The following is a 52,487-nucleotide window of genomic DNA, read 5'->3' on the forward strand; positions in this document are numbered from 1 at the left end:
AATTCCGTCGTACGCCCCGGCCATACGAATACAAAGCGAAGGCCAGGTCTTCGGCATCGGCTGCAAAATCTTCACCATCGCCGGCCCGGTGATTCTATACGGAATCTTCAGCTCCTGGGTACTGGGAGTGATTTACTGGGTGCTTCAGATGATGGGGATTGTGGGGGCGTAGAAAAGAAACCAATAGAAACAGATAGGCAGAATAAGAAGATGGCCGCGCAGGCCATGTTGTTATTCTGCTTTTTTCTTTTATGATGAAAAGTACCTTTGCAAAATGTGTGTCGATCAGGTGAAAGTCCTTTGCAAAATGTGATTGTTTATCTGAAATGTAGTTAGATCATTTCTTCTTGTAAATCGTTGCCCTTCCTTTTGATACACGGAAAATTCCATATTCCTGAGAATGTGTTCTTACATAATGAGATAGTTGTTTGGCTAGAGTCATTTTATCGCTGCGTGATAAACCGGGCCATTCATCCGGCACAAGGGAAGACACAATAAATGTGTCGCCATTCTTGCGTTGACTTAAGTTGTTTAACATAACACGTGTTAATGTGTTTATTGGCGATACATTTCCTCGGTTATCTGCATAAAGCATCACACAGTAGTGTTGAAATGCTGATGTAGAGAATCCTAATTCTTTAGCGAGTGTGGTTACAATATCGAAATCAGATTGCGAATAATTTGAATAAATTCTTGGCATAAAAATACTCCTCTCTATTCCTAAAGTAAGGTGCTAATATAATGATATAGTAGCACCTTACTTTAACTCTGTCAATGATTTTTTGTAAAATGCATATAAAAGTGAAAACTGGACAAATTATTATTGAAAAGAACTGGGATATGATAATCTGTCGGTCGGCGGGTTTGGCGATACTAGAACAGGAGGACATGCAGATGCAGGTTGGTAAGGCGAGTGTCAGATTTGAGAAGCCGCCTGTGATTGAGGCGGCGGCTTCGATTGCGGGGAAGAAGGAGGGGGAAGGACCGCTGGGGAAGATGATTGACCTGGTGGTGGAGGATGCCATGTTTGGGACAGACAACTGGGAGCAGGCGGAGAGTACCCTTCAGAAGAAAACGGCCCTGATGGCGATGGAGAAGGGGGGCCTTCAGAAGAAGGATATCCGCTATCTGTTCGCCGGGGATTTGCTGGGGCAGCTGATTGCCACTTCTTTTGGTCTGATGGATTTAGAGGTGCCCCTGTTTGGACTTTACGGGGCCTGCTCGACCATGGGAGAGTCCCTAAGCCTTGGGGCCATGACGGTGCAGGCCGGTTATGCCGAGCGGGTGATGGCGGTGGCATCCAGCCATTTCGCCACGGCGGAGAAGCAGTTCCGCTTCCCGTTGGCTTACGGAAACCAGCGGCCGTTTTCCGCCACCTGGACCGTAACCGGCTGTGGGGCGGTGGTTCTGTCGGCGGAGGGAAAGAAGGGGATGGCCAGGGTGGCGGGAATCACCACCGGACGTATCGTGGACATGGGGGCGACAGACTCCATGAACATGGGAGCTGCAATGGCGCCGTCGGCCTATCACACCATCCGGCAGAACTTTGAGGATATGGATGTGAATGAGACCTATTATGACAAAATCATAACCGGAGATTTGGGAGAAATCGGGCGGAAGATTCTGCTGGATTTCATGAAGAAGGACGGCTATGATTTGGAGGATGTCCATATGGACTGCGGCATGGAAATCTTTGACAAGGAGTCCCAGGACACCCACGCCGGCGGCAGCGGCTGTGGCTGCGCGGCGGTGACCCTGTGCTCCATGATTCTGCCAAAGATTCAGGACGGAACCTGGAAGCGGGTGCTGTTTGTGCCGACGGGGGCCCTGCTCTCCACCGTCAGCTTCAACGAGGGCCAGAGCATCCCCGGTATCGCCCACGGCGTGATGCTGGAGCATATTGACTAAGCGGAATTGACGAAAAGTAGAGGTGGACATTCATGGACTATGTAAAAGCATTTTTAATCGGCGGCATCATCTGCGCCCTGGCCCAGATTCTCATGGACAAGACGAAAATGATGCCGGGCCGTGTGATGGTGACCCTGGTGGTGACAGGAACCATCCTAGGCGCCATCGGCATCTACGAGCCCTTCGCCAAATGGGCCGGCGCCGGCGCCACCGTGCCGCTGCTGGGCTTTGGCAATACCCTGTGGAAGGGCGTCAAAGAGGGATTGCAGCAGGACGGCTTCCTGGGCGTCTTCAAAGGCGGATTTACCTCCAGCGCGGTGGGAATATCGGGAGCGCTGATATTCGGATATCTGGGTTCGCTGATATTTAAGCCGAAGATGAAGGATTAAATAAGAGAACAACCCGCCGCGGATATTAAGAAACCTTGGCGGCAAACTGGCTCTGGTACAGTTCGGCATAAAATCCGTTCTGCCGTATCAGCTCCTCGTGGGTGCCCTGTTCCACAATGGTGCCATCCCGCATCACCAGAATCAAATCGGCATCGCGGATGGTGGACAGCCTGTGTGCAATCACAAAGCTGGTACGGCCCTTCATCAGGTGATTCATCGCCTTCTGGATTTCAATTTCCGTCCTGGTATCCACACTGGAGGTAGCTTCATCGAGAATCAGGATGGAGGGATCGGCCAGGATGACCCTTGCGATGGTCAGCAGCTGTTTTTGTCCCACGGAGATTCCCGTCAGCTCATCATCCAGAACGGTCTCATAGCCCTGGGGCAGAGTGCGGATAAAATGGTCGATTCTGGCCGCCTTTGCCGCCCTTTTAATATCCTCCATGGAGGCGTCACTCCGCCCATAGGCAATATTTTCCGCAATGGTGCCGTTAAACAGCCAGGTATCCTGCAGCACCATGCCAAGAATGGAGCGCAGCTCGCTGCGGCTCATGTCGATGATATTGACGCCGTCGATGGTGATTTTGCCGCTCTGAAGTTCATAGAACCGCATCAACAGATTGACAAGCGTCGTTTTCCCCGCTCCGGTAGGCCCCACAACCGCAATCTTGCTGCCGGCCTTGACAAAGATATTGATATTTTTCATCAGAATATGGTCGTCCCGGTATCCAAACCGGACCTGCTCGAAGGTGACGGCGCCTTTGGGCTGGGAAATCATTTTCGTCTGGACCGCGTCCGGAATTTCTTCCAGCTCATCCTGAATCTGGTACACACGCTCCGAGGAAGCGATGGCTCCCCGCAGACTGTTCATTGTGAAGGACAGCTGAGTGATGGGCTCGGATATCTGGTTGACATACTGAAATATCGCCTGGATTTCCCCGATGGTAATGCTGCCGCTTATGACAGCCATAGCGCCCCGGATGGCAATCATTACATAGCCAATCTGCCCCATCAGCCGAACCAGAGGATTGATGGCGTAGGTGACAAACTGGGCCTTCGTTGATGTTCTTCGCAGCTTCTCATTCAGCTTATCATTGGTATTTATCATATCCTGCTGCAAATGATAGGCCTTGATAATGCTGTTGCCTGTAAATGCCTCCTCAATATTGGCATTCAGCTCCCCCAGCGCGGCCTGGTTGGCGGCGTAATAGCGGTGTGTCCTTGTGGAAATGATGGCCGCAATCATAATGCTTGCAATAATTGTGCCCAGTGCAATCAAAGTCAGAGAAGGGCTGATGGACACCATCATCGCAAAGGCGCCAATCACGGTGATAACCGCGGAAATCAACTGGGTCAGACTCTCCTGGAGCGTATCGGAGACCTTCTCCAAGTCGCTGGTCACCCGGCTCAAAATATCCCCTTTTTTGTGGGTGTCATAATAGCGCAGCGGAAGCCGGTTTAACTTGTCGCTGATGGATTCCCGCAGGGAAAGCGTCAGGTTTTGCGACACACTGGCCATGAGGTACTGCGGGATATAGTTGAAAAGGGCGCTTAACAGATACAGCCCTAATATTGTGAGCATAATGCCGCCCACCGCGGCTCCGACTGCCTCAGCGGCTCCGCCAAGGCTCTGGGAACGCTGGATAGCGTCAAAAATCTCATTGATGGCCTGGCCGATGAGAGCCGGGGTTAAAATGCTGCATAGGGCGGAAATCGCCAGGCAGACAGCCACAATCGCAATTTTCAGTTTCTGTTTTAAGAAATCCTTGAGAAAGCGCTTGATAGTTCCTTTCGCATTCTGCGGGCGCTCGGACGACATATCATCCCCCCAGAAATCAACATTTCCCTGGGTCTCTAACATCTCTTTTTCGTCATTCATGCTAATTCCTCCCTGCTTAACTGAGACTGTGCAATCTGCTGGTAGATGAGACAGCTGTGCAGAAGTTCCTGGTGGGTTCCCTTGCCCACAATCCGGCCCTCGTCCAGCACAATAATCTGGTCCGCGTCAACAATGGTGCTGATTCGCTGTGCGACGATAATCACCGCACTGTCCGTCACTTCCTGTTTCAGCGCCTGGCGGAGTCTGGCATCGGTCTTGAAATCCAGGGCGGAAAAGCTGTCGTCAAACATATAAATATCCGGTTTTTTGATAATGGCTCTCGCAATGGAAAGACGCTGTTTCTGTCCTCCTGAAAAATTGCTGCCGCCCTGGGAAACCGGGGTGAGCAGTCCTTTCTCCGTCTGCACGATAAAATCGTCAATCTGGGCGATGCCTGCCGCCCGGTGCATTTCCTCATCCGTGGCATCCTTTTTGCCGTGGCGCAGGTTATCCATGATGGTTCCGCTAAACAGAAACGCCTTTTGGGGAACGTAGCCGATTTTATCCCGCAGTTCCTCCTGGGGATATTCCCGCACGTCTTTTCCGTCAATGAGAATGTGACCCTGCTGCACATCGTAAAACCGCAGCAGAAGACTGGCAATGGTGGATTTCCCGGACCCCGTGCTGCCGATGATGGCCGTCGTCTGGCCCTTCCTGGCTGTGAAGGAAATGTCATGCAGTACCGGCTCCTCCGCGCCGGCATAGCGGAAGGTCACATTCTGAAATTCCACTTTGGCCCCGGTCGATGGAACGTGAAACGGAACCACCTGACCGGCAAACTCCGAATTCGTGTTCAGAACCTGGTTAATCCGGCGGACACAGGTCTGCGCCCGGGGAATGTAGAGAAACACGTACACGCCCATCAGCAGATACATCAGGGTGAGCATGGCATATTCAATCATAGCCATAATATCTCCAATCTGCATCTGGCCGGCAGCCGCCTGCTGGCCGCCAATCCAGACAATGATGAGGGTACAGAAATTCATCAAAATCATGACAAGGGGTATCATAGCGGCATACAGTTTGTTGGCTTTTATCGCGGTGTCCGCATATTCGCGGAACGTTTCGTCCGTCTTCATTTTCTCATACCGGCTGCGGTTAAAGGCCCGAATCACTCGGACCCCGATGATGCTCTGCCTGACGGTGCGGTTGATGTTGTCAAGCATGGACTGGAGTTTTTCATAGATCGGAATCAGCTTTTTGCCAAGAGCTAACGTGAGCAGGATGACAAGGAGCATAAATCCCATGATAATGAGCGCCAGAAGCCGGTTTTTGGAAAATGCCAGCACCAGTCCGGCGACAGTCATAAAAGGGGCGGGCAGGAGCATTTCCACTACGGCAGAAAATGCCTGCTGTACCTGGGCCACATCGTTGGTGCTGCGTGTGATTAAGGACGCGGCGCCAAACTGTTGAAAATCATTGACTGAGAAATCCTGGACCTTGCGAAACAGCGCCCCACGGATATCCCGGCCCATGCCGGTGGAAATATAGGTGGATGTGTAGGTGCCGAGAATGGAAACCAGGGCGGTAATCATAGCGGTCAACAGCATGAAGCCTCCTGTTTTCCAGACAAAATTCAAATCGCCTGCCACAATTCCGTTGTTTACAATGTCGGCAGTGAGCGTTGGGATATACAGGGTTCCTATCACCTGGACAAAGAGCAGGAACAACATCAGGATTATCCGCTTTTTGTAAGGTTTTAAAAATTGTAACATGTTTTTCATATCAAAATCTCCTTTAAATAAAGAGTCTGCCTCGGCAGACTCTCGCGCCGGAGTGACCTCACTGCGTGCGAGGCCGCACTCCGTTGGGTCAGACCCCGCGGTTGCTTCAGCAGCCATACTACCTTTAACGCGGAGTGCGCATCCCCCGGAGGGCTTTTGTATAACAGGACGCACTTTCCTGTTATATAAAAATAGAGCCGACAACACACGATAGTTTCACTCGTGGTTATCGGCTCTGCGTCTTTGCGTCTGGCTCATTGATAATAGCCGTATGAAATTGTTTTACCTGAATCAATGTCTCCCGCTTGCATTTGGGGCAGAAGAGGGGGAAATTTTCCAGCACGGTATGTTCAAGGACTTTTACTCTTGTTTTGCCCTGGCAGTGCGGGCACAAAATCCACTGGGAATTCACGGGGTGTCACTTCCTTTCATCTCAAAAAGATGGTTCAGCTCTTCCGCGAAGATGAGATGCTGCTTTTCGGTAAGACTGAGAAACAGGCAGCGCTCCTCCTCCGTCATCTGGGAAAATGCTTTCAACTCCGCATTCAGGACAGGGACAATGTATTTCTGGCAGAATTCCGTCCCCTTTTCCGTCAGACAGATGGCCTTGCTGTTGCGGGCAGCAGCCATCTGCTCCAGATAGACGTAACCCTCCTTTACCAGGTTGTTGATGGCGGAATTCACGGTCTGCTTCGGAAGACACCACAGTTCAGCCAGAGCATTCTGCGTGTATACTTCCTCAAAATCACACAGAAAATACATCACCCAAAATGCCGTATCAGAAATCCCCAAATGAACCGCACAGCGGTGATACAATTCATCCTGCTGCTTATCCAGCCTGACCAGTTCCGCCCTCTGTTCCTGTACACTGTTTTTCATAAGAACCTCCTTGTGTTTTAAAATCCGATTTCGGATTATTGGAAGTATAAATCCGAATTCGGATTTTGTCAAGGGAGTTCATAGAAATTTTATAAATTGGCAGCGCTTAGGGAGATACATTTTCTAAAGGACATAGTGTGATGTTGACAACATGTGTGCGGTTGTATATAATGGTGAAAATCAATTTTATTACAGCAAAAGCCCCCCAGTGGGAGGGCTTTTGGCGTATCAGGGGAAGGGAGGTACATACAATGTTGAAATTGGTAAAGTTAGAGGAAACGTATATGCCGCAGATGGCGGACATGATGGATGAGTGGAGTGCTTCCGGAGAGAGAATTGTTCCGTATGTGTTGACGAAGGCGGACTATCATAGGTATCAGGATTATGTGGAGAGTCTGGAGGTAACCAGTGAAGGGAACGGCCTGGTGCCGGATTCCACTTATTTCTGTCTGGATGATGACAGGGACATGTTCCTGGGAGCTGTGAATATCCGTCATAAGCTGAATGAGAAACTCCTGCTAAACGGCGGCCATATCGGGGATGGCATCCGCCCTTCGGAGAGGGGAAAGGGGTATGGGACGAAGATGATAGCCATGGCGTTGGAGAAATGCAGGGAGCTGGGGATTGACAGAGTCCTGATGGTCTGCGACAGAAACAATGCCGCGTCAGCAAGAACGATTGTAAAAAATGGCGGAGTCATGGAAAATGAGATAGAAGTCGACGGGGTGATGGAGCAGAGATACTGGATTGATATCAGATAAAACTGGCGGCCATCTGGACCGTACATGGTTGGGGGATATAGGAGATAATTCTTCGGCAGATGTTGACAATAGGAACCTATTTGTCTATAATAAAGTTAAGAAATCTTAGTGATTTCATACCTTTCGCAATGTAGGACAAAAAACATTGTATGATACAAAGATGCTTCACAATGTGCAATAAAAAACATTGTACAATACAAATACCCTTCACAATGTGGGACAAAAAACATTGTAACAAAAGCCCTTTTAAGAGGGCTTTTGTTGTACCAAGGAGAGAAATGGTATTAAATGGGATGCATTTTGGTAAGAATGAGTTTTATGAAATTATTCGGAAATTAGGCAGACAATGGAATGATTTTAGAGAGCGTCCGCTCTTCTGTTTGATGAAATCGAGTAAAAATTATTTGATTGATGAGATACATGACAGAGCATTTAAGGAAGCTGCATTAACACAGGAGCAGGAGTATGAAAGCACAGCGGAAACAACGCCGTAGCTGTGGGGGTGAGTGTAAAAAAGGATGGCGGCGGATATAGAATTTGATATATCATTTACCACCGTCATCTACACCTCTCCACAGCACCCTACACCGACTTCCGGTTGATAACTTTCGTCCCGATTTCTATCTTCACCGGGCAGTGGTCGGGGGATTCGATGATTTGGATGAGGCGGCTGACGGCCATCTGGCCCATGTATTGTTTGGGGACGTGGACAGTGCTGAGGGCCGGCTCAATGTAGGTGCACAGGGGCATGTTGTCGAAGCCGATGATGCTGACATCCCGGGGGATGACGTAGCCCATCTCCTTGATGGCTTTCATGGCGCCGGCTGCGATTAAATCGTTGTCGGCGAAGTAGCAGCGGGAGAGCTCTTCCCCGGATTTTAACAGTTCCAGCATATCCTCGCAGGCCCCTTCCATGGAGGGGGAGAGGGAGAGTACCTGGGACTTGGAGGGGGAAAGGCCGTTTTCGCGGATGGCTTTGTAAAAGCCGTCGGTTCGCTCCTGAAAGTTGCCGATGGGGTAGGAGGAGCGCAGGTAGCCTGGCTGGCTCTTGGTCTTGTGGATGAGGAAGTCCGTGGCCTGGTAGGCGCCCTGAAAGTTGTTAATCAGGACGCAGTCGAATTCCAAATCCCGGAAATAGGTGTCCAGCACCACCAAAGGGATGCCCAGCTTCTCGAAGGGCTTGAAATCCTCCATCGTCATCTCCGTGGCGAGGAGAATCATCCCGTTGCAGTAGGAGAGACTGGATAACTGCCTGGGCAGGCTGTCGTCCGCATACAGATAATTGATATTCAGGCTGTAACGGGCCTGACGGCAGGCCAGGTCGATGCCCTCGGTCAGCTGGTTAAAAAAGGGAGTGTCCGTTACAACGGCGCCGTGTTTTTTGAAAATGACAAAAGACACGGTGCCTTTTTCTATCTGTGGCTCCTTTGGCTCCTGAATCCGGGAGAAATCATAGCCCTGCTCCCTGGCGGTCTTTAAGACCCGCTGCCTGGTGGCGGTGCTGACTCCCGCCTTGTTATTCAGCGCCATGGAAACGGCCGCTTCCGATAACTGCAGCATTTTCGCTAATTCTTTGGCTGTAATCGACATAAAACTTCTCCCTTCTCCGATTCGTGAATCTCTCTATTTATAACATGGATTCTGACATGATTAACGTGACTGCCCAATCATCATATCCCATATAAACATATCTTCCATCGTTCTCTACCATAAAGAATATACGATTAAGTAAATTAAGTCAATTAAATTCGATTTATTACTTAATATTAAGTTGAAATTAAGTTGGCATTTAGATATCATTTGCTCAAAGGAACCGTGATAATCACGAACATTCTAAATAATAACCTTTGGGAGGTATTCAAAATGACGAAAATAGTAATCGGTTTGGCACCAACAAGGAGAAGCATCTTCTCCGCCCCTGACGCGGTAAAGTTCGCGGACTTAACCAGAAAACGCTTAAGGGAATTAAGCGTGGAATTTGTGGACATCGACGACATTGCTGAGGACGGCCTGCTCCACAGTGAGGAGGACCGCATCAAGATTGCGGAGAAATTCAAAGCGGCGAAGGTGGACGGTCTCTTCTTCCCCCACGGGAACTTCGGGACGGAGTATGAGGTGGCCAGACTGGCGAAGGAACTGAACGTGCCGGTTCTCCTCTGGGGACCGAGAGACGAGCGGCCGGATGAGAATGGCATCCGCCTGCGAGACAGCCAGTGCGGCCTGTTTGCCACCGGAAAAGTACTTAGGAGATTCCAGGTGCCATTTACATATATGACCAACTGCCGCTTAGAGGATGCGGAGTTTGAGCGGGGAGTCCGGGATTTCCTGGCGGTCTGCAACGTGGTGAAAGCATTTCGAAGCACCAGAATCCTTCAGATTGGGCCGAGACCCTTTGATTTCTGGTCCACCATGTGCAACGAGGGCGAACTGCTGGAGAAATTCAATATCCAGTTATCCCCCATCCCAATGCCGGAGCTGACCTGTGAGGTGAAAAAGGCGCTGGAGGAGAAGACGGAGGTGGCTGAAGTGGTCGCCTACTGCCGGGAACATTTTAACATCGCCATCAAGGACAACGAGCTGGAACATGTAGCCGCCTTAAAAGTCGCCATGAAACGCCTCACCGTAAAATACGGCTGCAACGCCATCGCCATCCAGTGCTGGAACGCCCTCCAGGGCGAGCTTGGCATCATGCCCTGCGCGGCCAACTCCCTGTTAAATGAGGAGGGGATTCCGGTGGTGTGCGAGACCGACATCCACGGCGCCATCACAGCGATTATGGCGGAGGCCGCCGGAATGGACGAGGCGAGAACCTTCTTTGCCGATTGGACCGTGAGACATCCCGACAATGAGAACGGAGAACTGCTCCAGCACTGCGGCCCGTGGCCCTTGTCAGTGGCAAAAGAGAAACCTTCGATCGGCTACCCGCTGGCCTTCGACCATCCGGGCGCGGTGGAAGCCCTTGCAAAGGACGGGGAAATGACCCTGTGCCGCTTTGACGGCGACAACGGGGAATACTCCCTTCTTCTGGGAAATGCCCGCGGCGTGGAGGGTCCTTACACCAAGGGAACCTACGTGTGGGTGGAGGTGGAAAATTTAAAACGCCTGGAAGCCAAAATCGTGGAAGGACCGTACATCCACCACTGCGTGGGAATCCACAAGGACGTAGTGCCGGTGTTATATGAGGCATGTAAATATCTTGGCATCAAGCCGGACCTGTACGACCCGGTAGAGGAGCAGGTGAAGGCATATCTGCGTGGCGAGTGAGAAAGGGGATAACCATGGAAAATTATAAAGCATTTTCATATGACATCAGAAAAAATATTGTAGATATCATTGTGGCCGGGGGCGGCGGACATATCGGCGGCGATATGAGCGTGACCGACATTTTGCTGACACTGTACTTCCGTGTGATGAACATTTCCCCGGAAAATAGGGACGACGAGAACCGGGATATGTTTGTGATGAGCAAAGGCCACTGTGTGGAGGCGCTGTACGCGGTGCTGGCGGCGAAGGGATTTTTCCCGCTGGAGGAAGTGAAGGAGCAGTTCTCCAGATTCGGCTCCAAATTCATTGGCCACCCCAACAACAAACTGCCAGGCATCGAGATGAACAGCGGTTCCCTGGGACACGGTCTGCCGGTCAGCATCGGCATGGCCCTGGCGTCCAGAATGGATAACCGCCAAAACCGCATTTACGTGGTAATGGGAGACGGGGAGCTGGCGGAAGGCTCCGTGTGGGAGGGCGCCATGGCGGCCGGTATGTACCATCTTGACAACCTCTGCGCCGTAGTGGACCGGAACCGTCTTCAGATTTCCGGCGGCACCGAGGAGGTCATGGCCCACGACAGCCAGACAGAGCGGTGGTCCAGTTTTGGCTGGAATGTCATCGACGTGGCGGACGGCAACGACAGTGAGCAGCTGCTTGCGGCCTTTGAGGAGGCGAAAACCGTCAAGGGAAAACCGACGGTGGTGATTGCCAACACCGTGAAGGGCTGTGGTTCCGCCGTGATGGAACACAAGGCGGCCTGGCATCATCATGTGCCAACCGCGGAAGAATATGCACAGATTATCAAAGATTTTGAAGCGAGAAAGGAAGTGGCCCTGAATGAATAAGATACCAAACCGCGCCGCCATCTGCCAGGTGCTGATGGATACGGCAAAAGAAGACAAGGACATTGTGGTACTCTGCAGTGATTCCAGGGGAAGCGCTTCCCTCACCCCGTTTGTGGATGCGTTTCCGGAGCAGTTTGTGGAGGTGGGGATTGCGGAGCAGAATCTGGTGAGTATCTCCGCCGGCCTTGCCAAATGCGGGAAACGCCCCTTTGCGGCATCCCCGGCCTGTTTTTTGTCCACCAGAAGCTATGAGCAGATTAAGGTGGATGTGGCCTATTCAAATACCAACGTGAAGTTAATCGGAATCAGCGGCGGCGTCAGTTACGGCGCTCTGGGCATGAGTCATCACTCCTGCCAGGATATCGCCGGAATTTCCGCTATTCCCAATATGAGAATCTACATTCCCAGCGACCGCCATCAGACGGCGTGCCTGATAAAAGAGCTGACAAAGGACGATAAACCGGCCTATATCCGGGTGGGACGAAACCCGGTGGAAGATATTTATGAGGAGGGAAATGTTCCGTTTCAGATGGATCAGGCCACGGTTTTGTCGGAAGGGACGGATATCGCCATCATTGCCTGCGGCGAGATGACGGCTCCGGCAAAAAAAGCGGCGGAGCTGTTGAAAAATGAGGGAAAAACCGTTACACTTTTAGATATGTACTGTGTGAAACCCATTGACGCCGAGGTGGTCATCCGGGCGGCGAAGCAGTGCCGCGGGGTGATTACGGTGGAGGAGCATTCCCCATACGGCGGACTGGGGGCGATGGTGAGCCAGATTGTGTCGGCAAACTGCCCGAAAAAGGTTATTAACATGTCACTGCCGGATGCGCCGGTGATTACGGGGACCTCCGGTGAGGTGTTTGATTACTACGGGCTGAATCCGGAGGGGATTGCCCGTCAGGCCCTCGAACTGCTGAAAGACTGAGAGGTGGCGCTGTGAAGTATATCATTGGAATTGACCAGAGTACCCAGGGGACCAAGGCGCTGCTGTTTGACGAGCAGGCCAGACTTCTGGGGCGGACGGATAAGAATCACCGACAGATTATCAGCCGTGAGGGGTACATTTCCCATCATCCGGAGGAACTGTATGAGAACACCCTGGAGGTGGTGCGGCGGCTGGTGGAGGAGCAGAGAATTCCGGTGGAGGATATCTGCGGCATCGGAATCAGCAACCAGCGGGAGACCACGGTGATGTGGGAGAAGGAGACGGGACGGCCGGTGTGCGACGCCATTGTGTGGCAGTGCGCCAGGGCGGAGTGCGTCTGCCAGGGATTTACCGGGGAGCAGAAGGAGTATATTGCGGCCAACACGGGGATTCCGCTGTCGCCCTATTTTCCTGCGGCGAAAATGTCGTGGATTCTGAAGCACTGCGAGGAGGCAGGGAAGCTGGCGAAAGAGGGACGGCTGCTGGCCGGAACGGTTGACAGCTGGCTGCTCTACAAGCTGACCGGGGGGAAGGAGCATAAGACGGATTACTCCAATGCTTCCAGAACCCAGCTGTTTAACTTACATACGCTGTCGTGGGATGAGCAGATCTGTGCTATGTTTGGGATTCCTGTCAGCTGTCTGCCGGAGGTGAAGGATTCCAACTCCCTGTTTGGGATGACGGATTTGGAGGGACTGGCTGACAGGAAGATACCGATTCACGCCATGATGGGGGACTCCCACGGGGCGCTGTACGGACAGGGATGCCATCAGCCGGGAATGGTGAAGGCCACCTATGGCACCGGCTCCTCCCTGATGATGAATGTGGGCCGGGAGTTTATCGGCAGCAGTCATGGGATTGTGACTTCCTTAGCCTGGGGCATTGACGGCCAGGTGGACTATGTGCTGGAAGGAAATTTGAACTATACGGGGGCGGTTATCAGCTGGCTGAAGGATGATTTGCAGCTGATTGAGTCTGCGGGTGAGACGGAAAATCTGGCGAGGAATGCCAGCCAGGAGGATACCACCTATCTGGTTCCGGCTTTCAGCGGACTGGGGGCGCCTTACTGGAAGAGTGATGGAAAGGCCATGATTTACGGCATGAACCGGGGGACCGGGAAGAAGGAGATTGTGAGGGCGGCGCTGGACTGCATCGCCTATCAGATTACGGATATTTTGAAGGCCATGGAGCTGGACAGCGGGATGACGATCGAGAAGCTGTGCGTGGACGGCGGTCCCACCAGAAATGGGTACCTGATGCAGTTCCAGAGCGACATGGGCGGGATGACCGTGGCTGTGCCGGACGCGGAGGAGTTGTCTGGTATGGGAGCGGCTTATCTGGCGGGGATTACCATGGGAGTGTTTACGAAGGAGCAGTCATTTTCCCGGTTACAGTACCGGGAGTATCGGGCGTCCATGGATGAAGAGAGGAAACATGCGCTCTATGAAGGCTGGCTGGATGCCGTGAGACGGGTGCTTGGCCCGTGATGGAAATGACAGGAGGAGAGATATGCTGAAGGTATCGGAGATAACCGTCCAGTATTTAGACCATCCGGTGGGACTGGGGGAACGGCCCTGGTTTGGCTGGAAACTGGAGAGTGACAGGAGAAATGTGATTCAGGAGGCCTACTGTCTGGAGATTGGGGCGGATGCGGCCTGCTCCCAGCCGGTCTGGCAGAGCGGCTGGGTGGAGAGCCAGGAATCCGTCCATGTGGAGGCGGAAGGGTTTGCGCCGGAATCCTGTACGAAATATTATGTGAGAGTCAAGGTGCGGGACGGGCAGGAGGAGAGCGGGTTTTGTGAGGCGGCTCCTTTTGTGATGGCCATATTGAACCAGGAGGAGTGGCAGGCCCGCTTTATCACGGCGGAGCGGCCGGAGGATAAAGACTCTTCGGGGAGTACCTGTCTCAGAAAAGAGATTCGTCTTTCCGGTGAGGTGGAAAGCGCTTTTGTATGTGCCACGGCGCTGGGATTATATCATTTTTATATTAACGGGGAGAAGATAGGGACGGACGAAATGACGCCCGGCTGGACTTCCTACAAGAATCACCTGTGTTACCAGACCTACGAGGTCACGGAGTATCTGAAACAGGGTGACAATGCGTTGGGCGCCATGGTTGGCGCCGGCTGGTACAAGGGCAAGATGGGATTTCTGCACCTGCGCAACAACTACGGGGAGCGGGCGGCCTTTCTGATGCAGCTGCTTATCCGTTACCGGGATGGCAGGGAAGAGATTGTCGTGACGGATGACAGCTGGACGGGACATGACGGGCCGGTCACGTTTTCAGAAATATATGACGGCGAGACTTATGATGCAAGACTTGAGATAGACGGGTGGAATCTGGCAGAAATGGGGCAGGCGGTGGAGTCACTGGCCGGGCAGCAGGAGCAGGTGGTGGAGTCATCGGCTGGGCAGCAGGTACAGGCAGTGGAGTCGCTGGCTGGCCAGCAGGAGCGGGCAGTGAATGCCTCAGACTGGCGTCCGGCAGAAATGTTGGATTTCCCTATGAGTGCCCTCTGCGCCCAGGCGGGAAGCAAGGTTTCCGTGGTGGAAACGCCGCCTGTTAAGGAGATTCTCACCACGCCGCAGGGCGACAGAGTTCTGGACTTCGGCCAGAATCTGACCGGCCGGGTTCAGTTCAAGGTCCGTGGAAATGCCGGAGACCAGGTGAGACTTCATTTCTTTGAAACTCTGGACGCGGCCGGAAATGTCTACACCGCCAATTTGAGAACCGCCAAAGAGGAAGTGACCTACATCTGCAAGGGACAGGGCGAGGAACTGTACCATCCCTATTTCAGCTTCCAGGGCTTCCGTTACGCCCATGTAATTTCCTGGCCTGGAGAGCTGTGCCCGGAGGACATCGAAGCGCAGGTGCTCCACTCCGCCATGAAGGAGACCGGTGATTTCCAATGTTCCCATCCCCTGGTGAACCAGCTTCACCACAACATCCGCTGGAGCATGAAGGGCAATTTCCTGGATGTGCCGACGGACTGTCCCCAGAGAGACGAGCGGATGGGCTGGACGGGGGACGCCCAGATATTCTGCCGGACAGCCTGCTATCTGATGAACACCTACACGTTCTTTGCTAAATGGTTGAGGGACGTGGCGGCGGACCAGACACCGGAGGGGGGCGTGCCCCACGTGGTGCCGGATATTATCAGCGGGAAAGAGGAGGACGACTGGCTGCTGTCCCAGGGAACCCACTCCGCGGCGGCCTGGGCCGACGTGGCGGTCATCAATCCCTGGAACCTGTATCTGATGTATGGGGATAAGACCATCCTGGAAGAACAGTATGATAGCATGAAACGCTGGATTGGTTTTATGAGAGACCACGCCGTGGACTACATCTGGAACTACAAACTTCAGTTCGGCGACTGGGTGGCTCTGGATGCGGAGGAAGGCAGTTATTTCGGGGCGACGCCCAATGACTTGACCTGCACCGCCTATTTTGCCCACTCCACGGATTTGTTTGCCCGGATAGCCGGGATACTGGGGCGGGGTGAGGACGCGAGAGAGTACGGGGAACTGTATGAGAAGATAAAAGAGAAATTCCGGAGAACCTTTTTCCAGGAAGACGGGAAAATGACGGCCATGACGCAGACAGCCCATATTGTGGCGCTGTATTTCGAACTGGTTCCGGAGGAGTACCGCATGCAGACAGCGGCCCAGCTGGTGAAACTGCTGGAGAAGGAGCAGGGACATCTGGTGACCGGGTTTGTGGGGACACCTTATTTCTGCCATGCATTGAGCCGGAACGGCTATGTGAAAGAGGCCTATGAGCTGCTGTTGAAAGAGGATTTCCCATCCTGGCTGTACCAGGTGAAAATGGGGGCGACCACCATCTGGGAGCACTGGGACGGACTGAAACCGGACGGAACCATGTGGAGCCCGGATATGAATTCCTTTAACCATTACGCCTACGGGGCGGTGGGAGAATGGCTGTACCGGGTGGTCCTCGGCATCGAAGCGGATGAGAGGGATCCGGGTTACCATCATATGATCATCAGCCCCCAGACCGGGGATGCGTTTGCATTTGCCAAAGGGCATTATGACAGCGTTTACGGGACAATAAAAGTCCACTGGGAGAAGGGGCAGCAGGAGGGAGAACGCCGGCTATATATTACGATTCCGGCGAACACCACGGCTGATATCCGTCTGGAGAGCGGGGCAGTGATTGCGGATGCGGACGGACTGGCGTTTGTGGATCAGGCTGGCGTTATGACGGCTGTGGCAGGCTCCGGGACCTATGAGATAAGTTACCGGAAAGGAGGAGAGCAATCATGCTGACAGACACAACACATTCACCTAACGCCGGAGTATATGGTCTGCCCTTTCATGCGGTGACATGGACGGGGGGACTGTACCGGGAGCGGTTTGATACCTGTACGGCGGCCACGGTTCCCCATCTTCAGAAGATGTTTGAGAGCAAGGACATCAGCCATGTGGTGGAGAATTTTCGGATAGCCGCAGGGGAGAAAGAGGGAAGCTTTGACGGAACCGTGTTCGGGGACGGGGATTTTTATAAATGGATGGAGGCCGCCATCTACACGGCGGTGGCCGGGAACAACCGGGAGCTGCTGGGGCAGATGGAGGATTATATCGCCCTAATCGGGCGGGCACAGCTGGAGGACGGGTACATTTCCACCAAGCAGATTATCAGCGAGCGGGAAGGAACCGGGGCAAGGCTGGGAGATATCAATGAGTTTGAGGTTTACAATTTCGGGCATCTGTTCACGTCGGCCTGTCTCTACAAGCGGCTGACGGGAAATGACAGCTTTTTACGGATTGCCGAGAAGGCGGCGGGATATCTGAAACACCTCTATGCGGAGGCGGAGAAGACCGGGGAAGCCCAGACGGCTGTCTGCCCGTCCCACTATATGGGATTAGCAGAGCTTTACCGGACCACCGGAAACCGGGAGTATCTGGAACTGTTGAAACAGGCGGTGAGACTGCGGGACTGTGTGGGAGAGGGAATGGATGACAACCAGGACCGGCTGCCGCTAAAGGAGCATGAAGCCATTATCGGCCATGCGGTCCGGGCCAATTATCTGTATGCCGGCGTGGCGGATTTGTGTCTGGAGGAGGACAATCCGGAACTGGTGGAGGTGCTTCATAAGGTGTGGAAAAGTCTGGTGACGCAGAAACTCTACATCACCGGCGGGTGCGGGGCGTTGTATAATGGCGCGTCCCCCTACGGCGATTTCTTCCACCACCAGCTGGTGCATCAGGCTTACGGCTACGAATACCAGCTGCCCAATGTGACGGCCTACAATGAGACCTGTGCTTCGGTGGGGGGCGTTTACTGGGCCTACCGCATGTTCTGCATGGAGAAAAAGGCGGAGTATGTGGATGTTCTGGAGCGGATGGTGTTGAATGTAAATCTGGCGGCGGTCAGCCTGGACGGGAAACGGTTCTTTTATGAGAATATGCTCCGCAGGGCGAAGAAGCTGCCATACAGTCTGATTTGGGGGCAGGAGCGGGCGGAATATATCTTAAGCTACTGCTGCCCGCCCAACCTGGCCAGAATGATTGCCCAGCTGGGCGAATACGCCTATGCCACGGACGGAACGGGGATTTACACCCTGCTGTACGGGGATAACCGGGCGGAGCTTGCGTTGGAACATGGCTGTGCCGCCACGCTGGTGCAGAAGACGGAGTATCCCTATGATGGGAATATCCGTTTTACGTTTGAAGATGTGAAACAGAATGCGCCCGTCACCCTTCACGTGAGAATTCCGGGATGGGTGAGGAAAGGGAGCATCCGCCTGATAATTGAGAATGCTGCTAACCACCAGCCGCAAACCTGGAAATTAACCAGAGAACAGGCGGGAACCTATCTCCCCATCGAGATATCCAATCCCGCCGCCTCCACCCTGGAAATCGATTTTGGCATGGAGCCGCGCCTCACCTGCGCACATCCTCTGGTGGAGGAGACGAATGGCCAGGTGGCCGTGGAGTGCGGCCCGCTGGTGTACTGTCTGGAGGGCATGGATGCCCCGGTGGAGACGCTGGATGATTTGTATATCCCTTCGGATATCACGCTGAAGCCGGAGCCAAGAACCATCGAAGGCAGAACCATCACCGGACTGGCCGGTGCCATGTGGAAGAAAAAACGCAATGAAAATTACGACAGAGATGCCTTATATCAGGACTACGAGGATGACGGCTACGAGAGCGTTCCGGTGCATCTGATTCCCTACTTTGCCTGGGATAACCGCGGTATGGATGAGATGCGCATCTGGATGCCGGTCGTAACGGCAAACGGCCATTCGAATTAGAAGAATGCCAACAGTATCAAAACACAAGATGCAATACCTCAATCATACATTGGAGGACTGACAGAGATGTTATATGGAGTATCGTATTACCCGGAGCACAAGACGAAAGAGGACCTTGCCTGGGATATTAAGCTGTTGAAGGAATCCGGCATCAACACCGTGCGCATGGGGGAATTCTCCTGGTGCCGCATGGAGCCGGAGCCGGGACGATATGATTTCACCTGGCTCGATCCTGTCATAGAGGAGCTTGGAAATGCCGGCATCCGCACCATCGTGGGAACGCCCACGGCGTGCCCGCCGGCCTGGATGGTGGAACAGTGGCCGGATATGCTCTATCAGGATAACCGTGGTGTCCGCCGCCCCTTTGGCGGCCGCCGCCACGGCTGTTACAACCACGAGAAATTCCGGGAAGACTGCGCCGCCATCGCCACGGCCATCGGCCGCCACTACGGCGCCAACCCTTACATAGCAGGCTTCCAGATAGACAACGAGCTGGCCCAGGAAGGAACCGGCCGCTGCACCTGCCCCACATGCCAGAAGAAATTCCAGGCATGGCTGGAGCGAAAATACGGTGATATCCACACCTTCAACCGCCGCAGCGGCGCCATCTTCTGGTCCCAGGAGTACACCGGTTTCACCCAGATTCACCCGCCGGTCAATGCCATAGAACCAGGCGCCCAGACGCAGATACGGGATTTCTACGAAAATCCCACCGTCCGCCTGGAATTTGAGCGGTTTTCCAGCGAGTGCCAGATCGAATTCCAGAACATTCAGGCGGACATCTTAAAAGCCCACACCAGCTATCCGGTCACCACCAACGGAACCGGACTTGCCACCAACAGCATTGACTATTACAAGGGCTTTGAGAATCTGGACCGCTACGCCTTTGACTACTATCCAAACCTGCGGGACGCCTGGGTGGATTCCTTCCCCTACGCCTTTGGACGCGGGGTAAAGCCGGGTGTCCCCTTCTGGGTGCTGGAATTCATGTCCGGCGGCGGCCACCGCTTCGGCGGAAGCGGCCGCTTACAGCCGAATCCCGGAGCCTTAAAACAGGCCGTCGTCCAGTCCTTCGCCCAGGGGGCGGAGCTGATACTTCATTTTCAGTTTCGCAGCTTCCCGGTGGGAGCGGAGCAGCTGAACTACGCCATCGTGGACATGGACGGCATCCCAAGACGCCGCTACTACGAAATGCAGGAGACAGCCGCCCTGTTAAAACAGCTGGAACCGCTGGCCGGCGCCGGTTTCCCCTCCGAGGTGGGAATCCTGTTAAACTACGACAGCCACTGGGCGCTGAACATCAAGCCGGTCAATGAGACGGAATTCACATATCTGGACTTTGCCCGGAAACTGTATTACAATTTAGAATGCATCGGAATTCACGCCGACGTCCTGTCCTCGGACAGCAGACCGGCGGATTTGGCCGGATACAAGGCGCTGGTTCTGCCCGCCTCCATCATTCTCAGCGAGGAGCGGGCCAGGGCGCTGAAGGAATACGTGGCATCCGGCGGCCTCCTCATCTCCACCTTTTTAACCAGCGTGAAAAATGAGGACAACGTAGGCTACACCAGCCCTCTGCCAGCCAATATGACGGAGGTGTTCGGAGTCACTGTCCAGGAGGTGGAGCCGGTATTTGAGACCAGCCGCGCCAGCCTGGAACTCCATCTGGACGGCCAGGACCTGCGGCCAGACGCCAGCAGTGACAGGATGTCTGTCGATGGAACTGTTTCCGATGACGCCCGGAGCAGCCTTTTGGGGGAGAATGCAGTACCCGGAAGAGGTACCATTGTCACCACCGATAACGCCTGGAGCGAGCTGCTGGCCGGCGAAGCCGCCAGCCTAGGCGTTTACACCACAACCTACAAAGCCGGCAGCGCCGTCATTTCCCAGCATCCTTACGGAGCCGGCAGCGCCGTCTACATCGGCACCGACCTTCCGGATAAGGACTGGAGAGCGCTTTTCGACCATCTCCTGTCCCCAATCTGCCAGTGGAAGGACGAGATACCGCCCCATGAGGGCATCCAGGTAGTCAGCCGGATCCGTGACAACACCCGGATCTACTACCTGTTCAATTTCTCCGGCCAGGAGACCACCGTCTCCATTCCGGAGGGAAAAACAGACATTTTAAGCGGTCAGCAGCTGGAACAGAAACTCACATTAAAGCCGAACGATTTTATCGTAATCGGATAACAGGAAAATAAGGAAGCACCGGCATAGGTCTTCCTTATTTTTGCATAACCGGTTTTGCACAACAGGGTCCCGCCACCGTGCGGAACACCAGCCATTTCAAGGGGGAGTACAGATGAAGCAGTTTCGCATCAATCAAAAAAATCAATGGAAGATCCGCCTGACCAGGGCGTGGAAGCGCAGAAGCATCAAGGAGCAGATTCTCTCCTCCATGCTCATCTGTTCCATCATCGCCGCCGCCCTCCTTGGCGGCATGACGTTCCTGTTCTCCAAACGGACCATGGAGCGGAATTACCAGAACTCCCACCGGCACAACCTGGAGGTGTCCGGCAGCATTATCGACATCCAGCTCCAGAACCTGGTGGAGCTTTCCAGAACCCTGCTGCAAAACCAGGAATTCAAAAACATTTTCACCAGAGAGCAGAGGACGGGAACCTATTTCTCCAGCCGTGACGACATCGTGTTAAACCACATCATGCGGGATTTGGCGGAGCAGAACAAATACATCCAGAGCATCGTGGCCATCCACAAGACCGGCAACATCTACTTTTACAGCAAGCTGACCATGCAGAACGGGAAAATGTTAAAGTATCACAGAGACACCGATATCCTCTCCATGGACTGGGTCACCCAGTCGGATAAGGAGCTGGGAAAGGAGCTGTTCTACGGCTATAACGTCCTCTTTGATGACAACAACGAGACCTTCTCCATGGTCAAAACTCTGAAAAATACGGAGGACGGGGAGGACATGGGCTATGTGGTGTTCAACATCAAGAAAAGCATTTTCCTGTCCGCCTTCGGGAGAGCGGACGAGGGCTACGTCACAAACCGCTACATGATTATGGACAAAAACCAGGCCACCTCCGGGGGAAATCCAGATGGAAACCTGGTGTATTTCCACGGCGGCACGGAGATGAAGCCGACCATCGTGGCGGATTACATCAGTGGCCACAGCGGCCGGTACTTATTCAGCGAGGTCCACAACGAGCGGGGCGGCTGGGAGGTCGTCAACGTCATAGCCAGGGAGGAGTTAAGCCATGACAGCAATTACATCGGCTGGATTACCTTCCTGGTGTGTATCGCCATGATGATCGTCTGTTACCTGTTTGCCTCCAGGGTTTCCAACATTATCACAAGGCCGTTAGAGCAGTTAAAGAAGAACATTGACGTGGTCAGCGAGGGCAAATTCCAGATTGAGGAGGAGTTTGACGAGACGGAGATAGGCCGCATCGGCACCCAGTTTAAGAACATGGTCAACAACAACTTGGACCTTCACGAGAAGCTGCTTCACTCGGAAATCCGGGAGAAGGAGGCGGAGCTGTTGCTGCTGCAGTCCCAGATTAACCCGCATTTTCTCTACAACACTTTGGATTCCCTGTATTTCATGGCGGTGATCGAGCAGGCGGATGAGATTGCGGAGATGGTGCTGGCCCTGTCCGACACCTTCAAACTCAGCTTGAACCGGGGCGAGAAGCTTATCGAGGTGAGGGACGAGATTGAGAAAATCAAGGCATACATGAAGCTCCAGAACATGCGCTACCACAACCGGTTTGAGCTTCAGATTGACGTGGAGGAATCCATGATGGAGCAGAAAATCCTCACCTTCATCCTGCAGCCGGTGGTGGAAAATGCCGTCTACCACGGCCTGGAGCCCAAGATGGGGGACGAGTGCTATATCCGCCTGACCGGGCGCCTGGTGGAGCCTTCAGAGGGCGGACATCTGGCGGACCAGCCGGATGACGGCCATGGGGAAGAAACATCAAAAATCAGCTACATGGAGTTCCAAATCAAAGATAATGGGGTGGGAATCATCGACATGAGCCAGCTGGAAGAGGGCTATGGCGTGAGAAATATCAAGGAGCGGCTGTTCTTATTCTACGGGGAAGAGGCGGGCATCCGCTACGAGAGCAGACCGGGAGAGGGAACACAAGTCATCATCCGGGTTCCGCTTGACATTCAGAAAGAGGGGTAATTGTTATATGTATCGAATGGTAGTAGCAGACGACGAGTATATCGTGGTGGAGGGGATCAAAGCCATCATAAGCCGGCTGAAGCTCCAGTGCGAGGTGGTGGGCTTTGCCTACAACGGCATTGAAGCCTTGGACGTCATCCGGGACAAACGGCCGGACATTGTCATCACCGACATCCGCATGCCGGGACTGGACGGCCTGTCCCTCATCGAGAGCTGTAAGGAATTTCTTCCGGAAGCCTATTATGTGGTAATCAGCGGCTACACGGAATTTGAATATGCCAGACGGGCCATCACCCTGGGGGTGGTGGACTACATCGACAAGCCGGTCACCATGCAGAAGATTGCGGAGGTGCTGGAGGAGGTGGAGAAGAAGAGCAATCCGCCCCAGTACGCCTACAACCGGGTGGTGAAGGAGACCGACAAGGTGGTAGATCTGGTTATGATGGGAAAGGCCGACGGCCTGGAGGAAGCCATGGAACACCTGCTTCTCATCCTGCGGGAAAATGTTCCCGAATTCGAGCAGTACCGCCAGGAAATGTACAAAATCATGTCCATGCTGGTGCAGATATTCCGGGAGAGCAATCCGGACGTCTCCTGCCAGATTACCCGCCACGACATGGAAAAATGGCGGAATCCGGAGGAGTGCGGGGAATTCTGCATGAACATCATCCGCAAGATGAGCGAGCATCTCCAGGGCAAAAAGGTGGGCAGCAACCACCGGATTATCCAGAAGCTGTTACAGTTCATCGACGAAAAATACGCCGACAACATCGGCCTCAACGAGCTGGCCATGCTGGTCAACATGAACCCGGCCTACTTGAGCATCCTGTTTCGCAACGAGGTGGGCGTCACCTATGTGAAATATTTAACGGACTTAAGAATCAAGAAGGCTAAGGAACTTCTGGACGAGGGCATGAAGGTGACGGAGGTCAGCGAAAAAGTGGGCTATTACAACTACCGCTATTTCTGCGAGATTTTCAAGAAACATCAGGGCATAACGCCAAACGAATACAAGGGACACGTGAGAAAACGTGGTTAAATGAACAAAAATTCAGATATGAGCAGACAATACATATAAAAAGTGTACAAAACCAAAGAAATGACTGACTATCCGGCTCCGTGAATCTCTGCTAAAATGTACCTATCAAACAAAAACAAGAGAAACGTGTGGGAGGTAACAAAGAAATGAAGAGAAAAGTTTTAGCAGGATTTCTGGCAGCGGCCATGACGGCATCCTTACTGACAGGCTGTGGAAGCAAGACGACAACCGGTGACGGAGGAGAGACCACCGCCAAGGCGGAGGCAGGAGCCACAACCGCGGCGGCCGACTCAGTGAAGCCATCCGGAACCGAGGACCCGAAGCTGGCAAAAAACATGAAGATTTTATCCATCTGGGCCGAGGACAACGACAACGGCGTGCTGTTAAAAGCCCTGTGTGAGAAATACCAGAGCGAAGTCAATCCAAACTTCACCTGGGACTACGAGGTGGTTTCCTCAGACAACTTGAGACAGAAGGTGGCAACCCTGGTGGCCTCCAACGACCTGCCGGACATGTTCGTCTACGAGTCAGGAAAACCGATTGTGGACTTGATTGACGCCGGGAAAATCGTCAACGTTTCCCAGGTATTAAAAGATTTTGACTGCGAAGCTTCCATGAACCCGTCAGCCGTATCCTCCTTAAAGAACTTATCCGGAACGGAAGACATCTATGATTTACCGCTGGGCATGAACGTGGAAGGTTTCTGGTACAACAAGGCCCTGTTTGAGCAGGCCGGCTGTGAAGTGCCAAAGACCTGGGACGAGTTTGAGGAGGTTCTGGCTAAACTGAAAGCTGCCGGAATCCAGCCAATCTCCTGTGGAGCCGCTGACAAATGGGGTGCAACCCGTCTGTTAAACGCTTATCTGGTGAGAATCGCCGGACCAAACGCCATGGCCGACGCCGATGCGGGAACCGCCAAATACACCGATGAGAATTACGTGAAAGCAGCGCAGAAGATTCAGGATTGGGCCAATGCCGGATACTTCGGCGAGGGCGTGAACACCGTGGATATGAACACCGCAGGCTCCATGCTGCTGACCGGACAGTCCGCCATCTTCTACACCGGCTCCTGGTTCACCAGCAACTTAAATGACCCGTCCCAGAACCTGGCAGGCGAAGACGGAATCGGATTCTTCAACGTACCGGTGGTAGATGCTTCCATCAGCGATGAGAACAGCTGGTCCATGAACTGCGGCAACATCTTAGCCTTCGGCCAGAAGAACTATGACGAGGCAACCGGCTGGTTTATCAAATACTTTGTGGAGAACATGGGCGACCTTGCCATGGAGATCCAGGGCAGCGTAAAGGGCTACAACTACACCGTGGAGACCGACAATGCAAGCGGATACACCCAGATGGTTCTCGATACTATCAACAGCGCCCAGAGTGCATTTACCTGGTTCGAGGCTACCATGGGCAATGAAGTCCAGAACGTGGCAAAAGACGGAATCCAGACCCTGCTGACAGGAGAATTATCAGCGGAGGATTACATGAAGTCCATCCAGGAAGCCTGGGATATGGCGCAGTAATCACTGTAAAGAACCGGCTTTAAACAGCCTGGGGAATATAGAATCAATCCGGTAAACCGGAACAGATACGGGGCGCTGTGAACTTTTAAAAAGAGGAACAGCGCCCTTATTATGCCAGTCAGTCATTTGTGGAATGGGAAAATCCAGGAGGTTGTGCGCTATGAAGAAGGTATTGGAAAACAGGACGGCCATTGCGGTATTTATCGTGCCTGCGTTAATTGTTTACTCCGGCATTGTCATACTGCCGGTATTGTGGTCCTTGTATTATTCGTTTTATTCCGGGTCACCGGGACTGAAGTGGGAGTTCTGCGGTTTTGACAACTTCTTCCGCCTGTTTGGTGACACCAATTTTAAGGCATCGCTGGTAGTCAACTTAAAATACATATCGGTGGTAATGCTGGGCCAGGTGGGCATGGGCCTTTTGCTGGCGCTGCTGTTCAACTTCTGGTTGAAACGGTTTAAAAATGTCATCCGCACCCTGGTGTTTTTCCCGGTGGTGCTGCCGACCGTTGCCGTGGGCCAGCTGTTCCAGAAAATCTATGAAATCCAGCCAAACTACGGACTGTTAAACAGCTTGCTGGACAGCCTGGGACTCACCAACCTGGTCCAGCCCTGGATCGGGCAGGCGTCAACGGCACTGGGAAGTCTGTGCGTGATGGATATCTGGGTGGCCATGGGCTTCTACGCCGTTATTTTCTACGGCGCCCTGCTTGACATTCCCGGCGACGTGATTGAGGCCGCAAGAATCGACGGGGCCAGCGGCCTTCAGCTGTTCCGCTACATCCTGATGCCGCTGCTTCGCACCATGATTATCACCTGTCTCATCTTCAGCTTCTCCGGCACGGTGAAAATGTTCGAGTCCGCCACGGCCCTGACAAACGGCGGCCCAGGCGCGGCCACAAGGTCGCTGTCCATGTACATGTATAATGTTTCCTTCACCTACAACAAGGTGGGATACGGAAGCGTGGTGGCGTTGTTTATCTTCCTTCTGTGTGTGGTGGGCTCGTCCATCATCCGGAAGTTTGACTACAAAGAATAGGAGGTTAAAACCATGAAAAAAGGAATCAAATCAATAGGAATCAAGCTGGTGATATTCTGCCTGGTAGTGATAGAGGTTTACCCCCTGTTCTGGATGCTGACGGCTTCCCTAAAGCAGCAGAGTGAGTGGACCAGCAAACCGGCCTACGCGCTGAATGCAGGCTTTTATTTCCAGAACTATATCGAAGCGTGGACCAGAGGCAACATGGCCACCTTCTTCAAGAACAGCTTTATCTGTACCGTGGTGTCTCTGTTCTTCATCGTGGTGTTTACGGTGACGGTCAGCTTCGCCGTGACCAAGATGAAATGGAAGCTGAAGGGCTTTATCGGCAAATACTTTGAATTCGGAATCATGATTCCGGTGGCCACCGCCCTGATTCCGCTGTTCCAGATTTACTCCGGCATGGGTCTGTTAAACAGCCGCCTCTGCCTGATTATCACCTACACGGCCTTCGGACTGTCCTTATCCATCCTGCTGACCACCGGATATCTGCGCTCTTTCCCGGACGAGATTATGGAGGCGGCGGTGATTGACGGCTGTGGCATCTACAAACTGATGTGGTACGTGGTGGTTCCCCTTATGAAAAATGCCATCGTCACCGTGCTGGTACTGCAGTTCTTCTTTAAATGGAACGATTTGATTTTCTCCATGACCTTCATCAGCGACCAGAAGTTAAAGACAGTGCAGACGGGACTGCTGTATTTCCAGAATGAGTTTGGCGCGAAGAACTGGGGCGCGATTTTCGCCTCCGTATCCATGTGCGTGATTCCGATGCTGATTCTGTATATGATTCTGAACAAGAGAGTCATTGAGGGCATGACGGCAGGCGCCGTGAAGGGCTGATGCGCCGGAGCGGTGTGAGAGAAAGGACGGAAAGGATGACGAAAATGACGACGAAAACGATGACAGAATGTGACAGAAACCGCTATGCGGGGATGATAAAAGATTATGTGGCAGAACATGTGGGGGCTCTTTTAAAAGAGCCCCATGACTTTATCCGGTACCCCTTCATTGACCCGGGAAGCGTCTATGACGGGAATGTGTGGGACTGGGATACCTACTGGTCCGTCTACGGACTATTTGGCATGATGGATACCTTTCCGGAGGAGATACGGGAGAAGATTCTGGTCCACGCCAGGGGAAATGTGGAGAATTTCATGGACCACCAGCTGGAGGACGGCTACATTCCCATGATGATCGAGGTGGGAGAGTGGCCGGAGCCCTATTTAAACGGAAAACACAAAGAGGGAGTGCTGATGAACATGCACAAGCCCTTTTTGTGCCAGCAGATGTGCCTGATCAGTGAGTTTCAGGGGGATTTTGGCTGGACGGAGCCGTACCTGGAGGGATTGAAGAGGTATTTTGAGTGTTATTACCGCAATTATTATATGGAGGACAAGGGCCTGTTTGTCTGGTGCGATGACATCATGATTGGCATGGACAACGACCCGGCTTCCTTTGGACGGCCCAAATTCTCCACCGCCAACATCTATCTCAATTCCTTTATGGTGATGGAAATGCAGGCGTATGCGAAGCTTCTCCAGTCGTTTGGGGATATGGAGACGGCCGGGGAGTGGGAGAGGAAGGCAAAAGGTCTGGTACAGGTGATCCAGGAGGAATGCTGGGATAAGCGGGACCGGTTCTTCTACTCCGTGGATGTGGATATCAGGACCAGAACCTTTGACTGGTTCCACCAGGGACTGGGCGTGTTCTGGAAGACGCTGCCCATCAAAATCCGGGTGTGGTCCGGGTTTATCCCCATGTATGCCGGTTTTGCCACGAAGGAGCAGGCGGAGGAGCTGGTGAGACATTACCATGACGAGACCACCTTCCACTGTGATTACGGCATCGCCACCCTGGCAAAGGATGAGAAAATGTTTAACTTAGAAGCCACCAACAACCCGTCCAACTGGCTGGGACCGGTATGGTTGGTTGCCAATTATGTGGTATTTAAGGCCATGCTGCGTTACGGATACCGGGCGGAAGCCGAGGAAATCTGTGAGAATTCCTTAAAGCTGCTGGGCCGGGATTTGGAAAAGACGGGATGCATGCACGAGTACTACGACCCATACACCGGGGAGCCGGTGATGAACGGCGGGTTTATCAACTGGAATCTGCTGGCCGTCAATATGGTGGATGATTTGGAGAAAGCGGGAGCGGAGGTGTGAGATGGTTGAGATAGAGACGATGAGTAAAATGCAGGTGGAGAGTCAAGCACAGACAAGGGATTTCGTTTCTGGCGCTGCAAAAAAGCCCTGGGACAATGGCGCCCTGCGTGTCCACGAAAACGGCCGGTATTTTGTCAACGGGGATGTCCCCTTCTTCTGGCTGGCGGACACCGCCTGGCTGCTGTTTCACAAGCTGGACTTAGAGGAGACCTACCGCTATCTGCGAAACCGGAAGGAGAAGGGATACAACGTAATCCTGGCCGACTTCCTTCACACCTCGGACCAGAAGAACCTGGCGGGGGACAGCGCCCTTCATGACGGCGATTTCACCAGAGTGAATATCGACGGAACCTTCTGGAGCCATATAGACCGGGTGATAGAGATGGCGGAGGAACTGGGACTCTACATGGGGATTCTCCCCGTGTGGGGCAGCAGCATCGTGCGGGACGAGGGCTCCCTGACCATGGACAACATGAAGAACTACATGAACTTCGTCCTGAACCGGTACCACAAGTATCCAAACCTTATCTGGATAGCAGGCGGCGATGTGAGAGGGGACGTGGACCTGGAACTGTTCCACGCCATGGGAGCCATGATGAAGGCGGATAACCCGGAGCGCCTCGTCACCTACCACCCCTTCGGCCGCTGTGATTCCTCCCAGTGGTTTCACGAAGCCCCCTGGCTGGACTTCAACTTATTCCAGTCCGGCCACCGCAGATATGACCAGGATGTGCTTGGAACCTGGGACGACAACCGCCAGACGGAGAGCAGCTTCCGGGAAGACTGCTGGCGCTATGTGGAGAGCGACTACGGGAAAATGCCAGTCAAACCCACACTGGACGGCGAGCCCTCCTACGAGTGGATACTCCAGGGCCTTCACGATAAAAACGAGCCCTACTGGCAGGCCGCCGACGTCCGCCGCTATGCCTACTGGGACGTCTTCGCCGGAGCCGCCGGCCACACCTACGGCCACAACGCCGTGATGCAGTTCCAGCGCCGGGAGGAGGAGCAGGGAACCTTCGGGGTCAATGTCCCCTGGGATGAGGGCATCCACCACTCCGGCGGCGCCCAGATGAAGCACTTGAAAGACCTGATGGAATCCGTAGACTTCCTCAACGGAAAACCGGCCAGCCACTACCTGCTGTCCCAACAGGGGGAAAAGTATGAGCGCATCAGTGTGTACGCCGGGCCAGATTACCTGATGGCATACAGCTATACCAATCGTACCATAAAACTATCGCTAAAGGATTACAAAGATAAACCAATGGCAGTCTATTGGTTCTGCCCGGCCACCGGCGTCAGGAGCTATATCAGAACCGTCACCGGCCAGGACGAAATCATGGAAACTCCGTCCCCCAGCGATGAGACGACAGATATTGTTCTGCTCTTGCAGGAGGAAAACCAAGCATTTTCGGAGAATATCTGAAAAATAGCATAATAAGAGTTGATTAATTCCCGTTCCTATTGTATACTTTCAATAAGAATTTAAAGGAGGGATGTAGGATGTTATACAAGAAAAAGAAAGACATGATTCCCATTCCCATCGAGCACTGTATGGGAGGGGAGGGAACCGTGATGATGGAGCGTCTCCTGGATGCCCCGGAGGAGATGCTGGGCAAGGGCCGCGCCTACGTGCGCCACACCCTGAAACCAGGCGTCACCATCGGAAGCCATACCCATGAGCACGAGATGGAGACCATGACGGTCCTGTCCGGCCACGCCAGACACGTGGTGAACGGAGAGGAGCAGTTCCTGGAGCCGGGAGACATTATCGGCGCCATGCCCGGTGACACCCACGAGATTGCCTGTGTGGGAGATGAGGACCTGGTGGTTATCGCCCAGGTACTGTATGAATAATCAGGAGGGAGAACCATGGAAGGAAAGAGAAATGCCGCAGTGCTGGACATCTATCCCCCATATGACAGACAGGAGATAGATTTGCTGCTGACGGCGGAAGCGGAGTTAAGCGGCCGGAAAATCATCGTTCTGGACGATGACCCCACCGGAGTGCAGACCGTGCACGATGTGTCCGTCTACACGGACTGGTCCTTAGAGAGCATCCGGGATGGATTTGCGGAGAAGAATAAGCTGTTCTTTATTCTCACCAACTCCCGTGGCTTCACCGTGGAACAGACCACAAAGGCCCATCAGGAGATTGGCGCCCGTGTGGACCAGGTGGCGAAGGAGATGGGGATGGAGTATCTGATTGTCAGCCGCGGAGATTCCACGCTGCGGGGACATTATCCTCTGGAGACCAGACTGTTAAAGGAAGCCCAGGAGGCCGGCAATCCATGGAAGATAGACGGGGAGATTCTCTGTCCCTTTTTCGCCGAGGGCGGCCGCTTCACCATCGACAATGTCCATTACGTGAGATACGGCGAAGAGCTGGTGCCAGCGGGGGAGACGGAATTTGCCAGGGATAAGACCTTTGGCTATCAATCCTCCAACCTCTGTGACTACATAGAAGAGAAGACGGAAGGAGCCTATAAGGCGGATTCTGTCATCTGCATTTCCCTAGAGGATTTGCGGGCCGGAAAATTGGAGCAGATAACCGGGCAGCTGATGTCCGTAAGCGATTTCGGGAAAATCATCGTCAATGCCGTGGATGAATACGATGTGAAAATGTTCTGCATCGCCCTCTACCGGGCCCTGGAGCGGGGAAAACATTTCACCTTCCGCACGGCGGCGGCCTTCGTGAAGGCCCTGGGTAATATCAGTGACAAACCGCTGCTCACCCGTGAGGAGATGGTGACGCTGAAAACACCGGCCGGCGGCATCGTGGTCATCGGTTCCCATACGAAGAAAACCACCATGCAGATGGAGGAGTTAAAGAAGTTAAAGGACATTCTCTTTATAGAAATGAATTCTGATTTAGTTTTGCAGGAAGGCGGCCTGGAGGGAGAGGTGGAGCGCATTTTATCTCTCAGCGGCAACGCCATCCGAAACGGTCAGACCGTTGCCATCTATACAAGACGCCAGCTTCTGACGGTGGAGAACGACACGAAAGATGCGGCCCTCGTCCGCTCCGTGAAAATCTCAGACGCCGTCCAGTCTTTAGTGGGGCGTCTGGAAGTGACACCCGGATTCGTGGTAGCCAAAGGAGGCATCACCTCCAGCGATGTGGGGACGAAAGCCCTTCAGGTAAAACGGGCCACGGTCCTGGGCCAGATTCGACCCGGCATCCCCGTATGGCAGACGGGAGAGGAGAGCCGGTTCCCCGGCACCCCCTATATCATTTTCCCAGGAAATGTGGGAGAGGTGGAGACGCTTCGTGAAGCTGTGGAGATATTGATGGGGCAGACGATATGATATTGTGCAATATGCACAATAAAATGATACAGAACCGTGAAAAACATCAATAGACATCAAAAACATTATCAGGTACAATAAAACCATATTAAATGTAGGATGTTTAACATCCTACGTAGGATGCAGAGCGAGGAGCAGCGAAAGAAAAACCGAAGGATATGCGGAATGCAGAAAGATGCAGTTTGCAGGATACCATGCGGCGCGCACTGCAGGACATAACGAAAGGGGAAACAAAGCAGATGAAAGTAGGACTGATTTATACCAGCACGACGCCGGAGCTGATACAGCTGGTGGAGCAGGAAGTGATAAAGCAGCTTGGCAGTGATGTGGAGCTGCTGAGTCTGGAGGATGCTTCCATTCTGGCCGAGGTGCGGGAGGCGGGTTATGTGACCACAGCCCCGGCGGCAAGACTGATTGGCATGTACATGAAGGCGGCCGAAGCGGGAGTGGACGCCATGTTAAACCTGTGTTCCTCCGTGGGGGAGGTGGCAGACTGTGCGCAGGATGCGGCCAGATATCTGGGAGTGCCCATTGTGAGAGTGGACGAGGAGATGTGCCGGGAAGCGGTGAGAAAGGGACAGAAGATAGCCGTTATGGCGACCCTTCCGACTACCTTGGAGCCCACCAAGAACACCATCAACCGGGTTGCCAGAGAGATGGGCAGACACGTGGAATTGGTGGATGTGCTGGTGGATGGAGGCTTCGGTCTGGACCAGGAGCAGTTTAAAGCCCTGATGGCCGAGTATGCCGGCAAAGTGGCTGGGGATGTGGACGTCATCCTGTTTGCCCAGGGTTCCATGGCCTACTGCGAGGAATACATCGCCGATATGTATCACAAGATTGTACTGTCAAGTCCCCGTTTTGGGGCCGTGGCGCTTAAAGAAGCGCTGGTTGCAAAGGGTGTTATGTAACTGAAAACATATAATTAAGAAATCATATGGGAGGAATTATCAAATGAGAAAGACATTATCCGTACTCGTATCTACCATGCTGGCTGTGAGCATGCTGGCCGGCTGTGGAAGCAAATCCACATCCACACCAACCGAAGGAACCACCACGGCGGCAGCCGCCAAGACGGAGGATACCACCGCGGCTGTCACACCGAGCGCAGACGCCATCACCTTGAAACTGGGCTTCTCCACCAACGAGGAGGACCCGCGTGCCAAAGCTTCCCAGGAATTCAAGAAAGAGGTGGAGGAAAAGAGCGGTGGAAGCATTGTGGTGGAGATATATCCGGCAGGACAGCTGGGAGGCGACGCCGCGTTAATCGAAGCCATGGCTCTGGATTCCGGTACGGTGGATGTCATTATCACGGACGCCAGCAACTTTGCTACCTACGAGCCGAAGATGGGAATTTCCGCCCTTCCGTTCCAGTTTGAGGGATTTGAGGATGCCTGGGAATTCATGGACGGTGAGATTGAGAAAGAGGCGGAGGATTTATTAATCGAGCAGAACATGAGAGTCCTGGCTCACTATGACAACGGCTTCCGCTGTGTCACCAATTCCAAGAAAGAGATTGGCGCGCCGGCTGATATGGCCAATATGTTAATCCGTACTCCGGAGAATCCGGTTATCATGGCGACCATGAAAGCCCTTGGCGCCAACCCGCAGCCGCTGGCATTTTCCGAGTTATACCAGGCATTGCAGCAGGGAACCTATGACGCCCAGGAGAACCCGATCCCGGTTATCTACAACAACAACTTATATGAGGTTCAGAAATATTTATCCGTGACCAACCATATTTACTCCGGTATGTGCTTTACCATCACCGAGTCTACCTGGAACAAGATGAGCGCCGAGCAGCAGGCGATTGTGGACGCGGCCGCCAAGTCATCCGCGGAGTTTAACCGTCAGATGAACAAACAGCAGACAGAAGAGATGCTTTCCACCTTGAAGGAGAAAGGCATGATTATCACAGAACCTGACCTGGCACCGTTTGCCGAGGCAACCGCAGGGGTGGCAAACGACATGAAAGCCACATACGGCGATTTACTGGATAAGGTAAATGAGTGGAAGGCCAGCCGCTGATAGGCAGAGCAGGATATTGTGGGCGGACGGGCAGAGCCTATCCGCCCCTTTTGAGGAATGGGTGGGGATATACGATTGAAGGAGGTAAGGTATGCATAAGCTGCAGTCAGGAATTGATACCGTCAGCACCGTCATTTCCGCCATCATGTGCGGATTGATGATGACGATACTGACCGTCAATATTATATTGAGATATTTACCTGGATTCGGAGGGTTTAGCTGGTACATGGAGAGTTCCCAGTACCTGAATGTCTGGTCCATGCTCATAGCGGGCATCGCCATCTCGGTCAGGACACAGCACTTGAAGGTGAATCTGGCGGAGGACTTGGCAAAGGGCATCGGCAAAAAGATTGTGAAGATTCTGGTGGCGGTGTTTAACGTGCTGTTCTATATCGGCATGGCCTACGGCGCCTATCTGCTGGCGACCAAGGCGAAGCAGAGCATTTCCACCATGCCCCAGTTTAAGATGGCGCAGGTGTACTGGATGATACCGGTGACGGCAGTTCTCAGCGCCATATCGGTGGTCATTGGATTAATTGTGGATTTAAAAGACATGGATAAGGAGGGGGCGAAGGCATGATAGCATTTTTACTGATTACCTTTTTTGTATTGCTGGCTCTCGGCGTTCCGATTGCCATGTCACTGGGGCTTTCGGCCATGGGCGGAATTCTGTTCCTGGACGGCGGCAGCATGGTTTCCGTGGGACAGAGAATGTTTGAGGGAATGAACTCCTTTGCGCTGCTGGCAATTCCGCTCTACACCTTTGCGGGATTTACCATGAGCAAGGGCGGTATCTCCGACCGTCTCATGGGCTTTTGTTACTCCATCGTGGGACGTTTTACCGGTGGTCTGGCCCATGTAAATGTGTTGTCCAGTATGATTTTCGCCGGTATCTCCGGCTCGGCGGTGGCGGATACGGCAGGCGTCAGCGGTATGATTATGCCGCAGATGGTGAAGAAGGGGTACAGCAAGAAACTGACGGTTGCCGTTACGGCCATTTCCTCTACGATTGGTATCGTCATTCCGCCAAGTATTCCCATGGTGGTTATCGCCGGAATCCTGGGCATCTCCACCGGAAAGCTGTTTCTGGGCGGTATCATTCCCGGAATCATGCTGGGTGTAGCCCAGATGGCGGTTTCCTATTTCCTGGCAAAACGGGAGGGAGTGCCGAAGGAGGAAGGCCATTTTGACATGGGAGAGTTCCTGAAATACGGCTGGGAATCCCTGCCGGCGCTGCTGATGCCGATTATCATTGTTGGCAGCATTACCACCGGTATCGTGTCTCCTACGGAGGCGGGAGCCATTGCCGTGGTTTACGGACTGATTGCCGGCGGCCTGATTTACAAGGAGTTAAAATGGGCGGATATCAAATTCGCATTTTGCGAGACCGTGAAGACAAGCGCCAAGATATTCCTGGTGATTGGCTCCGCCAAACTGTTTACGGTTATGCTGACCACAGCTGGATTTGACAAATGGGTGGCGAACACCATGCTTGGCGTCTCGGACAATCCTACCATTATTTTGATACTGATATTACTGATATTCTTTATTGTTACTATGTTTATGGAGTCCATCGCGACTTTGACACTGTTTATGCCGATTATCTACCCGATTGCCATGGCAGTTGGAATCGACCCGACGGTGATGAGCGTGCTGATAACCGTGGTCATCGGCATCGGACTTGTGACACCGCCGGTGGGAATGTGTATCTATGTGGCCTGTGATTTGATGGAAATGCGGGTGGGCCAGGTCATGAAGACGCTGGTGCCGTATCTGGCGGCTACCTTCGTTGTGCTGGCGCTGCTGATTGCCTTCCCGCAGCTGATATTACTGCCGACGGGACTGGTTAGATAAACTGATTTCAAATCCTGTAAAGATGTGATAAAATGGTCTCATATTCAGGTTTTACATATTTCGAAGAAAGTCAGAGGTTTTCAATATGGGAGAGGGAAAATCATTATTAAGCACATCTTTACAGAATAAATCGGTGGTGGAGAGCATCATCGACAGAATCGTGTCCGCGATTATCGAGGGAGAACTGGGGCCGGGAGACCGGCTTCCCACCGAGATGGAGCTGTGCCGTGATTTGGGTGTGGGACGAAATTCCGTGAGAGAGGCCATCAAAAAGCTGGAGGCTTACGGGGTGGTTTATATCAAGCGGGCGGAGGGTACCTTTGTCAGCGAGACCTACAACCGGAGAATGCTGGACCCCATGCTGTACGGCATGATACTTCAGAAGGACAGCTGGCAGGATTTGATTGAGCTGCGGCGGGTGCTGGATATCGGAACGCTGGACGTGGTTATCAGCCACCAGGTGACGGAGGAGCAGTTAGACACCCTGAAAGCGTGTGTGGAGCAGATGGAGAGGGCTATGGATGTGGAAAAGCCGTCCGTCACCGCTATCATGGAGGCGGACTCGGAGTTTCACATGGCCATTGCCAGATTCACCGGCAACGAGCAGCTGGTCAACATCACCGACTACATCACCAGAATTACCATACCGTCCAGGCGAAAGACCATCAAGCGGGTGCTGGAACAGGGCGGAACGGAGCATTTTATCGACCTGCACAGGCAGCTGATTCAGGTTATTGAGCATCAGCAATATGAGCAGATAAGCAAAGCGGTCATGGACCACTATGTATATTGGAAAGAGGAAGAGCAGGAGATGTGACATGAAAAAAATATTGATTTCCGTGGCGCCGGTGGCGGCGACGGACATCCTGATTAATCCGAGAGCGATTGCCAAGGATGTCATCGCCTGCAGCAAGGCAGGGGCCGGGATGGTTCATCTGCATGTCAGGGATTTAAATGGGCAGCTGACGCCGGATTTATCGCTTCTGGAGGAGACGGTCCGGTATATCCGCTCGGAGTGCGACATTGTCATTCAGGCGTCCACAGGCGGCGTGTCCAATTTGACGATTGAGGAGCGGTGCGCGCCGGTGTTTGCCGACTGGGTGGAGGCCAATTCTCTGAATGTGGGCTCCGTCAATCTGGGGGACGCGGTGTACCGCAATCCCATTGAGGAAGTGCATTACTGTGTGGAGCAGATTATCCGGAATCACAAGACGCCGGAGATTGAAGTGTTTGAGATTGGAATGATTAAGACGGTGAGGGACTTGGCGGAGAGGTTTGATTTTGTGAAGCCGATTCTGTTCAGCATCGTTCTGGGACATATTGGAGCGGCGCCGGCTACCGTGCGGACGCTGAAATCCATGCTGGAGGCATTTTACGAATTCTTCCCTGGGGAAGGTGAGGCGCTGTGGGGAATCACCCACGCCCACCGGACTGATTTTGAGATCATGAAGGCGGCTCTCGATATGGGGGCATCCACAGTGAGAATCGGGTTTGAGGACAGCAATTACTTAAATCCCACGACCCAGGTGGACAGCAATGTGCCATTGGTGGAAGCGGTGGCGGATATCGTGAAGACGAAAGGGATGATGCCGGCCACACCGGCTGAGATTCGGGCCATGTTGAACATTCATCCTCTGAAACCGGGAGTGTTTGGACGATGAGACAGGCGCAAAATGGAAGGAAGTGAGCAGCAGTGATCATGATTCAGGGAGTGCGTTATCTATCCGATTTTGAGGCCAAGAAAGCCATGACAGACGTGGGGAAACGGATGGCGGAGAAGGGATATGTGATTGCATCCGATGGAAGTTTGAGTGTCCGGGTGGGACCAAACGCCGTGTGGATCACCGTCGGGGACGCAAACAAGGGAAGTCTGAGCCAGGATATGATGGTGAAGGTGGACCTAGACGGGAATCCGGTGATGAGAGCGAAGACAGTGGAGCTGCCGGAGGAGATGAAGCTTCACTTAAAGATATACCGGGAGAATGAGAACATCCGGGCAGTCATCCACGGTTACCCGCCTGTGGCGACAGGACTGGGGATTCAGGGAATCGCCATTGAGGGAGCCGGGTTTACCAAGACGCTGAGGAAGCTGGGCAGTGTGCCGGTGGTTCCCTGCGGGGATATGGACGCTGCGGCCCAGACCGTGGGACGGATTGGAAAAAGCGGGAGAGGCGTCCTGCTTCAGAATAATGGATGCATGACCTGGGGAGAGACGCCGCAGGATGCATTCGGGATGTTGGAAGCGATGGAGTATTATGGGATTGTGTTGAGAGGAATGGGTGGCGGAACACCGGGGATGTGCGGGACGACAGTCGCGGCGTTGCAGCCGGGAATGGTTGGGCAGTCAGGAACGACCGTGCAGGTTGGTGTGGCGTTGCAGCCGAGAATGGCGGTACAGTCAGGAATGGCCGTTCAGCCCCAACTGTCAGGTGTGACAGAACTGGTAAAGCCAGGCTCTTTCCAGCCTTCTACATCCGACGTTATACATAATATGAATTGCGGTGCAGTGGGCAACCGTGAAACTGGATACCAGACATCCGGATATCAAAATCCGGTGTCCCGAACACCGGCTCCATCCCAGCCGCCGGCCAGCCCGGCGCACCCCGCGGCGGTGGTACCCGTCACGGAAAAACCGAAAGCCGATGTTATGGCTGAGGTGGTTCGAAGAACCATGCAGAACTATCATTGATAGAGAGAGGGTCAGAAGATGGATATCAGTTCAAACGAGATTGAATTAATCGTCAAACAAGTCATCGCCGGCCTTGGGGCGCCGGAGAAAAGCCAGGCCCCGGGGCCGTCGGTGTTCACCTTATCCCCGCTAAACCGTCAATCCGGCGCCACGGTCTACGGCAGCAAAACTGGCAATGACGGCGTCTTCGACGATATCGAGGATGCCATAGAAGCGGCTTATCAGGCCCAGCGGGATTATGTGGCCAATTATAAGGTATACGACAGACAGAGAATCATCGAGGCCATCCGGAGGACGGCCAGAGACCATGTGGAGACCATGTGCCGCATGATCGTGGAAGAGACAAAAATGGGACGTTATGAGGACAAACTGGAGAAGCACCTGGCGGTCATCAACAAGACGCCCGGTCCGGATTGTCTGAACACGGAGGCCATCTCCGGGGACGAGGGCCTGATGCTGGAGGAGTACGCGCCATTTGGCGTGATTGCCGCCATCACCCCCACCACAAACCCCACGGAGACCATCATCAACAACACCATCAGCATGATAGCCGGTGGAAATGCCGTGGTCTTCAACGTACATCCCACGGCAAAACAGGTATCGGCTTACTGCCTCCAATTGCTGAACCGGGCAATTGTGGACGCCGGCGGACCGGAGAACCTGATTACCATGGCCAAAGAGCCGACCATGGAAAACGTGAACAAACTGGCGGCCAATCCCCACATCCGCATGATGGTGGGAACCGGAGGCATGGGTATGGTAAATGCCCTGCTGCGCTCCGGCAAAAAGACCATCGGCGCGGGAGCCGGCAACCCGCCGGTTATCGTGGACGAGACGGCCGATGTGGAACTGGCCGGCAGAGAGATATATAAAGGGGCGTCATTTGACAACAATATCCTCTGCTTTGCGGAGAAGGAAGCCTTCGTGGTGGAGAGCGCCGCCGACGGCCTCCTCTATAACCTTCGCAAACAGGGGGCGGTACTTACTTGACAGCGCCCACGACGGAACGCCTCCTATCCATCGTATTCCAGCCTAAAAAACAAGGGAAATGGATACGAGGTCAACAAACAGTGGGTGGGCCGCGATGCCTCCCGCATTCTGGAGCAGATAGGAATCACCGGTGTGGATACCAGACTGCTGATTTGCGAGGTGGAGAAAGACCATCCATTGGTGACGGTGGAGCAGATGATGCCCATTCTTCCCATCGTCCGCTGCCGGGACTTTGAGCAGGCCGTGGAGTGGGCGGTGGAGGCCGAGCATGGCAACCGTCATACCGCTTCCATCTTTTCCAAAGACGTGGAGCACATGACCCGGTTTGCCAGGGCCGTCGAGACCACCATCTATGTCAAGAACCGTGCCACCATGGCCGGGGTGGGCATCCGGGGGGAGGGCCACTGCACCATGACCATCGCAGGCCCCACCGGAGAGGGAATCACAAACGCTAAGAGCTTCACCAGACGCAGAAGATGCATGCTGGCGGAAGGCGGATTACGAATCATATAAATAGAAACCGTTCAAGGAGGAAATGAAAATGGCAGCAATCGGATTTATTGAGACAAAGGGATTAGTTGGCAATATCGAGGCGACAGACGCCATGTTAAAGGCCGCGGACGTGGAGCTGGTAGGAACAGACACCATCGGCGCCGGCCTGGTAACCGTAGTAGTGACCGGAGAGGTGGGAGCCGTGAAGGCGGCCACGGAGGCGGGAGCCGAGGCAGCCTCCAGAGTGGGAGAGCTTCTGGCCGTCCACGTGATTCCAAGACCCCATGCGGACATCGCTAAAATCCTTCCAAAACCAGGTCCTGCGGCGAAATAACAGGTGGCTGACAGGAAAAAATGAGAAACGGCAGAAGAAAAGAACGCAGGATGTGAAACCATAGAAACATCGAAAACTGGAGAAATCGAAACACGGAGAAGTCGAAAAGTCGAGAGGAGATAGAACAATGGCAGTGGAAAAACAGTTGGAAACTTCAAAATTACAGGCGCTTGGCATGATTGAGACCTACGGTCTGACAGCAAGCATTGAGGCGGCGGACGCCATGTTGAAGGCGGCGGATGTAGAGCTGGTGGGCAGTGAGAAAATCGGCGCCGGCCTGGTGACCGTCATGGTACAGGGCGATGTGGGAGCCGTAAAGGCAGCCACGGAAGCGGGAGCCGAGGCGGCTTCCAGAGTGGGCGAGTGCGTATCCGTCCACGTCATCCCAAGACCTCACGGAAGCGTAGGCGTGGTACTTCCCCAGGCCAAATAGGGCGGGAGACAATAATACGGAGACAAGGAGAGCCAGACTATGATTTACCATGACGTGACAACCGAACAGCTGACCAGAATCATAGTGGACGCGGTGAAACAGGAGCTGAACCGGGAACCTCTGGTTCCCACCGGCATTTCCGTCCGCCACATCCATCTGGAGCGAAAGCACATCAACCAGCTGTTCGGCTACGGTCATCAGCTTCAGGTGAAAAAAATGCTGAGCCAGCCCGGCCAGTACGCCTGCGAGGAGACGCTGGACGTCATCGGACCAAAGGGCATTCTGAAGGGAGTCCGGGTGCTGGGGCCGGAGCGGAACCAGTCCCAGGTGGAGGTGGCCCTTACCGACGCCAGAGCGCTGGGAGTGACACCACCGGTGAGAGCCTCCGGAGATTTGACGGGAACGCCCGGCATCCTCCTCCGGGGGCCGGAGGGGGAGGTCGCGCTGGAACAGGGCGTCATCGTGGCGGACCGCCACATCCACATGAGTCCGGAGGACGCCGCCCGTTTTCATGTGAAGGACAAGGAGCTGGTCCAGGTGGAAATTGGCGGGGAGAAGCCGGGCATCATGGGCCATGTGAGAATCCGGGTCAGCAGCGATTACGCCCTGGACTTTCACATTGACACCGACGACGGCAACGCCTTTCTCTTAAAACAGGGCCAGCCGGTAAAGGTGCTGACAGCACAGGAAAAGGAGTAGAACATGATTCTGGGAACCGTGAAAGGAACCGTGGTATCCACCAGAAAGATGGATAATCTTGTGGGATATAAATTCCTGCTGGTGGAACCGTATTTTGGAGATCAATCAAAGATTATCGTGGCGGGCGATACCATAGGGGCCGGCATCGGGGAACTGGTGCTGGTGACGACGGACGAGACTACCCAGCACGCCCTGACCAGGGAAGCGCCTGTGGACGCGTTTATCGTTGGGATCGTGGATAACCCGCCGGTTATTGGGAAATAGCAGACCAGGAGGCAGTGGATATGAAAATTATCATCATCGGCGGAGTGACAGCAGGTATGTCCGCCGTATCAAAAATTACGGGAGGCAGCAGGGCGGAGGTGGTGGTCTATGAAAAAGGGGCCATCTGTTCCTGTGGAACCTGTGGACTTCCCTACTATCTGGCCAACCGGGAAGCGGATATCCGACAGGCCGTGGCGGCCATGGAGGAAACGTTAAGGACATCCGGCGTGACGGCCCACTGCCGCCATGAGGTTCTGTCCGTCGCGTGTGATAGAAAACAGGTAACGGTGAGAAATCTGGACAACGGCCAGGTATTTGACGACCATTACGACAAACTGGTGATAGCTGCCGGCTCCCACAACCTGATTCCCGACGTGCCGGGAGTTGAGAAGGTGGGCGTCCAGGTGCTAAAGACCGTGGAGGACGTGATATTCTTAAGGGAGTTCACCAAAACCCCCTTTGTCCATGACATCACCATCATCGGCGGCAGCTTCGCCGGTCTGGAGCTAGCAAAGGCATTTTTGAAAATGGGCCGCTCGGTGCGTATCATCGAGAAGGAAGACCAGCTGTTGCCAACCTTTGACAGGGAGGTATCCGCCATGATACAGCGGGAGCTGGAGGAGAGCGGTGTGAAGATTCACTTGAGGGAGACTTTAAGAGGATTTACCGGCGGTACCTTTATCGAAAAGACGGAGACCAGCCGTGGAAGCTATGACACGGATTTGGCCATGATGGCGGTGGGAGTGGCACCAAACACCGGATGTTTAACCGGCTCCGGCATTTCCATGACGCCTCAGGGGGAGATCATCATCAACAAATCTATGGAGACAAATGTTCCGGACGTCTACGCCGTGGGTGACTGCACCCGCTCCCTGGAGGGTTCCCTGCGGACCTCCTCGTTAAAGATGGCGGATTTGGAGATCGCAAGAACCGGTCTCACCGAGCAGGAAGCCAAAAAGCAGGGCGGCATGGGCAGCCGGGTGAAGACAGCCCTGGTGACCGCCAACGACCGACCGGGACTCTGCCCTAACGCCAATCAGATAACCGTGAAAATGGTCTATGACGGGGCAAGCGGCCGGATTCTGGGCGCCCAGGCATGGGGAAAGAAGAATGTGATTGCCAGAATCAACATGTTTGCCGTGGCCATTGAATCGGGTATGACGCCGGAGCAGCTGGGAAATGTGGACTTTTCCTATTCCTCAGCCGCCTCCTCCATCTGGGACCCGGTCCAGGTGGTATGCCACGACGCGAGATAGGCGGGAGGGAATCACATGGAGAGAATTGACGCAGTAGGTTTGAGTTTTTTTGGCAAAGGCGCCATCCGCCAGCTGCCGGCAGAACTGAAAAAGATGGGCATCCGCCGGGCCCTGGTAGTCACGGATCGGTTTCTGTACGAAACCGGTGTGGCGGAGCGGGTGGGCCGCGTTCTGCTGGAGGGCAATACGGAGTATGCCATCTACTATCAGGTCCAGCCCAATCCCACCGTTCAGGTGGTCAACGAGTGCCTGATGGCCGCCAGAACCCTTGAGGTGGATATACTGGTGGCTGTGGGAGGCGGCTCCGCTATCGACACGGCCAAGGCGGTGAGCATTGTCATGGCCAACGGCGGGAGCGTGGAGGACTACGAGGGAACCGGCAAATCGGCCCGCCCGGGGATTCCTATTGTGGCGGTCAACACCACCGCCGGCACCGGCTCCGAGGTGACCAGCTTTTACATTGTGACTGATACGGAGAAGCATTCCAAGATGGCTATGGTGGACACAAACTGTATGGTGCGGATTGCCATCAACGATATTGATTTTATGATGAGCATGCCGCCGAAGCTGACGGCGTCCACCGGCATGGATGCCCTGACCCACGCACTGGAAGCGGTGCTGTCGGTGCGGGCAACTCCCTTCACGGACAAGGACGCGCTCTGGGCCATCGGGACAATTTGCGAAAACCTGCCCAAAGCTGTTTCAGACGGTGGTGACGAGGAGGCCAGGACCATGATGGCCTACGCCGAGTACGCCGCGGGAATGGCATTTTCCAACGCGGGGCTTGGGATGGTTCATGCCATGGCCCACGCCCTGGGAGGACGCTACAACCTGCCTCACGGCGTCTGTAACGCCGTTTTGCTGCCCTATGTATTGGAATACAACGGAGCGGCCCCGGAGGCCCGGATTCGCTTCGAAAAGATAGCAAAAGCCATGGGGCTGGAGGCGGCAGCAGGCCAGACAACGGCCGCATACGGCTCTTCTCCCGGCGCCCAGACAGTATCCACCGTGATAGAAGCCGTCCGGCAGCTGTCACGGCAGGTGGGGATTCCCCAGAGTTTAAGCCTGCTGGAGCCGGTGAAGACAGAGGACTTCCGCATCCTTGCCGAGCTTGCCATGAAGGATACCTGCATGGCGGACAACGCGGTGCGGCCGACACTTCAGGAAGTCATTCAGGTTTACCACCATGCATATCAGGGCAGATAGTACAGAAAACATCATATAACCACCCCCTGTCAGAATTCCGGCAGGGGGTGGTTGTTTTGGCACATGAACATTTGCAGACTCAGCACCAGACTGCTATAAGCTGCTTAATGAAAAGACGAATAGGACAGATATTTCGGAACGGATACTGGAAATCGTTAAATCACACGATATTCTCCCCTAAAATAATTTTAGGCATCGTAGTTAAACACCTATTCCAACGCTTGTAGAATTTCTCCACACCAAGTTTCGATACCCTTGCATGGGCTTCCTCATTTTCCAATACCCAATATAAAACATATGTTACTTTCTCTACATTCCTCGTAAGACGAACAGGTACTTCACCCTCTTTAACTGCATTAAAATCTTTTTGTCTATGTGTTCGCTTAATATAGTGTACTTCAATAACTCCTTCTTGCTTTAGATAAAATTCAGCGACTTCTTTCATCAATTCCTCGATTTCATCTAATTTAGTTAATTTCGCTTCATATATGCATATTTCATTAAACATAAAATACCTCCGCAAATTCCGAGTTTTTAGTTTGACAAACTAGAAATTATTTAATTATATTCGTTCCTTTTTGCTCCCAAATCTTTGGCCACATAGTTCCGTTGCTATAAAACGCAAAAAAAGAACGGAACTGTAGTTCTTGCTGGTCATGCATACAGACACTATTCATAAATTTACTTTTATGATACCATATACATATAAATATTACCATCCCTTATTACGTTTACCAGTCCACAAAAAGAGTTGGGAATAGATAGCAGCTTTAATAAAGGACGGAGCCGGTTTAGGTTCTAAAATCCGTTGTGTTCATCAGTTTAATGTGTTAAACTATATAAAAAAATAATACATACTGCCTTCCCCCAATCCGGGAAGGCACTGTTATGAGAATGGAAAGGAAGAAACCATCATGAAAATCACAAAAGTCATGGCAGACACATTTCACATTGATTTGAAAGAAAGCTTTAAAATCGCATTTTCCGAGGAGACTGGCTCGGTCAACGTGCTGGTAAGGCTGGAGACAGACAACGGCTTGGTTGGAATCGGGGAGGCGGCTCCTTATGAGCTGGTGACGGGAGAATCCCTCCAGACCGTGTTAGACGCCCTGGCCCTGTTCCGGGAGGCCCTGATTGGCCTGGACCCGGTGTGCATCGAGCTGGCCCATCACCGCATGGACGCCCTGGCTCCGAAGGCCACTTCCGCCATTGCTGCGGTGGATATGGCGCTGTATGATCTGGTGGGCAAGGCCATGGGAGTTCCGGTCTACAAACTGTTAGGAGGCTTCCTAAACCAGGTGCGCTCCGACATCACCATCGGTATCAACACCCCGGAAAAAATGGCCCAGGATGCCAAGCGCTATGTGGACCAGGGCTTCGGGATTCTGAAGGTGAAGGTGGGAATCAACGTGGAGGAGGATGCTGCCGCACTTCGCGCCATCCGCCAGGTCGTGGGAGACCAGGTGCTGCTGCGGGTGGATGCCAACCAGGGGTATGACGAGCAGTCGGCCCTGACGGCTGTCCGGGAGTTTGAAAAAATCGGAATCAGGGCTATCGAGCAGCCATTTCCGGAGCATGATTTGGAGTCCTCAGCCAGACTGCGCCGGGTATCAGGCGTTCCCATCATGTTAGATGAATCCATCCATCTGCCACAGGACGCGTCAAAGGCCAGCCGGCTGGAAGCGGCCGACATTTTCAATATCAAACTGATGAAATGCGGCGGGTTATACCGGGGTCTCCAGATTAATGCCATCGCGCAGGCCGCGGGAATCGGCTGTATGGTGGGCTGCATGATGGAGAGCCGTCTGGGCATCGCGGCGGGCTTAAGTCTGGTGGCGGCCCAGGAAAATATCACGGAAGCGGACTGCGACAGCTTTATGCTCTGCCAGGAGCCGGAGATTGGATTAAAGGGCGGATTTGAGCAGAAGGGCGATTTATTTACCCTGTTGGACAAGCCGGGACTGGGAGTGGAACTGTAACGGCTTTCTGATGGACACTACAAGGATTACATACGGTAAGACAGAATATACGGAGGAACGATAGGATATGGAAGCATTATTTACCAGCACACAATCGCTGCTGATGATTATTTTTCTGGTGATGGCGGCGGCATTTCTCTTACAGAGGGTGAAAGGAATCAAGACCATGGGACCGGTTTTGATTGTCCTGCTGCTCGGCGTGATACTCACCAACTTGAAGGTGGTTCCCATTTCCCATGAGCTGTACGGCGTGGTCAGCAATTATTTTGTGCCCATGTCCATCAGTCTGTATCTGCTGAGCTTTGACGCGAAGAAACTGAAGATTCTGCTGACCAGGGATTCCCTGCTGGCCTTTGCGTCCATGCTGGTTTCGGTCTGCCTGGTGGCGGTTGTGGGCGGTTTGTTCTTCGCCCACCAGATTGACGAGGGCTGGAAGATTGCCGGAATGTTCGTGGGAACCTACACCGGCGGCAGCTCCCAGCTGACAGCCATCGGCACCGGCCTGGAGGTGACCGGGGACACCCTGGCGCTGGCCAACGCCGCTGACTATGTCATCGGCATGCCGTCCCTTATTTTCTTCTTTGCGGCCCCGGCGCTGATGAAGGCGTCAAAGTGGTTTAACCGCGTCTGGCCATATCAGGTGCCGGAGAAGGAACTGACGGGGGAGGGCGAACATGTGGACCTTGGCAAGAAGCCGTTTACCCTTCAGGAGGTGGTATTTTTGCTGGCGACGGCATTTACGGTGGTCGCAGTTTCCACCTTGCTGGCGGAGACCCTGCTTCCGGCATCCTTACAGAAGTCCATGCGGGTCATCATTATCACAACCCTGTCCCTGCTGGCGGCCCAGATACCGGCCGTGCAGAAATTAAACGGGAACTTTGACTTGGGCCTGTTATTTTCCATGGTATTTATCACCACCATCGGTTTCCAGGTGAACATCGCGCTGTTTGCAGGTTCGGCCCTGATGATTACGCTGTTCTGCTTCTGTGTCATTGTGGGAAGCTTCCTGCTGCACTGTGTCATCACCCGGCTTTTGAAGGTGAAATATGAGTTCAGCCTGCTGGCCATCGTCGCCGGTATCGCGGACGGCACCACGGCTTCCATCGTCGCATCGGGCGCGGACTGGAAATCTCTGGTGCAGGTGGGCATGATTATGGGCGTCGCCGCGGGAGCCATGGGCAATTACGTGGGCATCGGCGTGGCCTATCTTGTGAAAATGCTGGCCGGTGTCTAACCGCCGCCAGCCAATGGAGGAAATGATATGAGAATATGGCGCTTATATTCTTCCGGAATCTGTTACGGACAGTTTCAGGTCACGGAAGGGGAAATCAGGCACCGGTGGCTGGACGCCAATACGGCAGAATACCGGGAGGAGCGAAAGCTGGATGAGGAGGATAACCGCTTCTATCAACAGCTGGCCAACATGGATGTGCTGGATTTGCTCAGCCGCCTGGAGGAATACGACCTTGCGTTTACAGATGGTGAGACGCCATCCGGCCGGCCCAAAGATGAAACTGATCAGACTGCCGGAACACTGTTCACGCTTTCCCAGGGGGAGATATACCAGAAGATGGACGCTCACAATTACTGCCAGCGCATGATCCGTTTCCCCAGAAACGTCCTCTACGTGGACGGCAGAGTGCGGGGCTTTACCTGCCCCAGCAGGGAGCGGGTCCACGTGCTGGTGGAACAGGGATATGAGAACCAGACCGTAATCAGACGCTGGAAGGAGGAGTATCCGGAGGAAGTGCTGCATCCCATCTCGGACCTCGGCGAGACGGAGGTGGTGACGAGAGACGGCGTACCCCTCTCCACCGCGGTTCTGATTCCGGCTGACGTGGCAGAGCCGGTTCCCACAATTCTGGTCCGGACCCCCTACGGCAAGGAGGGGGATATCTTAAATTACCTGCGGTACGTGCACCGCGGCTATGCGGTAGTCATACAGGACGTGAGAGGGCGGAATAAGAGCGGCGGGGAATGGCTTCCCAACAGCCACGAGGTGGAGGACGGGGATGACACCCTCAACTGGATTGCGGCCCAGCCCTGGAGCAACGGGAAGGTGGGGACGGTGGGCGGCTCCTATTTAGGCTATGTGCAGTGGGCGGCGGCCGCCAGCGGCAATCCCCATCTGACCACCATGATCAGCGTGGTGACCGCGGGAAGCGCCTTCTGCGACCTGCCAAGAAAGGGCGGCGCCTTCGTCTCCGGCATGATGGCCTGGGCTTTTGCCGTATCGAAGCAGGAGTTTCATCCGGAACTGATGATGCGGGACGACTGGGACGAGATTTTAAATATCCGTCCCCTGGAGGACATTCCCAAGAAAGCTCTGGGCTATGAAATTCCATTTCTCACCACCTGGCTGAATCATATGGATTGCGACGAGCTGTGGAAGAAGAGCGATTGGAAGGAGAGAAGCGGCGGTGTTAAGATACCGGCCCTTATCATGTCCGGCTGGTTTGACGACGACGGGATGGGAACCACGGAAGCCCTGGATTTGACGGCGGACCACGGGGATACTATGAGAAAGGTAATCCTGGGTCCCTGGCAGCACGGCGGAAATTCCAGGTACGATATCCACGGCATGGCCCTTGGCCAACAGGCATTGAAGATGGATATCGACCTGACCTTCTTCCGTTGGTTTGACTATCACTTGAGAGGCAGGGAGAACGGCATTGACCGGCTGCCGGACGTGGAGTACTATACCCTTGGCGAGGAGCGGTGGAAGACCGCTTCTGACTGGCCGGTGCCGGAGACAGAAGCATTTTCCCTCTATCTGACAGATGGGGAGACCGCGTCTGATAACGGCGGCCTGCGTTTTGAGCCAGCCGCCAGGGCGGGAGAGGACAGCTACGATTACGACCCGGAGGACCCGTCCCTCTGTATCATCGATATGTCGGAAAATGAAGTCGGTGTGCCGGAGAACTACACCGAACAGGATTTACGCCCCGACGTGCTCTGCTATGACACGCCGCCGTTAGAGGAGCCAGTCACGCTGACCGGAGATTTCTCCGTGGAGCTGTACATTTCCTCCGATGCGCCGGACACCGATTTTGTGGTGAGGATCAATGACGTGGACGAGCACGGCACCTCCATCAAGCTGGCTGACGGCGTTCTTAGCGCCCGTTACCGGGATGGCTTTGAGACTTCCCGGATGATGAAGCCGGGGCAGGTCTACAAGCTGGTGATACGGACCTCCAAGGTTTCGGCTATGTTTAAGAGAGGGCACCGTATCCGGCTGACCGTCACCTCCAGCGCCAAGAACTGGATATTCCCCAACAGCAACACGGAGGGAGGCTTTAACAGTCAGGAGACCAGAATTGCACACAACACCGTCCATCACGGCGGCATCTATCCGTCGCGGGTAACAGGGCGGAGAGAGCGATAAAAAAATAAGTTTCCCACGCCAAATCACCGGCATGGGAAACTTATTTTTTCTTTTAAACGTTTATAAATTCTTTATGGATTCGAAAACGGTCCGTTGCTATACGGTATCGTGTAGGACTGGGTAGGCGGCGAGGTATAGGACGGTATGGTGCCCTGTATCGGGCTGGGACTCGGCACATATCCCGGTCCATAGTTATTGCCATCCGTATCCGACGGAACCTCAGGTCCTAATATGGTGGACGACTGGTTGTGAATGTTGCACTCCGCGCCTGGCAGGCCGAAGACAGAGTCGTCCGTTTCGCCGGTTTCCCCGGCGGGAATTGCCATGAATACCCGTGATACCTTGCTTGGGCAGAACTCCGTTGGCAGAAGCCCGGATTCCTCGCAGACCGTGGCGGCCACATGGTTGTTGCACACCTCAGTGGGTACGGTTCCCTTGGCGAAATACTCGGTGTAGACCGCGTTTCCTCTCGGGTCCGCCGAACAGAGACCAGGTACGGCCAGCTTGCCGGACTTGCGGCATATCTGGGCGGTCTCCACACTGTCAGGAACCTTGAAGCCGGGGTCTTCCTTCCCCTCGTGAACCCTGGTCATAATCTTTCTCCAGATGTCCTTGTGGAAGGAGGTGCCGCCGTTGTTCTGAGCGCCGCCGGACAGTTTCTGGTTGTCGTCGCAGCCAGCCCAGATACCGGCCGTATAGTAAGGCGTATAGCCCACAAACCAGATATCAACGTTGCTGGAAGTAGTACCGCTCTTACCGGCGGTGGTCATGCCCGGAATCTTGGCTCTCGTGCTGGTGGAGCTTGGCGCCGCGCCGGCACGGGCGAACTTCCGGTTGCTTATGACGGAATCCTCCATGGCGTCTGTCAGAAGGAAGGCTGTGGAGTCCTTCAGCACCCGGTGGGTCTCCGGCTCGTTGTTGATCAGCACTTTTCCGTTGTGGTCAATAATCTTGGTAAAGAATATCGGTTTTGTATAGACACCGCCGTTGGCTATGGAAGCGTAGGCGCTTGTCAGTTCCAGGTTGGTCACACCTGCTGTGATACCGCCAAGAGCGGTAGCAGCGTTAAAGTCGTTGGACGTCAGGGTGGTGATGCCGAAGTTCTTGGCGTACTCCACACCCAGCTGAGGCGTCACCGTCTCCATCATGCAGCGCACGGCCACAATGTTCATGGAGTAGACGATACCGTCCCGGATGCTGGAATATCCCTGATATCCGGTGGAATACCAGTTGCGGAAGGTCTTTTGTCCCACCGTGTAGGGAGCGTCATAGTACACCGTTCCTAAGGTGGAGCCGCAGGTGTCAATGGCCGGTGCAAATGCCGTGACAACCTTGAAGGTGGAACCCGGCTGGCGCTTGGTGTTGGTGGCGCGGTTCAAGGTAAGACTGGCCGTCTTCTCCCCGCGGCCGCCGTTGATGGCCTTCACCTGTCCCGTAGCCTGGTCCATCAGCACGAAGGAAACCTGTGGCTGAAGGGTGGTGGTAAGCCGCTCGCCGATAATCTTATCCGTATCCGTCAGAAGATAGGCCTTGTAGGCATCCACATCCGCCTGGGCCTCCTCCTCACTGTTGTAAAGTCCGGTATATCCCGAATCCCCCAGCACCTGCTTGTGCCAGGATTTGATATTCTCCTGGGAGTAGTGGGTGGTGGTGTCATCACTGTGGGTCACGGACAGCCGGTATTCGATGGAATAGCGGACCACGGTATAGTTCTCCGGATTGTTTACCTCTTCATCCACAATGGCCTGGAGAACCGGGTCCTGGGTGGTATAAATCTGAAGGCCGCCGCTGTATAACAGGTCGTGGGCCTGGGTGTCCGTGTAGCCTAACTGCTCCATGAGAGCTTCCTTCACCTGGGCGGTCAGCTCATCGGTGAAATAGCTGTACGGCGTGGTATTTTCCTTGGTAATCATGTCCACGTTCTGGATGCGGGAGTACACGTCGTCCGCCAGCGCCTCCTCCTGCTCCTCCTTGGTGATATAACCCTGCTCGAACATGTATTGAAGGATAACCTTCCTCTTGGCCTCGTTCTCCTCCTTGCCCGAAATCGGGTTTAAACGGGACGGATTCTGGGTAATGCCGGCGATAACGGCACACTCCGATAAGGTCAAATCAGAAACTTCCTTATTAAAATACCGCCGGGCCGCCACCTTGACTCCCAGGGCGTTGTTGCCCAGGTTGATGGTGTTTAAGTAGTTGGTGATAATCAGCTTCCGGTCCATGGATTTGGTCAGCTTCACCGCCAGGTACTGCTCCTGGAATTTACGCTCCAGCTTCTCTCCAAAGCTGGCTTCCCGGCCGCCCTCAAACACGTTGTTCTTGATGAGCTGCTGGGTCAGGGTGCTGCCGCCGCCGGCGGAAGAATCCCCGGTGAGCACGCCCTTGACGGCACGCAGAATGGAGCGCATGTCTATGCCGTTGTGGGTCCAGAAACGGGAGTCCTCGATGGCCACGAAGGCGTCAATCAAATCCTGTGGCAGCTCCTCATACGTAGCCGGGTCACGGTTGGAACCGGCGGTTACCAGGGTGTCGGTTAAATTGCCGGCGCTGTCATAGACGGTGGTGGCAAAGCCCTGGGGGACAATGCTCTCGATGTTAATCTCCGGGGCGCTGTCAATAATGCCCTTGAACATCCCGATTCCCATGCTGACGCCGATGACACCGAAAACACACACGAAAATAAAAAAGGTTTTGAAAAACCTAATATAAACTTGTTCTTGTACTTTCTGGCGCTGGAAGAAGCCGCCTTCAGTTTCTTGTCTGTCGCCTGTTTTCCG

Annotated in this window: 46 protein-coding genes and 1 pseudogene; 39 read left to right on the forward strand and 8 right to left on the reverse strand. The window is 53.8% G+C overall.

Features of this window, described 5'->3' with window-relative positions:
• The coding region (locus HMPREF9473_RS26805; RefSeq protein WP_148552369.1) for a SpoVA/SpoVAEb family sporulation membrane protein at positions 1-172 on the forward strand (172 nt) is incomplete at its 5' end.
• A gap of 165 nt (positions 173-337) precedes the next feature.
• Here HMPREF9473_RS26805 and HMPREF9473_RS27325 read toward each other — a convergent pair.
• Complete coding sequence (locus tag HMPREF9473_RS27325) at positions 338-700, reverse strand: hypothetical protein (protein WP_006779999.1); 363 nt, start codon at positions 698-700, stop codon at positions 338-340.
• 188 nt (positions 701-888) lie between these two features.
• Here HMPREF9473_RS27325 and HMPREF9473_RS10080 point away from each other — a divergent pair, with 188 nt between their 5' ends.
• The gene (locus HMPREF9473_RS10080; protein ID WP_034858236.1) at positions 889-1,908 is read left to right on the forward strand and encodes a stage V sporulation protein AD; all 1,020 of its coding nucleotides are present in this window, start codon (positions 889-891) and stop codon (positions 1,906-1,908) included.
• 32 nt (positions 1,909-1,940) lie between these two features.
• The gene (gene spoVAE / locus HMPREF9473_RS10085; RefSeq protein ID WP_006780001.1) at positions 1,941-2,297 is read left to right on the forward strand and encodes a stage V sporulation protein AE; all 357 of its coding nucleotides are present in this window, start codon (positions 1,941-1,943) and stop codon (positions 2,295-2,297) included.
• A 25-nt stretch (positions 2,298-2,322) separates the two neighbouring features.
• Here the strand turns inward: spoVAE and HMPREF9473_RS10090 are convergent, their stop codons facing one another.
• The 4 genes from HMPREF9473_RS10090 to HMPREF9473_RS10105 all read right to left on the reverse strand — a co-directional run bounded on the left by HMPREF9473_RS10090 (position 2,323) and on the right by HMPREF9473_RS10105 (position 6,779).
• On the reverse strand, positions 2,323-4,176 hold the full coding sequence (locus tag HMPREF9473_RS10090) for an ABC transporter ATP-binding protein (protein ID WP_006780002.1): 1,854 nt from the start codon (positions 4,174-4,176) through the stop codon (positions 2,323-2,325).
• Positions 4,173-5,900, reverse strand: a complete 1,728-nt coding sequence (locus HMPREF9473_RS10095; protein ID WP_006780003.1) for an ABC transporter ATP-binding protein — start codon at positions 5,898-5,900, stop codon at positions 4,173-4,175. The genes HMPREF9473_RS10090 and HMPREF9473_RS10095 overlap by 4 nt, the downstream gene beginning before the upstream one ends.
• Before the next feature lie 226 nt (positions 5,901-6,126).
• Complete coding sequence (locus HMPREF9473_RS10100) at positions 6,127-6,312, reverse strand: cysteine-rich KTR domain-containing protein (RefSeq protein WP_034858239.1); 186 nt, start codon at positions 6,310-6,312, stop codon at positions 6,127-6,129.
• Positions 6,309-6,779 (reverse strand): MarR family winged helix-turn-helix transcriptional regulator, encoded by a 471-nt coding sequence (locus HMPREF9473_RS10105; RefSeq protein WP_006780004.1) that lies wholly within the window; start codon positions 6,777-6,779, stop codon positions 6,309-6,311. Before HMPREF9473_RS10105 ends, HMPREF9473_RS10100 begins: the two co-directional genes overlap by 4 nt.
• Before the next feature lie 251 nt (positions 6,780-7,030).
• Here HMPREF9473_RS10105 and HMPREF9473_RS10110 point away from each other — a divergent pair, with 251 nt between their 5' ends.
• Positions 7,031-7,540 carry a GNAT family N-acetyltransferase gene (locus HMPREF9473_RS10110; protein WP_006780005.1) on the forward strand — a complete coding sequence of 170 codons (510 nt, stop codon included), beginning with the start codon at positions 7,031-7,033 and terminating at the stop codon, positions 7,538-7,540.
• A gap of 278 nt (positions 7,541-7,818) precedes the next feature.
• Positions 7,819-8,034 (forward strand): hypothetical protein, encoded by a 216-nt coding sequence (locus HMPREF9473_RS10115; protein WP_006780006.1) that lies wholly within the window; start codon positions 7,819-7,821, stop codon positions 8,032-8,034.
• A gap of 88 nt (positions 8,035-8,122) precedes the next feature.
• Here HMPREF9473_RS10115 and HMPREF9473_RS10120 read toward each other — a convergent pair whose 3' ends face one another.
• A complete protein-coding gene (locus HMPREF9473_RS10120) occupies positions 8,123-9,130 on the reverse strand; it encodes a LacI family DNA-binding transcriptional regulator (RefSeq protein WP_006780007.1) in 1,008 nt (335 codons plus the stop codon).
• Between the two features lie 273 nt (positions 9,131-9,403).
• Between HMPREF9473_RS10120 and HMPREF9473_RS10125 the strand changes: the two genes are divergently transcribed.
• The 31 genes from HMPREF9473_RS10125 (at position 9,404) to HMPREF9473_RS10270 (ending at position 44,346) form a co-directional block, all read left to right on the forward strand.
• Positions 9,404-10,804 carry an L-fucose/L-arabinose isomerase family protein gene (locus HMPREF9473_RS10125; protein WP_006780008.1) on the forward strand — a complete coding sequence of 467 codons (1,401 nt, stop codon included), beginning with the start codon at positions 9,404-9,406 and terminating at the stop codon, positions 10,802-10,804.
• A gap of 14 nt (positions 10,805-10,818) precedes the next feature.
• Positions 10,819-11,652 carry a transketolase gene (locus HMPREF9473_RS10130; protein WP_006780009.1) on the forward strand — a complete coding sequence of 278 codons (834 nt, stop codon included), beginning with the start codon at positions 10,819-10,821 and terminating at the stop codon, positions 11,650-11,652.
• Positions 11,645-12,580, forward strand: a complete 936-nt coding sequence (locus tag HMPREF9473_RS10135; RefSeq protein WP_006780010.1) for a transketolase family protein — start codon at positions 11,645-11,647, stop codon at positions 12,578-12,580. The genes HMPREF9473_RS10130 and HMPREF9473_RS10135 overlap by 8 nt, the downstream gene beginning before the upstream one ends.
• 11 nt (positions 12,581-12,591) lie before the next feature.
• A complete protein-coding gene (locus HMPREF9473_RS10140) occupies positions 12,592-14,067 on the forward strand; it encodes an FGGY-family carbohydrate kinase (RefSeq protein ID WP_006780011.1) in 1,476 nt (491 codons plus the stop codon).
• Between the two features lie 22 nt (positions 14,068-14,089).
• Positions 14,090-16,867 (forward strand): alpha-L-rhamnosidase, encoded by a 2,778-nt coding sequence (locus HMPREF9473_RS10145; protein ID WP_006780012.1) that lies wholly within the window; start codon positions 14,090-14,092, stop codon positions 16,865-16,867.
• Positions 16,861-18,858 (forward strand): glycoside hydrolase family 127 protein, encoded by a 1,998-nt coding sequence (locus HMPREF9473_RS10150; protein WP_006780013.1) that lies wholly within the window; start codon positions 16,861-16,863, stop codon positions 18,856-18,858. The genes HMPREF9473_RS10145 and HMPREF9473_RS10150 overlap by 7 nt, the downstream gene beginning before the upstream one ends.
• A 66-nt stretch (positions 18,859-18,924) precedes the next feature.
• Positions 18,925-21,048: a beta-galactosidase gene (locus HMPREF9473_RS10155; RefSeq protein ID WP_006780014.1), complete on the forward strand. Its 2,124-nt coding sequence runs from the start codon at positions 18,925-18,927 to the stop codon at positions 21,046-21,048.
• Positions 21,049-21,160: 112 nt separating this feature from the next.
• A complete protein-coding gene (locus HMPREF9473_RS10160; RefSeq protein ID WP_006780015.1) occupies positions 21,161-23,017 on the forward strand; it encodes a sensor histidine kinase in 1,857 nt (618 codons plus the stop codon).
• A gap of 7 nt (positions 23,018-23,024) precedes the next feature.
• Complete coding sequence (locus HMPREF9473_RS10165) at positions 23,025-24,056, forward strand: response regulator transcription factor (protein WP_006780016.1); 1,032 nt, start codon at positions 23,025-23,027, stop codon at positions 24,054-24,056.
• A 146-nt stretch (positions 24,057-24,202) separates the two neighbouring features.
• Positions 24,203-25,585 (forward strand): ABC transporter substrate-binding protein, encoded by a 1,383-nt coding sequence (locus HMPREF9473_RS10170; RefSeq protein ID WP_006780017.1) that lies wholly within the window; start codon positions 24,203-24,205, stop codon positions 25,583-25,585.
• Positions 25,586-25,745: 160 nt separating this feature from the next.
• A complete protein-coding gene (locus tag HMPREF9473_RS10175; RefSeq protein WP_006780018.1) occupies positions 25,746-26,624 on the forward strand; it encodes a carbohydrate ABC transporter permease in 879 nt (292 codons plus the stop codon).
• A 12-nt stretch (positions 26,625-26,636) separates the two neighbouring features.
• On the forward strand, positions 26,637-27,467 hold the full coding sequence (locus HMPREF9473_RS10180) for a carbohydrate ABC transporter permease (protein ID WP_006780019.1): 831 nt from the start codon (positions 26,637-26,639) through the stop codon (positions 27,465-27,467).
• A gap of 44 nt (positions 27,468-27,511) precedes the next feature.
• Positions 27,512-28,792, forward strand: a complete 1,281-nt coding sequence (locus tag HMPREF9473_RS10185; protein WP_242830795.1) for an MGH1-like glycoside hydrolase domain-containing protein — start codon at positions 27,512-27,514, stop codon at positions 28,790-28,792.
• A 1-nt stretch (position 28,793) separates the two neighbouring features.
• Complete coding sequence (locus HMPREF9473_RS10190) at positions 28,794-30,218, forward strand: DUF4038 domain-containing protein (protein ID WP_006780021.1); 1,425 nt, start codon at positions 28,794-28,796, stop codon at positions 30,216-30,218.
• A 77-nt stretch (positions 30,219-30,295) separates the two neighbouring features.
• On the forward strand, positions 30,296-30,649 hold the full coding sequence (locus HMPREF9473_RS10195) for a cupin domain-containing protein (RefSeq protein ID WP_006780022.1): 354 nt from the start codon (positions 30,296-30,298) through the stop codon (positions 30,647-30,649).
• A gap of 15 nt (positions 30,650-30,664) precedes the next feature.
• Positions 30,665-32,101, forward strand: coding sequence for a four-carbon acid sugar kinase family protein (locus HMPREF9473_RS10200; protein WP_006780023.1), 1,437 nt, complete (start codon positions 30,665-30,667; stop codon positions 32,099-32,101).
• 239 nt (positions 32,102-32,340) lie between these two features.
• Complete coding sequence (locus HMPREF9473_RS10205; RefSeq protein ID WP_034859131.1) at positions 32,341-33,012, forward strand: aspartate/glutamate racemase family protein; 672 nt, start codon at positions 32,341-32,343, stop codon at positions 33,010-33,012.
• 43 nt (positions 33,013-33,055) lie between these two features.
• Entirely contained in the window at positions 33,056-34,129 is a 1,074-nt protein-coding gene (locus HMPREF9473_RS10210) for a TRAP transporter substrate-binding protein (protein ID WP_006780025.1), read from the forward strand.
• A 91-nt stretch (positions 34,130-34,220) separates the two neighbouring features.
• Positions 34,221-34,709: a TRAP transporter small permease gene (locus tag HMPREF9473_RS10215; RefSeq protein WP_006780026.1), complete on the forward strand. Its 489-nt coding sequence runs from the start codon at positions 34,221-34,223 to the stop codon at positions 34,707-34,709.
• Positions 34,706-35,983 carry a TRAP transporter large permease gene (locus tag HMPREF9473_RS10220; RefSeq protein ID WP_006780027.1) on the forward strand — a complete coding sequence of 426 codons (1,278 nt, stop codon included), beginning with the start codon at positions 34,706-34,708 and terminating at the stop codon, positions 35,981-35,983. The genes HMPREF9473_RS10215 and HMPREF9473_RS10220 overlap by 4 nt, the downstream gene beginning before the upstream one ends.
• An 85-nt stretch (positions 35,984-36,068) precedes the next feature.
• Positions 36,069-36,800: a FadR/GntR family transcriptional regulator gene (locus tag HMPREF9473_RS10225; RefSeq protein ID WP_006780028.1), complete on the forward strand. Its 732-nt coding sequence runs from the start codon at positions 36,069-36,071 to the stop codon at positions 36,798-36,800.
• Between the two features lies 1 nt (position 36,801).
• On the forward strand, positions 36,802-37,644 hold the full coding sequence (locus HMPREF9473_RS10230) for a 3-keto-5-aminohexanoate cleavage protein (RefSeq protein WP_006780029.1): 843 nt from the start codon (positions 36,802-36,804) through the stop codon (positions 37,642-37,644).
• Positions 37,645-37,682: 38 nt separating this feature from the next.
• Positions 37,683-38,672: a class II aldolase/adducin family protein gene (locus tag HMPREF9473_RS26155; protein ID WP_006780030.1), complete on the forward strand. Its 990-nt coding sequence runs from the start codon at positions 37,683-37,685 to the stop codon at positions 38,670-38,672.
• Between the two features lie 18 nt (positions 38,673-38,690).
• Entirely contained in the window at positions 38,691-39,662 is a 972-nt protein-coding gene (locus HMPREF9473_RS10240) for an aldehyde dehydrogenase family protein (protein WP_006780031.1), read from the forward strand.
• A gap of 84 nt (positions 39,663-39,746) precedes the next feature.
• Positions 39,747-40,175 carry an aldehyde dehydrogenase family protein gene (locus HMPREF9473_RS28135; protein ID WP_006780032.1) on the forward strand — a complete coding sequence of 143 codons (429 nt, stop codon included), beginning with the start codon at positions 39,747-39,749 and terminating at the stop codon, positions 40,173-40,175.
• A 22-nt stretch (positions 40,176-40,197) separates the two neighbouring features.
• The gene (locus tag HMPREF9473_RS10245) at positions 40,198-40,488 is read left to right on the forward strand and encodes a BMC domain-containing protein (RefSeq protein WP_034858253.1); all 291 of its coding nucleotides are present in this window, start codon (positions 40,198-40,200) and stop codon (positions 40,486-40,488) included.
• A gap of 127 nt (positions 40,489-40,615) precedes the next feature.
• A complete protein-coding gene (locus HMPREF9473_RS10250; RefSeq protein WP_006780034.1) occupies positions 40,616-40,921 on the forward strand; it encodes a BMC domain-containing protein in 306 nt (101 codons plus the stop codon).
• Positions 40,922-40,960: 39 nt separating this feature from the next.
• Positions 40,961-41,620, forward strand: coding sequence for a phosphate propanoyltransferase (locus HMPREF9473_RS10255; protein WP_006780035.1), 660 nt, complete (start codon positions 40,961-40,963; stop codon positions 41,618-41,620).
• A 3-nt stretch (positions 41,621-41,623) separates the two neighbouring features.
• Positions 41,624-41,884, forward strand: a complete 261-nt coding sequence (locus HMPREF9473_RS10260) for a EutN/CcmL family microcompartment protein (protein ID WP_006780036.1) — start codon at positions 41,624-41,626, stop codon at positions 41,882-41,884.
• A gap of 20 nt (positions 41,885-41,904) precedes the next feature.
• Positions 41,905-43,140, forward strand: coding sequence for an FAD-dependent oxidoreductase (locus HMPREF9473_RS10265; protein ID WP_006780037.1), 1,236 nt, complete (start codon positions 41,905-41,907; stop codon positions 43,138-43,140).
• Between the two features lie 15 nt (positions 43,141-43,155).
• On the forward strand, positions 43,156-44,346 hold the full coding sequence (locus tag HMPREF9473_RS10270) for an iron-containing alcohol dehydrogenase (protein ID WP_006780038.1): 1,191 nt from the start codon (positions 43,156-43,158) through the stop codon (positions 44,344-44,346).
• A gap of 160 nt (positions 44,347-44,506) precedes the next feature.
• On the opposite strand, the gene HMPREF9473_RS10275 is transcribed toward HMPREF9473_RS10270, so the two are convergent.
• Positions 44,507-44,854 (reverse strand): hypothetical protein, encoded by a 348-nt coding sequence (locus tag HMPREF9473_RS10275; RefSeq protein ID WP_006780039.1) that lies wholly within the window; start codon positions 44,852-44,854, stop codon positions 44,507-44,509.
• A gap of 406 nt (positions 44,855-45,260) precedes the next feature.
• Here HMPREF9473_RS10275 and HMPREF9473_RS10280 point away from each other — a divergent pair, with 406 nt between their 5' ends.
• The 3 genes from HMPREF9473_RS10280 to HMPREF9473_RS10290 all read left to right on the forward strand — a co-directional run bounded on the left by HMPREF9473_RS10280 (position 45,261) and on the right by HMPREF9473_RS10290 (position 49,710).
• A complete protein-coding gene (locus HMPREF9473_RS10280) occupies positions 45,261-46,325 on the forward strand; it encodes a mandelate racemase/muconate lactonizing enzyme family protein (RefSeq protein WP_006780040.1) in 1,065 nt (354 codons plus the stop codon).
• 67 nt (positions 46,326-46,392) lie between these two features.
• Positions 46,393-47,559 (forward strand): DUF819 domain-containing protein, encoded by a 1,167-nt coding sequence (locus tag HMPREF9473_RS10285; RefSeq protein ID WP_006780041.1) that lies wholly within the window; start codon positions 46,393-46,395, stop codon positions 47,557-47,559.
• 27 nt (positions 47,560-47,586) lie between these two features.
• Positions 47,587-49,710 carry a CocE/NonD family hydrolase gene (locus tag HMPREF9473_RS10290; RefSeq protein ID WP_006780042.1) on the forward strand — a complete coding sequence of 708 codons (2,124 nt, stop codon included), beginning with the start codon at positions 47,587-47,589 and terminating at the stop codon, positions 49,708-49,710.
• 71 nt (positions 49,711-49,781) lie between these two features.
• On the opposite strand, the pseudogene HMPREF9473_RS10295 reads toward HMPREF9473_RS10290, so the two are convergent.
• A pseudogene (locus HMPREF9473_RS10295) lies at positions 49,782-52,487 on the reverse strand (transglycosylase domain-containing protein); the annotation flags it as partial.

This window comes from Hungatella hathewayi WAL-18680 (genome assembly GCF_000235505.1).
Lineage (GTDB): Bacteria > Bacillota > Clostridia > Lachnospirales > Lachnospiraceae > Hungatella_A > Hungatella_A hathewayi_A.

Bases quoted from the DNA above. Each gene is read 5' to 3' on its own strand.
- HMPREF9473_RS27325 (WP_006779999.1), bottom strand. From the start codon at position 700: ATGCCAAGAATTTATTCAAATTATTCGCAATCTGATTTCGATATTGTA.
- HMPREF9473_RS10080 (WP_034858236.1), top strand. From the start codon at position 889: ATGCAGATGCAGGTTGGTAAGGCGAGTGTCAGATTTGAGAAGCCGCCT.
- spoVAE (WP_006780001.1), top strand. From the start codon at position 1,941: ATGGACTATGTAAAAGCATTTTTAATCGGCGGCATCATCTGCGCCCTG.
- HMPREF9473_RS10090 (WP_006780002.1), bottom strand. From the start codon at position 4,176: ATGAATGACGAAAAAGAGATGTTAGAGACCCAGGGAAATGTTGATTTC.
- HMPREF9473_RS10095 (WP_006780003.1), bottom strand. From the start codon at position 5,900: ATGAAAAACATGTTACAATTTTTAAAACCTTACAAAAAGCGGATAATC.
- HMPREF9473_RS10105 (WP_006780004.1), bottom strand. From the start codon at position 6,779: ATGAAAAACAGTGTACAGGAACAGAGGGCGGAACTGGTCAGGCTGGAT.
- HMPREF9473_RS10110 (WP_006780005.1), top strand. From the start codon at position 7,031: ATGTTGAAATTGGTAAAGTTAGAGGAAACGTATATGCCGCAGATGGCG.
- HMPREF9473_RS10115 (WP_006780006.1), top strand. From the start codon at position 7,819: ATGGTATTAAATGGGATGCATTTTGGTAAGAATGAGTTTTATGAAATT.
- HMPREF9473_RS10120 (WP_006780007.1), bottom strand. From the start codon at position 9,130: ATGTCGATTACAGCCAAAGAATTAGCGAAAATGCTGCAGTTATCGGAA.
- HMPREF9473_RS10125 (WP_006780008.1), top strand. From the start codon at position 9,404: ATGACGAAAATAGTAATCGGTTTGGCACCAACAAGGAGAAGCATCTTC.
- HMPREF9473_RS10130 (WP_006780009.1), top strand. From the start codon at position 10,819: ATGGAAAATTATAAAGCATTTTCATATGACATCAGAAAAAATATTGTA.
- HMPREF9473_RS10135 (WP_006780010.1), top strand. From the start codon at position 11,645: ATGAATAAGATACCAAACCGCGCCGCCATCTGCCAGGTGCTGATGGAT.
- HMPREF9473_RS10145 (WP_006780012.1), top strand. From the start codon at position 14,090: ATGCTGAAGGTATCGGAGATAACCGTCCAGTATTTAGACCATCCGGTG.
- HMPREF9473_RS10150 (WP_006780013.1), top strand. From the start codon at position 16,861: ATGCTGACAGACACAACACATTCACCTAACGCCGGAGTATATGGTCTG.
- HMPREF9473_RS10155 (WP_006780014.1), top strand. From the start codon at position 18,925: ATGTTATATGGAGTATCGTATTACCCGGAGCACAAGACGAAAGAGGAC.
- HMPREF9473_RS10160 (WP_006780015.1), top strand. From the start codon at position 21,161: ATGAAGCAGTTTCGCATCAATCAAAAAAATCAATGGAAGATCCGCCTG.
- HMPREF9473_RS10165 (WP_006780016.1), top strand. From the start codon at position 23,025: ATGTATCGAATGGTAGTAGCAGACGACGAGTATATCGTGGTGGAGGGG.
- HMPREF9473_RS10170 (WP_006780017.1), top strand. From the start codon at position 24,203: ATGAAGAGAAAAGTTTTAGCAGGATTTCTGGCAGCGGCCATGACGGCA.
- HMPREF9473_RS10175 (WP_006780018.1), top strand. From the start codon at position 25,746: ATGAAGAAGGTATTGGAAAACAGGACGGCCATTGCGGTATTTATCGTG.
- HMPREF9473_RS10180 (WP_006780019.1), top strand. From the start codon at position 26,637: ATGAAAAAAGGAATCAAATCAATAGGAATCAAGCTGGTGATATTCTGC.
- HMPREF9473_RS10185 (WP_242830795.1), top strand. From the start codon at position 27,512: ATGACGACGAAAACGATGACAGAATGTGACAGAAACCGCTATGCGGGG.
- HMPREF9473_RS10190 (WP_006780021.1), top strand. From the start codon at position 28,794: ATGGTTGAGATAGAGACGATGAGTAAAATGCAGGTGGAGAGTCAAGCA.
- HMPREF9473_RS10195 (WP_006780022.1), top strand. From the start codon at position 30,296: ATGTTATACAAGAAAAAGAAAGACATGATTCCCATTCCCATCGAGCAC.
- HMPREF9473_RS10200 (WP_006780023.1), top strand. From the start codon at position 30,665: ATGGAAGGAAAGAGAAATGCCGCAGTGCTGGACATCTATCCCCCATAT.
- HMPREF9473_RS10205 (WP_034859131.1), top strand. From the start codon at position 32,341: ATGAAAGTAGGACTGATTTATACCAGCACGACGCCGGAGCTGATACAG.
- HMPREF9473_RS10210 (WP_006780025.1), top strand. From the start codon at position 33,056: ATGAGAAAGACATTATCCGTACTCGTATCTACCATGCTGGCTGTGAGC.
- HMPREF9473_RS10215 (WP_006780026.1), top strand. From the start codon at position 34,221: ATGCATAAGCTGCAGTCAGGAATTGATACCGTCAGCACCGTCATTTCC.
- HMPREF9473_RS10220 (WP_006780027.1), top strand. From the start codon at position 34,706: ATGATAGCATTTTTACTGATTACCTTTTTTGTATTGCTGGCTCTCGGC.
- HMPREF9473_RS10225 (WP_006780028.1), top strand. From the start codon at position 36,069: ATGGGAGAGGGAAAATCATTATTAAGCACATCTTTACAGAATAAATCG.
- HMPREF9473_RS10230 (WP_006780029.1), top strand. From the start codon at position 36,802: ATGAAAAAAATATTGATTTCCGTGGCGCCGGTGGCGGCGACGGACATC.
- HMPREF9473_RS26155 (WP_006780030.1), top strand. From the start codon at position 37,683: ATGATTCAGGGAGTGCGTTATCTATCCGATTTTGAGGCCAAGAAAGCC.
- HMPREF9473_RS10240 (WP_006780031.1), top strand. From the start codon at position 38,691: ATGGATATCAGTTCAAACGAGATTGAATTAATCGTCAAACAAGTCATC.
- HMPREF9473_RS10245 (WP_034858253.1), top strand. From the start codon at position 40,198: ATGAAAATGGCAGCAATCGGATTTATTGAGACAAAGGGATTAGTTGGC.
- HMPREF9473_RS10250 (WP_006780034.1), top strand. From the start codon at position 40,616: ATGGCAGTGGAAAAACAGTTGGAAACTTCAAAATTACAGGCGCTTGGC.
- HMPREF9473_RS10255 (WP_006780035.1), top strand. From the start codon at position 40,961: ATGATTTACCATGACGTGACAACCGAACAGCTGACCAGAATCATAGTG.
- HMPREF9473_RS10260 (WP_006780036.1), top strand. From the start codon at position 41,624: ATGATTCTGGGAACCGTGAAAGGAACCGTGGTATCCACCAGAAAGATG.
- HMPREF9473_RS10265 (WP_006780037.1), top strand. From the start codon at position 41,905: ATGAAAATTATCATCATCGGCGGAGTGACAGCAGGTATGTCCGCCGTA.
- HMPREF9473_RS10270 (WP_006780038.1), top strand. From the start codon at position 43,156: ATGGAGAGAATTGACGCAGTAGGTTTGAGTTTTTTTGGCAAAGGCGCC.
- HMPREF9473_RS10275 (WP_006780039.1), bottom strand. From the start codon at position 44,854: ATGTTTAATGAAATATGCATATATGAAGCGAAATTAACTAAATTAGAT.
- HMPREF9473_RS10280 (WP_006780040.1), top strand. From the start codon at position 45,261: ATGAAAATCACAAAAGTCATGGCAGACACATTTCACATTGATTTGAAA.
- HMPREF9473_RS10285 (WP_006780041.1), top strand. From the start codon at position 46,393: ATGGAAGCATTATTTACCAGCACACAATCGCTGCTGATGATTATTTTT.
- HMPREF9473_RS10290 (WP_006780042.1), top strand. From the start codon at position 47,587: ATGAGAATATGGCGCTTATATTCTTCCGGAATCTGTTACGGACAGTTT.